The 57,671-nt window shown below is 72.5% G+C and carries 41 protein-coding genes, 1 tRNA gene and 2 riboswitches (1 of these 44 running past the window's edge); of the genes, 20 read left to right on the top strand and 22 right to left on the bottom strand.

The window, feature by feature from the left end; all coding sequences use genetic code 11:
* The 4 genes from CITRI_RS0105600 to CITRI_RS16475 all read left to right on the top strand — a co-directional run.
* Nucleotides 1–7: transfer RNA gene (locus tag CITRI_RS0105600), tRNA-Ser, on the top strand; it begins 80 nt to the left of the window's first position.
* Nucleotides 8–113: 106 nt separating this feature from the next.
* A complete protein-coding gene (locus CITRI_RS0105595) occupies nucleotides 114–1,415 on the top strand; it encodes a SufS family cysteine desulfurase (protein ID WP_010143686.1) in 1,302 nt (433 codons plus the stop codon).
* Nucleotides 1,412–1,864 carry a Fe-S cluster assembly sulfur transfer protein SufU gene (gene sufU, locus CITRI_RS0105590; protein WP_010143685.1) on the top strand — a complete coding sequence of 151 codons (453 nt, stop codon included), beginning with the start codon at nucleotides 1,412–1,414 and terminating at the stop codon, nucleotides 1,862–1,864. Before CITRI_RS0105595 ends, sufU begins: the two co-directional genes overlap by 4 nt.
* An 85-nt stretch (nucleotides 1,865–1,949) precedes the next feature.
* A complete protein-coding gene (locus CITRI_RS16475; RefSeq protein ID WP_010143683.1) occupies nucleotides 1,950–2,939 on the top strand; it encodes a PHB depolymerase family esterase in 990 nt (329 codons plus the stop codon).
* A gap of 49 nt (nucleotides 2,940–2,988) precedes the next feature.
* On the opposite strand, the gene CITRI_RS16470 is transcribed toward CITRI_RS16475, so the two are convergent.
* Complete coding sequence (locus tag CITRI_RS16470; protein WP_141565967.1) at nucleotides 2,989–4,149, bottom strand: alpha/beta hydrolase; 1,161 nt, start codon at nucleotides 4,147–4,149, stop codon at nucleotides 2,989–2,991.
* Nucleotides 4,150–4,275: 126 nt separating this feature from the next.
* Between CITRI_RS16470 and rlmH the strand changes: the two genes are divergently transcribed.
* From rlmH to CITRI_RS0105560, 4 genes are all read left to right on the top strand, one after another.
* Nucleotides 4,276–4,734, top strand: coding sequence for a 23S rRNA (pseudouridine(1915)-N(3))-methyltransferase RlmH (gene rlmH, locus CITRI_RS0105575; RefSeq protein WP_010143680.1), 459 nt, complete (start codon nucleotides 4,276–4,278; stop codon nucleotides 4,732–4,734).
* A gap of 61 nt (nucleotides 4,735–4,795) precedes the next feature.
* Nucleotides 4,796–10,000 (top strand): ATP-dependent helicase, encoded by a 5,205-nt coding sequence (locus tag CITRI_RS0105570; RefSeq protein WP_010143679.1) that lies wholly within the window; start codon nucleotides 4,796–4,798, stop codon nucleotides 9,998–10,000.
* A 39-nt stretch (nucleotides 10,001–10,039) separates the two neighbouring features.
* Nucleotides 10,040–11,065, top strand: coding sequence for a DNA-formamidopyrimidine glycosylase family protein (locus tag CITRI_RS0105565; RefSeq protein ID WP_010143678.1), 1,026 nt, complete (start codon nucleotides 10,040–10,042; stop codon nucleotides 11,063–11,065).
* Between the two features lie 176 nt (nucleotides 11,066–11,241).
* Nucleotides 11,242–12,432: a glucose-1-phosphate adenylyltransferase family protein gene (locus tag CITRI_RS0105560; protein WP_010143677.1), complete on the top strand. Its 1,191-nt coding sequence runs from the start codon at nucleotides 11,242–11,244 to the stop codon at nucleotides 12,430–12,432.
* 126 nt (nucleotides 12,433–12,558) lie between these two features.
* On the opposite strand, the gene CITRI_RS16465 is transcribed toward CITRI_RS0105560, so the two are convergent.
* The gene (locus CITRI_RS16465; protein WP_040385769.1) at nucleotides 12,559–18,078 is read right to left on the bottom strand and encodes a carboxyl transferase domain-containing protein; all 5,520 of its coding nucleotides are present in this window, start codon (nucleotides 18,076–18,078) and stop codon (nucleotides 12,559–12,561) included.
* Between the two features lie 58 nt (nucleotides 18,079–18,136).
* Nucleotides 18,137–20,074 carry a ketoacyl-ACP synthase III gene (locus CITRI_RS0105550; protein WP_010143675.1) on the bottom strand — a complete coding sequence of 646 codons (1,938 nt, stop codon included), beginning with the start codon at nucleotides 20,072–20,074 and terminating at the stop codon, nucleotides 18,137–18,139.
* Nucleotides 20,075–20,424: 350 nt separating this feature from the next.
* Here CITRI_RS0105550 and CITRI_RS16460 point away from each other — a divergent pair, with 350 nt between their 5' ends.
* The 4 genes from CITRI_RS16460 to CITRI_RS0105530 are packed head-to-tail and all read left to right on the top strand — an operon-like array spanning nucleotide 20,425 to nucleotide 23,932.
* Nucleotides 20,425–21,369 (top strand): pseudouridine synthase, encoded by a 945-nt coding sequence (locus CITRI_RS16460; RefSeq protein ID WP_010143674.1) that lies wholly within the window; start codon nucleotides 20,425–20,427, stop codon nucleotides 21,367–21,369.
* Nucleotides 21,366–21,968 carry a DedA family protein gene (locus tag CITRI_RS0105540; RefSeq protein WP_010143673.1) on the top strand — a complete coding sequence of 201 codons (603 nt, stop codon included), beginning with the start codon at nucleotides 21,366–21,368 and terminating at the stop codon, nucleotides 21,966–21,968. Before CITRI_RS16460 ends, CITRI_RS0105540 begins: the two co-directional genes overlap by 4 nt.
* A gap of 3 nt (nucleotides 21,969–21,971) precedes the next feature.
* Nucleotides 21,972–23,135 (top strand): hypothetical protein, encoded by a 1,164-nt coding sequence (locus CITRI_RS18355; RefSeq protein WP_141565966.1) that lies wholly within the window; start codon nucleotides 21,972–21,974, stop codon nucleotides 23,133–23,135.
* Nucleotides 23,132–23,932, top strand: a complete 801-nt coding sequence (locus CITRI_RS0105530) for a hypothetical protein (protein WP_157998904.1) — start codon at nucleotides 23,132–23,134, stop codon at nucleotides 23,930–23,932. The genes CITRI_RS18355 and CITRI_RS0105530 overlap by 4 nt, the downstream gene beginning before the upstream one ends.
* 48 nt (nucleotides 23,933–23,980) lie before the next feature.
* Here the strand turns inward: CITRI_RS0105530 and CITRI_RS0105525 are convergent, their stop codons facing one another.
* Nucleotides 23,981–24,298, bottom strand: coding sequence for a hypothetical protein (locus CITRI_RS0105525; RefSeq protein ID WP_010143669.1), 318 nt, complete (start codon nucleotides 24,296–24,298; stop codon nucleotides 23,981–23,983).
* 73 nt (nucleotides 24,299–24,371) lie between these two features.
* Here CITRI_RS0105525 and CITRI_RS0105520 point away from each other — a divergent pair, with 73 nt between their 5' ends.
* The 4 genes from CITRI_RS0105520 (at nucleotide 24,372) to CITRI_RS0105505 (ending at nucleotide 27,930) form a co-directional block, all read left to right on the top strand.
* Nucleotides 24,372–25,529: an NADH:flavin oxidoreductase/NADH oxidase gene (locus CITRI_RS0105520; protein WP_010143668.1), complete on the top strand. Its 1,158-nt coding sequence runs from the start codon at nucleotides 24,372–24,374 to the stop codon at nucleotides 25,527–25,529.
* Nucleotides 25,530–25,551: 22 nt separating this feature from the next.
* Nucleotides 25,552–26,328: a glutamine amidotransferase gene (locus tag CITRI_RS0105515; protein ID WP_010143667.1), complete on the top strand. Its 777-nt coding sequence runs from the start codon at nucleotides 25,552–25,554 to the stop codon at nucleotides 26,326–26,328.
* Nucleotides 26,329–26,394: 66 nt separating this feature from the next.
* Entirely contained in the window at nucleotides 26,395–26,934 is a 540-nt protein-coding gene (locus CITRI_RS0105510; RefSeq protein WP_010143666.1) for an NUDIX hydrolase family protein, read from the top strand.
* 3 nt (nucleotides 26,935–26,937) lie between these two features.
* Nucleotides 26,938–27,930 carry a DUF6707 family protein gene (locus CITRI_RS0105505; RefSeq protein WP_010143665.1) on the top strand — a complete coding sequence of 331 codons (993 nt, stop codon included), beginning with the start codon at nucleotides 26,938–26,940 and terminating at the stop codon, nucleotides 27,928–27,930.
* Nucleotide 27,931: 1 nt separating this feature from the next.
* Here the strand turns inward: CITRI_RS0105505 and CITRI_RS0105500 are convergent, their stop codons facing one another.
* Nucleotides 27,932–29,032, bottom strand: coding sequence for an FUSC family protein (locus CITRI_RS0105500; protein WP_010143664.1), 1,101 nt, complete (start codon nucleotides 29,030–29,032; stop codon nucleotides 27,932–27,934).
* 128 nt (nucleotides 29,033–29,160) lie between these two features.
* Here CITRI_RS0105500 and tgt point away from each other — a divergent pair, with 128 nt between their 5' ends.
* Entirely contained in the window at nucleotides 29,161–30,474 is a 1,314-nt protein-coding gene (gene tgt, locus CITRI_RS0105495; protein WP_040385785.1) for a tRNA guanosine(34) transglycosylase Tgt, read from the top strand.
* A gap of 66 nt (nucleotides 30,475–30,540) precedes the next feature.
* On the opposite strand, the gene CITRI_RS0105490 is transcribed toward tgt, so the two are convergent.
* The 9 genes from CITRI_RS0105490 to CITRI_RS0105450 all read right to left on the bottom strand — a co-directional run bounded on the left by CITRI_RS0105490 (nucleotide 30,541) and on the right by CITRI_RS0105450 (nucleotide 44,095).
* Nucleotides 30,541–32,379, bottom strand: a complete 1,839-nt coding sequence (locus tag CITRI_RS0105490; RefSeq protein WP_010143662.1) for an ABC transporter ATP-binding protein — start codon at nucleotides 32,377–32,379, stop codon at nucleotides 30,541–30,543.
* On the bottom strand, nucleotides 32,376–33,302 hold the full coding sequence (locus CITRI_RS0105485) for an ABC transporter permease (protein ID WP_010143661.1): 927 nt from the start codon (nucleotides 33,300–33,302) through the stop codon (nucleotides 32,376–32,378). Before CITRI_RS0105485 ends, CITRI_RS0105490 begins: the two co-directional genes overlap by 4 nt.
* A complete protein-coding gene (locus CITRI_RS0105480; protein WP_083843321.1) occupies nucleotides 33,299–34,372 on the bottom strand; it encodes an ABC transporter permease in 1,074 nt (357 codons plus the stop codon). The genes CITRI_RS0105485 and CITRI_RS0105480 overlap by 4 nt, the downstream gene beginning before the upstream one ends.
* Nucleotides 34,373–34,375: 3 nt before the next feature.
* Nucleotides 34,376–36,196, bottom strand: a complete 1,821-nt coding sequence (locus tag CITRI_RS16450) for an ABC transporter substrate-binding protein (protein WP_010143659.1) — start codon at nucleotides 36,194–36,196, stop codon at nucleotides 34,376–34,378.
* Nucleotides 36,197–36,245: 49 nt separating this feature from the next.
* Complete coding sequence (locus tag CITRI_RS0105470; RefSeq protein ID WP_010143658.1) at nucleotides 36,246–37,628, bottom strand: LLM class flavin-dependent oxidoreductase; 1,383 nt, start codon at nucleotides 37,626–37,628, stop codon at nucleotides 36,246–36,248.
* A gap of 84 nt (nucleotides 37,629–37,712) precedes the next feature.
* A riboswitch (SAM riboswitch) is annotated at nucleotides 37,713–37,827 on the bottom strand.
* 210 nt (nucleotides 37,828–38,037) lie between these two features.
* On the bottom strand, nucleotides 38,038–39,303 hold the full coding sequence (locus CITRI_RS0105465; protein ID WP_010143657.1) for an acyl-CoA dehydrogenase family protein: 1,266 nt from the start codon (nucleotides 39,301–39,303) through the stop codon (nucleotides 38,038–38,040).
* Nucleotides 39,303–40,715 carry a hypothetical protein gene (locus CITRI_RS16445; protein WP_010143656.1) on the bottom strand — a complete coding sequence of 471 codons (1,413 nt, stop codon included), beginning with the start codon at nucleotides 40,713–40,715 and terminating at the stop codon, nucleotides 39,303–39,305. Before CITRI_RS16445 ends, CITRI_RS0105465 begins: the two co-directional genes overlap by 1 nt.
* A 94-nt stretch (nucleotides 40,716–40,809) precedes the next feature.
* Nucleotides 40,810–40,925, bottom strand: a riboswitch (SAM riboswitch).
* A gap of 223 nt (nucleotides 40,926–41,148) precedes the next feature.
* On the bottom strand, nucleotides 41,149–42,837 hold the full coding sequence (locus CITRI_RS0105455) for an AMP-binding protein (protein WP_237708995.1): 1,689 nt from the start codon (nucleotides 42,835–42,837) through the stop codon (nucleotides 41,149–41,151).
* A 13-nt stretch (nucleotides 42,838–42,850) separates the two neighbouring features.
* Entirely contained in the window at nucleotides 42,851–44,095 is a 1,245-nt protein-coding gene (locus tag CITRI_RS0105450) for an acyl-CoA dehydrogenase family protein (RefSeq protein WP_010143654.1), read from the bottom strand.
* A gap of 86 nt (nucleotides 44,096–44,181) precedes the next feature.
* Between CITRI_RS0105450 and CITRI_RS0105445 the strand changes: the two genes are divergently transcribed.
* Complete coding sequence (locus CITRI_RS0105445) at nucleotides 44,182–44,880, top strand: TetR/AcrR family transcriptional regulator (RefSeq protein WP_010143652.1); 699 nt, start codon at nucleotides 44,182–44,184, stop codon at nucleotides 44,878–44,880.
* A 30-nt stretch (nucleotides 44,881–44,910) separates the two neighbouring features.
* Here the strand turns inward: CITRI_RS0105445 and CITRI_RS0105440 are convergent, their stop codons facing one another.
* On the bottom strand, nucleotides 44,911–45,681 hold the full coding sequence (locus tag CITRI_RS0105440) for a queuosine precursor transporter (RefSeq protein WP_010143651.1): 771 nt from the start codon (nucleotides 45,679–45,681) through the stop codon (nucleotides 44,911–44,913).
* A gap of 245 nt (nucleotides 45,682–45,926) precedes the next feature.
* On the opposite strand from CITRI_RS0105440, the gene CITRI_RS0105435 reads away from it, so the two are divergent.
* Nucleotides 45,927–46,820 carry a hypothetical protein gene (locus CITRI_RS0105435; RefSeq protein ID WP_010143650.1) on the top strand — a complete coding sequence of 298 codons (894 nt, stop codon included), beginning with the start codon at nucleotides 45,927–45,929 and terminating at the stop codon, nucleotides 46,818–46,820.
* A 43-nt stretch (nucleotides 46,821–46,863) separates the two neighbouring features.
* Here CITRI_RS0105435 and CITRI_RS0105430 read toward each other — a convergent pair whose 3' ends face one another.
* On the bottom strand, nucleotides 46,864–47,814 hold the full coding sequence (locus CITRI_RS0105430) for a DUF6282 family protein (protein WP_010143649.1): 951 nt from the start codon (nucleotides 47,812–47,814) through the stop codon (nucleotides 46,864–46,866).
* Nucleotides 47,815–47,932: 118 nt separating this feature from the next.
* Between CITRI_RS0105430 and CITRI_RS0105425 the strand changes: the two genes are divergently transcribed.
* Nucleotides 47,933–49,267, top strand: coding sequence for an MFS transporter (locus CITRI_RS0105425; RefSeq protein WP_010143648.1), 1,335 nt, complete (start codon nucleotides 47,933–47,935; stop codon nucleotides 49,265–49,267).
* 193 nt (nucleotides 49,268–49,460) lie between these two features.
* Here the strand turns inward: CITRI_RS0105425 and CITRI_RS0105420 are convergent, their stop codons facing one another.
* The 6 genes from CITRI_RS0105420 to CITRI_RS0105395 all read right to left on the bottom strand — a co-directional run bounded on the left by CITRI_RS0105420 (nucleotide 49,461) and on the right by CITRI_RS0105395 (nucleotide 57,657).
* Complete coding sequence (locus CITRI_RS0105420) at nucleotides 49,461–50,873, bottom strand: aminomethyltransferase family protein (protein WP_010143647.1); 1,413 nt, start codon at nucleotides 50,871–50,873, stop codon at nucleotides 49,461–49,463.
* Nucleotides 50,874–51,119: 246 nt separating this feature from the next.
* Complete coding sequence (locus CITRI_RS0105415; protein ID WP_010143646.1) at nucleotides 51,120–52,514, bottom strand: L-serine ammonia-lyase; 1,395 nt, start codon at nucleotides 52,512–52,514, stop codon at nucleotides 51,120–51,122.
* Nucleotides 52,511–53,164 (bottom strand): sarcosine oxidase subunit gamma, encoded by a 654-nt coding sequence (locus tag CITRI_RS0105410; RefSeq protein WP_010143645.1) that lies wholly within the window; start codon nucleotides 53,162–53,164, stop codon nucleotides 52,511–52,513. Before CITRI_RS0105410 ends, CITRI_RS0105415 begins: the two co-directional genes overlap by 4 nt.
* Nucleotides 53,157–56,066: a sarcosine oxidase subunit alpha family protein gene (locus CITRI_RS0105405; protein ID WP_010143644.1), complete on the bottom strand. Its 2,910-nt coding sequence runs from the start codon at nucleotides 56,064–56,066 to the stop codon at nucleotides 53,157–53,159. The genes CITRI_RS0105410 and CITRI_RS0105405 overlap by 8 nt, the downstream gene beginning before the upstream one ends.
* Nucleotides 56,063–56,419, bottom strand: a complete 357-nt coding sequence (locus CITRI_RS0105400) for a sarcosine oxidase subunit delta (RefSeq protein ID WP_010143643.1) — start codon at nucleotides 56,417–56,419, stop codon at nucleotides 56,063–56,065. Before CITRI_RS0105400 ends, CITRI_RS0105405 begins: the two co-directional genes overlap by 4 nt.
* A gap of 20 nt (nucleotides 56,420–56,439) precedes the next feature.
* A complete protein-coding gene (locus CITRI_RS0105395) occupies nucleotides 56,440–57,657 on the bottom strand; it encodes a sarcosine oxidase subunit beta family protein (RefSeq protein WP_029139067.1) in 1,218 nt (405 codons plus the stop codon).
* Nucleotides 57,658–57,671 lie beyond the last annotated feature (14 nt).

The following is a 57,671-nucleotide window of genomic DNA, read 5'->3' as shown; positions in this document are numbered from 1 at the left end:
GTCACCGCCGACTGACAGGCCCTCGCCCCGCAATGACCGCGGCGGCGGGGGCCTGTTGTCTATCGGCGGCAGTCACAGACCACTGACGCCGGACCTTCTGGAGAGGCAGGACGATGAGCACTACGAGCACCCGCGCGACCCTTCCGACCGACGCCGAGGTCGTGCAGTGGCGGCGAGACTTCCCGCTGCTGGCCACCGAGGTCAACGGCCATCCCGTGGCCTACCTCGACTCCGGCGCCACCTCGCAGAAGCCGGCCGCCGTCTTGGACGCCGAGCGCGGCTACTACGAGCAGCTCAACGCGGCGGTCCACCGCGGCGCGCACACCCTGGCCGCGGAGGCCACGGTGCTCTTCGAGGATGCCCGCGCCGCCGTGGCCGGTTTCGTGGGGGCCGCCGAGGACGAGGTGGTCTGGACCTCCAACGCGACCGAGGCCCTGAACCTGGTGGCCTACGCCTTCTCCAACGCCAGCGTGGGCCGCGGCGGCCAGGCGGCCGAGCGCTTCCGCCTGGGGCCCGGGGACGAGGTCGTGGTCACCGAGCAGGAGCACCACGCCAACCTGATCCCCTGGCAGGAACTGGCCGCCCGGACCGGTGCGACGCTGAGGTACATCCCCGTGACCGACGACGGCGCCCTGGACCTGGAGGCGGCCGGGACCGTCATCACCGACCGCACCCGGCTGGTGGCGTTCACCCACGTCTCGAACGTGCTGGGCGTGGTGAACCCGGTGCAGCAGCTGGTGGCCCGCGCTCGCGAGGTCGGTGCCCTCGTAGTGCTCGACGCGTGCCAGTCCGTTCCCCACCTGCCGGTGGACTTCCCCGCGCTCGACGTGGACTTCGCCGCCTTCTCCGGCCACAAGATGCTCGCGCCCACCGGGATCGGCGCCCTCTACGGCCGCCGGGAACTGCTCGCGGCCATGCCGCCGTTCCTCACCGGCGGGTCGATGATCACCACCGTCACCATGGAGGCCGCCGAGTACCTGCCCCCGCCGCAGCGCTTCGAGGCCGGCACCCAGAAGGTGTCCCAGGCGATCGCGTGGGCGGCCGCGGTGGACTACCTGCAGCAGATCGGCATGGACCGGATCGCCGCCCACGAGGCCGTGCTCGGCCGGCGGTTGCTCGCCGGCCTCCGGGAGATCCCGGGGATCCGGGTGCTCGGCGGGGACATCGAGGGTGAGCGGGTCGGCCTGGCGAGCTTCGACGTCACCGGGGTGCACGCCCACGACGTCGGCCAGTTCCTGGACGATCGCGGGATCGCGGTGCGCGTGGGCCACCACTGCGCCCAGCCGCTGCACCGCCGTTTCGGGGTGACCGCCTCGACACGGGCCAGCACGTACCTCTACACGACCGAGGACGAGGTCACCCGCTTCCTCGAGGGCGTGGCCGGCGTCGGCGAGTTCTTCGGGGTGCGCGCATGAGCGCCGCCGACCTGCAGGGCCTCTACCAGGAACTCATCCTGGACCACGCCAAGACCCCCTCCGGCACCGGGTTGATGGAGTCCGCCGACGGGCAGTCACACCAGCTCAACCCCACCTGCGGGGACGAGATCACGCTGCAGGTGCACCTCGGCGAGGGGGACGCCGTCGCCCACCTCCGCTGGGAGGGTCACGGGTGCGCGATCTCCCAGGCCTCGGCGTCGCTGCTGTCCGAGCTCGCCGAGGGCCTGTCCACCGCGGAACTGACCGAACGGATCGACGCCTTCCGCACGGCCATGCAGTCGCGGGGGAAGATCCAGCCCTCCGAGGAGCTGTTCGGCGATGCTGTGGCCCTGGGCGGGGTCTCCCGCTACGTGGCCCGGGTCAAGTGCGCGATGCTCGCCTGGGTGGCCGCCGAGGACGCGCTCGCCCAGGCGACCGCGGGCCGCTGACCCCGTCTCGGCCATGCACCCCCGGCACCCCGATCGACGTCCGCAGCCTCGCCGGCGGCCGCTCCTGACGTCGCCGGCCGCGGTCGTGCTCGCGGCACTGGCTGCACTCCTGGGCCTGACCGGTTGCACCAGCCCGGGCGGCGGCACGGGTGGGGGTGAATCCGGCCAGGCCGAGACGACCGGGACGTGGACCACCGAGACCATCGCCGGGATGAGCGTGGACCTCTATGTCCCCGAGACCACCCCGGCCCACCCGGACGGCAGGGCCCTGATGGTCACCCTGCACGGTTGCGTGCAGAAGGCCGCGGACCTGAGGAATGGCGGGAACTGGGCGGCCACGGCGGATGAGTACGGCATGGTGGTGGCCGTCCCGGCCGCCCCGGATGGCGGAGTACTCCTCGGGTGCTGGGACTACTACGGCGTCAACCACTCGCGCACCTCCCCCGCCCGGCACGACGACAACCTGCTGGGACTGGCCTCCGCCCTGACCTCCCGCCCCGGGCTGGGGGTGGACGCGGACCAGGTGTACCTCACCGGGCTGAGCGCGGGCGGCGCGCAGGCCATGGTCATGGGCTGCCTGGCCCCGGACGTCTTCGCGGGCATCGGCATCGGCGCCGGGCCCACCGTGGGCACCACCGCGGGGCAGCTCTCCTGGGTGGCCACGTCCACGGCCCGGGGCACCTCCACCTGCCGGTCCTTCGCGGGTCCGGCGGAGGCCTCCTTCGACACCCAGCTGGCCTCCATCGTCTACGACGGCCACGACTCCGCGCTGGCGCCCGGTTACAACACCCTCAACGCCGAGATCATGGCCGGGCTGTACGGCGCGTCCTCGACGTCGTCGTTCCCGCTGGCCGGCCTGGACGGGGCCAACACCGCCGGGACGGGCACCCTGTACTCGGACGCGGACGGCCCGCGGGTGTCCCTGGTCCAGAACACCGGGCTCGGACACAACTGGCCCGCGGGCGGCGGTCCGGGCGGCACCTACATCTCCACCGACAGCGTCGACTACCCGGCGTACGTGACGGAGTTCTTCTTCGAGAACAACCGCCGCACCGGGCCGCTGCCACCTGGGTAGCCGACCCCCACGCAGGAACCGGAACCCACCGCCGGCCCGGAGCAGTGTGTCACCGCGGCCGATGCGGGCCACCGGTCTGCCGGTCCAGGAAGTCGGTGATGACATCCCAGGTCAGCTGCTGGCCCGGCGGCGGGGCCGGGTCCAGGTGGGCGGACTCCACCTCGGTGTCCAGCACGGAACCGGACGCGGCGAAGCGGAAGTCGTGGCCGACGTCGGCCACCTCGTAGTAGGCGGTGGGCACCCCGGCGGCGTCGAGGGCCGCGAACAGCAGTGAGCTCTGCTGGTACGGCACCACCCAGTCGTCGGTCCCGTGCGCGATGAGGGTGGGAGGGTCCCCGGCGTCGATGTACGCCAGGGGGCTCGCGGCGATGGCCAGGTCCGGGTGACGGAGCGTCGAGGCCCCGATGAGCCGGGACTCGAAGGCCTGCAGGTCGTCGTGGCAGTGGGTGACCCCGTAGGACTCGTTGAACCGGTCACAGGCCCCGGGCAGCATCTGCGAGGTGATGGAGAGGAAATCGGTGGGGGCGAAGAAGTTCACCACCGCGTGCACCCGCGAGGACACCCCCGTCACTCCCAGTTCCCCCTCCAGCGCCGGCTCGCCCGACGTCACGCCGAGCATGGTGGCGATCCAGCCGCCGGAGGAGTTGCCGGCGGCCACGACCCGGTCCGGGTCCAGTCCGAACTCCTCGGCATGGGCGCGGATGAAGCGCACGGCCGCCTTGGCGTCGTGCACCTGGGCCGGGAAGACCGCCTGCTCGGAGCTGCGCACCGAGAACAGCGCCACCGCGTAACCGCGCCGCGCCAGCTGTTCCGCCACCGGTTCGCCGCCCAGGTTGCCGCGGTCCGACGTCCAGCCCGAGCCCTGGCTCCACAACACCACGGGGTACGGACCCCTGCCCCGGGCGGGCACGAAGAGGTCCAGGGTGCCCGCGTTGCCGGGCAGGACCGCGTACTCGAGCCCCAGCATCGCCTCGGCGCCCCGGGGCAGGACCCGGGACGACGGCGGCCCGGCCTGGGCGAACAGGGCCGGCACGGCCACGGCGATGACCACCGCCAGGGCGATGACCGCCATGAGGACCCCGCTGGGGGTCCAGCTGGGGGTCCAGCGCCGCGGGGACCGACGGCGACGGGAGGGTGACCCGGGGTCCGCCGGCGTCGAGGATCCGGGCGAGCCGGCGGGTGGCCCGAGGGCGTCGGCGGGAACGTCCATGCTGGAGCCTTTCGCGGACCGGGCCGGCCCATCCGGCGATGCCTCCACATTAACCGGAGGAATCGCCCCGGTCAGGGCACGGTTCCGTCACGGGCGCACCGCAGGAGGAGATGTCAGGATGGACCCATGAGCGTGAGGATCCTGACCGTTGGCAAGAAGCACGAGTCCTGGGTGTCCGAGGGCATCGACCGCTACTCCAAACGCCTGAAGAAGCCCTTCGACCTCTCCTGGCAGCTGCTTCCGCACTCGTCCCGCGAGGGCGACGCCGCGCGTGCCGAGGAGTCCGCACGGATCCTGGCGAAGGTCGACGGCCGGGACCACCTGATGCTGCTCGACGAGCGGGGCAGGGGCTTCGACTCCCCCGGCCTGGCACGCCACCTCCAAGGCCGGTTCGACCTCGGCCAGCAGGTCACGCTGGTGATCGGCGGTGCCTACGGCGTGGACGCCTCGGTGCACGAGCGGGCGGACACGGTGTGGTCCCTCTCGAAGCTGGTCTTCCCGCACCAACTGGTCCGGCTCATCCTCGCCGAGCAGCTCTACCGGGCCCAGGAGATCACCGGGGGCCGGCCCTACCACCACGTCTGAGCACCGAGCGGCCGTCCCGGCCCCCGTTCCGGTGTCCGCGCCGGGGCGTACGCTGATGCCGATGACAGTTCTCCCGGATGCGCAGGCGGTCCTGGACCGCTTCACGCCCGCCACCCGCGAGTGGTTCGCGGGAGCCTTCGCGGCGCCCACGGACGCCCAGCTCGGCGCCTGGGACGCGATCTCCAGCGGCCAGCACGCCCTCGTGGTCGCCCCGACCGGTTCCGGCAAGACCCTCTCGGCCTTCCTCTGGGCCCTCGACGGGTTCCTGCGGCCTGCCGGGGACACCTCGCCGCCCTCCGGCCCGGCACAGGACCCCCTGCCGGGTGACCTGCCCGTTCCGGCCCCGGGGAAGCGACCGAAGAACCTCACCCGGGTGCTGTACGTCTCCCCGCTCAAGGCCCTCGGCGTGGACGTGGAGCGGAACCTGCGGGCGCCGCTGATCGGCATCACCCAGACCGCCCGGCGACTGGGCGAGGAACCCCGTGACGTCAGCGTCGGCGTGCGCTCCGGTGACACCCCGGCCCGCGAGCGCCGTCAGCTGGTCAGCAATCCCCCGGACATCCTCATCACCACCCCGGAGTCGCTCTACCTGATGCTGACCTCCCAGGCCCGGTCCACGCTGGCCGGGGTGGAGACCGTCATCGTGGACGAGGTCCACGCGGTGGCCGGGACCAAGCGGGGCGCGCACCTGGCCGTGTCCCTCGAGCGCCTCGACGCCCTGCTCCCCGCCCCGGCCCAGCGGATCGGGCTGTCCGCCACCGTGGAGCCGAAGGAGGAGGTCGCCCGGTTCCTCGGCGGCATCCAGCCGGTCCGGGTGGTGGCCCCGGGGTCGGCCAAGTCCTGGGACGTGCACGTCACCGTCCCGGTGCCGGACATGACCGAGCTGCCCTCGGCGGCCGGCGCCCACGACCTCGGACCCGGCTCCGGCCTGGAGGCCCAGGCCTCGATCTGGCCGCACGTGGAGGAACGGATCGTGGACCTGGTCGCACGGAACCGGTCGACCATCGTCTTCGCGAACTCCCGGCGGCTGGCCGAGCGGCTCACCGGACGGCTCAACGAGATCTGGGAGGAGCGCCGGCTCGCCGCGTCCCTGGACGCGGAGGCCGGAGCGGACGCGGCTGACGGTGGGCACGGCGGTGGGCCGGAGGAACCGGCACGCCTCGGTGAGGTCCTGGCCGGGGCGGTGCCCGGCGCCCGGGGAGACCGGCCGGCCCCGGGACACGCTCCCGCCCAGCTGATGGGCGGGTCCGGCCAGTCCGCCGGGACGGTCACCGAGGGCACCGGCACCGAGTTCGCCCGGGCCCACCACGGTTCGGTCTCCAAGGAGCAGCGCGCCCTCATCGAGGACGCGCTGAAGACCGGCCAGCTGCGCTGCGTGGTGGCCACCAGCTCGCTCGAGCTCGGCATCGACATGGGCGCCGTGGACCTCGTCATCCAGGTCGAGTCGCCGCCGTCGGTGGCCTCGGGCCTGCAGCGCGTAGGCCGGGCCGGGCACCAGGTCGGGGAGACCTCCTCCGGCTGGTTCTTCCCCAAGCACCGTGGTGACCTGGTGGACACCACGGTCGTGGTGGAGCGGATGCTGGCCGGGAGGATCGAGTCCCTCACGGTGCCGGCCAATCCGCTGGACATCCTGGCCCAGCAGACCGTGGCGGCCTGCGCCCTGGACGAACTCGACGCCGAGGCCTGGTTCGACCGCCTGCGCCGCACCGCCCCCTTCGCGACCCTGCCGCACTCGGCCTACGAGTCCGTCCTGGACCTGCTCTCGGGCCGCTATCCCTCGGACGAGTTCGCCGAGCTGCGCCCCCGCGTGGTCTGGGACCGCGAGGCCGGTACCCTGACCGGTCGCAACGGCTCCCAGTGGCTGGCGGTCACCTCCGGCGGCACGATCCCGGACCGCGGGCTGTTCGGCGTCTTCCTGGCCGGCTCCGAGGATGCGGCGGGCGCCGGTGCGGACGGCCCGACGGCGGCCGGCACCGCCCGCACCGGCGGCCGCCGCGTCGGCGAACTGGACGAGGAGATGGTCTACGAGTCCCGGGTGGGGGACGTCATCGTCCTGGGCGCCACCAGCTGGCAGATCCAGGACATCACCCACGACCGGGTGCTCGTCATCCCGGCGTTCGGCCAGCCCGGGCGGCTGCCGTTCTGGCGCGGCGACGCCGAGGGCCGCCCCGCCGAGCTGGGCGAGGCGGTCGGGGCCTTCCGCCGCGAGGTGGAGACGGCGCAGTCCGCGGCCGCGCCGTCCTCGGAACCCTTCGCCGAGGACGGGGGCGCCGGCACCGGGACCCGGGCCGCGGACCGGTTGGAGGCCGCGGGCCTGGACGAGTGGGCCCGGGACAACCTCACCGCCTACCTGACGGAGCAGCGCGAGGCGACCGGGGTGCTGCCCACCGAGAAGACCCTCGTCGTCGAGCGCTTCCACGACGAGCTGGGCGACTGGCGCGTGGTGCTGCACTCCCCCTACGGGATGCCGGTGCACGCCCCGTGGGCGCTGGCCGTGGGCGCCCGGCTGCACACCCGGTACGGGATGGACGGCTCGGCCATGGCCGCGGACGACGGGATCGTGCTGCGCGTGCCGATGATGGAGGACGAACCGCCCGGGGCCGAGCTGTTCCTGTTCACGGCCGAGGAACTGGAGGAGATCGTCACCGCGGAGGTGGGCGGATCGGCGCTGTTCGCCGCCCGGTTCCGGGAGAACGCCGCCCGCGCCCTGCTGCTGCCGCGGCGGGACCCGCGCAAACGTTCACCGTTGTGGCAACAGCGCCAGCGGGCGGCCCAGCTGCTGGAGGTCGCCCGGAAGTACCCGCAGTTCCCCATCATCCTGGAGACCGTCCGGGAGTGCCTCCAGGACGTCTACGACCTGCCGGCCCTGAAGCGGCTGGCCGGGCGGATCGAGGACAAGTCCCTGCGCCTGGTGGAGACCACCACGCAGTCCCCCTCCCCGTTCGCCCAGTCCCTGCTGTTCGGCTACGTGGCCCAGTTCATCTACGAGGGCGACTCCCCGCTGGCCGAGCGCCGCGCCGCCGCCCTCTCGCTGGATCCCGGGCTGCTCAACGAGCTGCTGGGCCGGGCCGAGCTGGCGGACCTGCTGGACCCGGGCGTCATCGCCACGGTCGAGGCCGACCTGCAGCGGCTCTCCCCCACCCGGCGGGTCAGGGGAACCGAGGGACTGGCGGACCTGTTGCGACTGCTGGGCCCGCTGACCGCCGCCGAGGCCGCCGCCCGCATGCAGTCACCGGAGGCCGAGGACCCCGAACCGGGTGCCGGTGCCGCGACGGAACACCAGGCCGCCACCTTGCTCGACGAGCTGGTCGCGGCGAACCGGGCGCTGCGGATCCGGCTGGGCGGGCGGGAACACTACGCCGCCATCGAGGACGCCGCCCGCCTGCGCGACGCCCTCGGCGTCGCCCTGCCCATGGGCGTCCCGCTGGCGTTCATCGAACCGGTCACCGACCCCCTCGGTGACCTGGTCTCCCGCTATGCCCGCACCCACGGCCCCTTCACCGCCACCGAGGCCGGCACCGCGCTGGGGCTCGGCGCCGCCGTCGTGCTCCAGGTCCTGCAACGGCTCGCGGCCGAGCGCCGCGTCAGCGAGGGACGCTACCGTCCCGGCGGGACGGGACAGCCAGGGCCGCTGGACACCGAGTGGTGCGAGGTCGAGGTGCTGCGCCGCATCCGGCGCCGCTCGCTGGCCGCCCTGCGGGCCGAGGTCGAGCCGGTGGAGCAGCCCGCCTACGCCCGCTTCCTCGCCGACTGGCAGCACCTGGATCCCGCCCCGGGCGGCGGCTCTCCGGCCACCCTGCGTGGCGGGGACGGTGTGGCCACCGTCCTGGACCAGCTCTCCGGCGTGCCGGTCCCGGCCAGTGCGTGGGAGTCGCACGTGCTGCCGGCCCGCGTGCGCGACTACGCCCCGTCCCAGCTCGATGAGCTACTGGCCACCGGGGAGTTCCTCTGGTCCGGCACCGCCGCGGCGGCCGGCAACGACGGCTGGATCGCGTTCCACCACGTCGACTCGGTGGACCTGAGCCTGGCCCGCGCCGAGGACTTCGAGCCGAACCCGGTGCACCGGTCGCTGCAGGAGGTGCTCGACGGCGGCGGGGCCTGGTTCTTCGGCCCGCTCGCCGGCCGCGTGCGCGAGAGCTGGAGCGGTGAGGACGACCGCCCGACGAACGCGGACGTCCTCGCGGCCCTCTGGGACCTGGTCTGGGCCGGTCGGGTCGGCAACGACACCCTGGCCCCGGTCCGCGGGCTGCTGGGCCAGGGGCGGACCGCCCACAAGTCCCGGGCGCGCACCCCCCGCGCCCGGCCCGCCCGTCCCGGACGCGGAGCCCGCCTCTCGCGGCTGCGGCGCCTCGAGGAGGTCACCGGTTCCCTCGACGCCGCCCTGTCCGGTGACGACGGGACGTTCCACGGGTCCTCCGGGACGGGTCTTCCCACCGAGCTCGGGCCCACGGGAGCCGCGCGGGCGGCGGGACGGTGGTCGTTGCTGCCGGTCCCGGCCACCGACCCCACCCTGAGGGCCCACTCGGCCGCCGAGTACCTGCTGGACCGCTACGGCGTCATCACGCGGGGCTCGGTCATGGCCGAGGAGGTGCCCGGGGGCTTCGCCACCCAGTACCGGCTCCTCACCCGGATGGAGGAGGCCGGCCAGGTCCGCCGCGGGTACTACATCGAGCACCTCGGCGCCGCCCAGTTCTCCACCGGGGCCACCGTGGACCGGTTGCGCGGCTTCGCCCGCCAGGACGTGGCCGAATCCCCCGCGGCGGGTCCGTCCACGGCGGCCGCCCCCGGCACCCCGGCCGGTGCGACGTGGTCCCCGCCGGCCCCCTCGGCCGCCGCCTCCTGGACGCCGCCCGGACGGAACCCCCGTCCTGACCCCGGTCCTCCCGCCGTCGCGCTGGCCGCCACGGATCCCGCCAACCCCTACGGCGCGGCCCTGCCGTGGCCGGAGATCCCCGCCGGCCAGGACGGGGTGCGCCCCACCGGCCAACGTCCGGGACGCAAGGCCGGAGCCGTCGTCGTGCTCGTCTCCGGCGAGCTGGTGCTGTACGTGGAGCGCGGCGGGCGCACCCTGCTGTGCTTCTCCGAGGACCCGGACGTGCTCGGGCCCACGGCCCGGGCCCTGGCGTGGGCACTGCGCACGGCGCGGGTGGAGAAGATGTCGCTGGAGAAGGTCAACGGCCTGCCGGTACCGGGCACGGCCCTGGCCGCCGCGCTGCTGGAGGCGGGCTTCTACTCCTCGCCCTCCGGCGTGAGGTTCCGGACGTGAGGCCCGCCAGGACCTCACGGGAGCGCCCCGGAGGCCGGCATGCCCGAGGGTGACTCCCTGGTCCGGGTGGCCAACCGGTTGCGCCCCGTGCTGGCCGGGCAGTCCCTGCTGCGCACCGACTTCCGGGTCCCCCAGCTGGCCACCGCCGACCTGTCCGGCAGCACGGTGGACGCGGTGTGGCCGCGGGCCAAGTACCTCGTGATCGAGACCGGTGAGCGCGCCGTGCTGTCCCACCTGAAGATGGAGGGGCACTGGGACGTGTACGCCCGCACCGGTCCCGACGGCGGCCCGGTCCGGCCCCGGTGGCGCTCCCCCGGCTGGCAGGCCCGGTGCGTCCTGGAGACGGCCGGGGACCAGGTCGTCGGGTTCCAGCTCGGGCTGCTGGAGGTGCTGCCGACGGCCTCCGTCGCCGAGCGGCTGGCCTTCCTGGGACCGGACCTGCTCGATCCGGCCTGGGAGGACCCCGCGGAGGCGTCCCGGTTGCTCCAGGAGTCGGTGGCGCGGCTGCAGGCGGACCCGCAGCGACCGATCGGGCTGGCCCTGCTGGACCAGCGCCTGGTCTCCGGGATCGGCAACATCTACCGCTGCGAGACCCTGCTGCTGGCCGGGCTCCACCCCCACCGGCCGGTGGGTGCCGTGCCGGACCTGCCCGGACTGGTGCTGCTGGCACGGGACCTGATGCGGGTCAACACCGGTCCCGGGCCGCGGGGCACCACCGGGGTCCTGCCCGACGGCGACGCCGCCTACGGCGTCCGGGTGCGGCCCGCCCCGGAGGTGCGCCGCGCGGGGGGCCGCCGGGACGCGGGCGGCGCGCGGTTCACGCCGGGCGGGGTTCCCGTGGACGGCGGTCCGCGCGGCCGCGCCGGATCGGCGGGCGCCGCGAACGCTGCCGGTGCTGCCGGTGCCGGGCTGCCCACCCGCCGGCAGCCGAACTACTGGGTCTACGGTCGGGAACGGAAGGGCTGCCTGCGCTGTGGCGGACCGGTCGTCGTCGAGCAGTTCGGGGACCTCGAGTCCGGGACCCCCGAGCGCGTGCTCTTCTGGTGCCCCCACTGCCAACGGTGACGGCCGGGCGGACGGGGCGGGGTCGGCTGACGGGGTGGTTGCGCACGGGTTATCGTGAGGGCCGGAACGAACGCCGGGGCCTGACACGGTGGTGAGCCTGCGGGCCGCCCACCTCAGGGCGTCCCGGGACCACCTACGGCGCCGGGAGCACGGACGCCGACGCGACAGGAGGAGCCATGGCCGACCCCTTCCCCGACGACCCCGCCCGCCGGACAGTGGCACTGGTGCTGGCCGGCGGCCGCGGATCACGGCTCTCGCCGCTGACCGATGCGCGGTCCAAGCCCGCCGTCCCCGTCGCCGGGCAGTACCGGCTGATCGACGTGGTGCTGTCCAACCTGACCCACTCGGGGCTCCGGGACGTGTGGGTGGCCGAGCAGTACCGTCCCTTCACCCTGAACCAGCACCTGGCCGGGGGCAGGCCCTGGGACCTGGACGGAACCCGCCACGGCCTGCGGATCCTGCCCCCCGCGGAGGGTCGCATCGAGGAGGGGTTCTCCGCCGGCAACGGCCACGCCCTGTTCCAGCAGCTGTCCCTGCTGGAGGCCTTCGGCGCGGAGACCGTCGTGGTGCTCAGCGCCGACCACCTCTACCAGTTCGACCTCGGTCCGGCCCTGGAACAGCACCGCGAACGCGGCTCGGACCTGACGGTCGTGACCACCGAGACCGACGAGGACCCGTCCCGGTTCGGCGTGGTGCAGGTGGCCCGCGACGGCACGGTCACCGACTACGACTACAAGCCCGAGGACCCGGCCGGGAACCTGGTGGCGGCCGAGATCTTCCTCTTCGACGTCGCCGCCCTGGCCCGGGCCACCCGCCGCCTCACCGCGGAACGAGACGATCCGGAGGGCACCTCCCTGGGTGACTACGGGGAGACGATCCTGCCGCACTTCGTCCAGGAGTGCCGCGTCCACGAGTACCGGCTCGAGGGGTACTGGAGGGACATCGGGACCATCGACGCCTACTTCAAGGCCCACATGGAGCTGCTGGAGCAGCGGGGCCTGCAGTTGAGCAGGCCCGGTTGGCCGTTGATCACCAACGCCGAGTCCACGCCCCCGGCCTGGATCGACACGAGGGCCACCGTCTCGACCTCGCTCATCTCCGCCGGCGCCCGGATCCACGGCGAGGTCGAGCACAGCGTCATCGGGCCCGGCGTGGTCGTGGAGGCCGGGGCCAGGGTGTCCCGGTCGGTCCTGCTGGGCCAGGCGACCGTGCCGGCCGGCGCGGTGCTGGAATCGGTGATCGCCGACGTCGGCGCCGAGATCCCGGCCGGCCGGTCGGGCCGCACCCGGCCCGGCCCCGGCAACATCACCGTCCTGGTGCCGGCCGACCGCGGCCCGGACAGCGACGACGAGACCACCGGCCACTGACCCGGACCGCCGGGCCGGACAGGTCAGGTGCGGGATCCGTCGCCGTCCGGGGACGTCCCCGGCGCCGGATCCCGCACCTGGTGCACGGGTGGTGCGGGCCCGCGGTGGAGCGGGCCCGCACCGGCCTCACCGCACGTCGGCGGTCTGGGCCTCCTCCGCGTCCTCGAGGGTCACGCCGGCCTGGCGCAGCCCGCGCTCGACGGCATCCACCAGGTAGGGCCGCAGTCCGCCGGCCGGCACGATGACATCCACCGAGCCCACCTCGCGGGCCCGCTCGATGCTGTGCTTGCGGTCGAACTCGGAGCCCACCTCGCTGAGCTTCTCCGAACGCACCTCGGCGCGCAGCTCGGTCAGCTGGACGAGCATCCGGGCACGGTCGGTGTCATCCGCGGCCTCCACGGCGGCGATCAGCTCCTGGACCCGCGGATCCGCAGCCACCCGGGCGTTGACGTCCTTGGTGAACACCACCGCGGCGGCCGAGGACCCGCCGAGCACCGAGGCGTAGGCGCCCTCGACGGCGGCGACCTCCATGGTCTCGTTCAGCGTGCCCGAGAAGACCACGAAGGCACCACCGTGGTACCGCGTGAGCACGCAGAACACGATCGGGCCGTCGAAGTTCACGATCGCCCGGCCGATCTCGGCGCCGTACTCCAGCTGCCAGGTCCGCATCGACTCCGGGGAGCCGTCGAAGCCGGACAGGTTGGCCAGGACCACCAGCGGCCGGTTGCCGCTGGCCGCGTTGATCGCCCGCGCCGTCTTCTTGGACGAGCGCGGGAACAGGGTGCCCGCGGTCCACTGGTCCGGACCGTCGGTCGGGTACTGGCCCGTGCGCTGCACCGCCCGGGACTCGATGCCCACGAGGCACACCGGGTGACCGCCCAGGTGCGCGTCGAAGACCACGGAGGTGTCGGCGTCGGCCATGTCCGCCCAGCGCTCGAGCACCTTGTGGTCCTGGTCCGCGACCGCCCGCATCACCGTGCGGATGTCGTAGGGCTTCTTCCGGTCCGGGTTCGCCTCGGCCGAGAAGATGTCCCCGACCGTGGTGAAGTCGCTGGACGGGTGGGTGTGCGGATAGGTCCGCACGTCCCGGTCCACCGGGTCCGACGTGAGGGCCGGGCGCGGGAAGCGCTCCCCCGGGGCGACGTAGGCGTGGTCGTAGTGCGCGAACAGCACGTCCACCGCCGAGGCCAGGTCCGGGGCCCAGTACTGCGCCTGGCCGTTCGGGCCCATGACGCGGTCGTAGCCGCCGATGCCGAAGTTGTCCTCGGCGGAGACACCGCCCGCGTAGTCGAGGGAGTGCTTGCCGGTGAGCACCATGGCGCTGTCCGGGGTCATCACGAGGATGCCCTTGGTGTGCATGAGCATGGTCGCCTCGGCGTTCCAGTACGGCTGCGCGCCCACGTTGATCCCGGCCACGACGATGTTCACCTCGCCGCCGCCCTGCGTGAAGGTCACGATCCGGCGCAGCGCGCGGGACACCCAGTCCATGTTCTCGGTGCCGCGCTCCATGGAGATCTCGGCACCGGCGGACAGCGCGAACCACTCGACCGGGATGCCCTTCTCCTCGGCGAGGTCGATCGCGGCCACCACCCGGGCGCACTCCGGCTCGGCCAGCGAGCCCAGCGCCTTGGTCGGGTCCCCGAACAGCACCACGCGGCTCATGCCCTCGGGGTACCGCTTGGTCGGCGTGGTGACCACGCCGGCCACGATGCCCGCCGTGTTCTTCCCGTACGGACGGTCCACGGGGACCATCCGGCCGGCCTCGTCCAGGTCGTGTTCGCTGAACGAGCCCGTCTCGCCGGTGAGCATCGGGATGATCTCGTACGGGTACACGTTCCCGCGGGACCGTGCCCGGTGGACCTTCTGCGTGTAGGCGTCCATCGGCGGCAGCGGTTCCGTGTCCGGCTCCGTCACCCGGATGCTGACGCCTCCGGCCTCGAAGACGTAGCGCAGGGCCTGCTCGTGCGGCTCCGCGCCCGGCCGGTCCTGCATGCGGAAGACCAGGGTGATCTCCTCGAGGCCCACGCCCAGGGTCAGCGGACGGAGGTTGCGGGCCACCACGGCCGCGATCTCCTCGATGCGGTGGTCGAACACCGGCCAGGCGTACAGCACCACCCGGTTCGCGAACAACCGGCGCTTGGTGCCGCGCCGGGCCTGCGCGCGGCGGATGCCGGCCAGGCAGGCGGCGATGGTGCGCTCGGCCACCGGCAGTCCGGTGACGTTGCCCTCCGCGTCCAGGTCCGGGGTGACGTCGCGGATCTCGGCGAGCGCCACGATGCGCTCGTCGGCCGGGTTCTCCTTGGCCTCGAGGTGGAAGAGGAAGGTGTCCGGTTCGGCCGGCAGGCGCGTCCCGTTGAACTCCTTCAGTCGCCACAGTTCCACGCGCTGCCCCGTGAGCGGGTGCATGTCCCGCGTGACCCGCTCCTCCTGCAGCTGCCCGCCCGAGGGGCGGAAGGTGAACTGCCGGTGGGACGAGCCCGCGGGGCCGAAGGCGGCGACGCTGACGCGCCGGGCCGTGGCAGTCCAGCCGGTCGCCGAGAGCGCCTCACGCAGCGCGTCGGACATCTCGTCCGGGTCCTCGGGACGGCCGTCCCAGGACAGGTAGAGGTCCAGGACGATCTCGCCGTCGAGTCCGCCGGCGATCGGCTCCAGGGCCGAGAGGGTCTCCCGGAGCCCCTCGAAGGACCCCACGGCGGAGACCAGCGCCAGCCGGGTCCCGCGCAGGTCGAAGGTCCCGGTGATCACGGGGCGCCCCGCCGCCGTGACCGACTGCACGTCGGTCAGGGTGCGGATCTTGTAGAACCGGCGCGTGATGGCCTCGAGCAGTTCGGCCTCTCCGGTCCGGTTGCCGCGCACCGACTCCCCGACCAGGCTCAGGATCGGCTCCGGTCCGGCGACGATCTCGTCGATCCGCGCCTGGCGGTCACCGGCCTCCGGGTGCGCCGCGAGGTAGGAGACGCTGCCCCGCACCCGGTCGAAGACCTGTTCACGGGCGGCCCGGATGCGCGGCTCCTCGAAGAGGCGGTACCGGAGGTTGCGGGCCACGTCGCCGATGACCGGGAACCTGGCCTGGGTCGCCACGACGAGCCGGTCCAGCACCTCCTCCACGCCCCCGATCGTCCGGCCGATCGGCTGGCGTTCCTCCAGCCAGCGCTCGAGCAGCCCCAGGACGACGGGCACTTGGTGGTCGATGCGCTGCTGGGCCAGGAACAGGCGGAAGACCGCCTGCTCCAGCTCCGGCGTGCGGTCCAGGCTCATGACGTCGTAGTGCCGCAGGGCACGGGAGAGCCGGTCCTGGAAGGACGTCGGCAGGCCCTCGACCTCGGCGTCCAGGGAGTGCAGGTAGGTGTGGAAGTGCTCCCGCGGGCTGTGCACGCGGGTGTCCAGTTCGTCCTCCCGCAGTGCCGGCCGGTTGCGGGCGAGTTCGCACAGGTCCGCGAACGTCGTCAGCAGGTCGAGCTCGGCCTGGACCAGCCCGGCATCGTCCAGGGATGCGCGCTGCACGACCTCGTCGTAGTCGGCCAGCAGGTCCTTGCCCCGGGTCTCGCTCACGTCGAAGCCGGTGAGGAGGGCCCGCAGGCCGTGCAGGTGGGCCAGGGCCTCGCTCCGCGAGTTCTCGCCCGTGGTGATGTCCCCGGCGGTGAACTCGACCCGCGGGGCGTCGTCCGCGACGGCCTGGTCGTCCGCGGACTCGAGCCGGACCAGGGAGGCACCGGCGTCGACCTGGGTGTTGACCGCCGCCAGCACCTCCTTGACGCGGCCGGCCTGCGGGGCGCGCACGGAGGTCTCCATCTTCATCGCCTCGAGCACGACGAGCACGTCCCCGGCCTCGACCTCGTCCCCGACGCTGACCGGCACGGACATGACGACCGCCGGGGAGGGGGTGCGGACCAGTCCGGCCTCGTCACGCGAGATCCGGTGGGAGACGCCGTCGACCTCGATGAGGTGGCCGCCGGTGCCCTCCACGGCGACGACCATGGAGGTCCCCTTGCCGGTGACGACCCGGCGCTCGTACTCACCCAGTCGCTCGACGTCGACCTGGGTCTCCCCGTGGTCGCCGATCACCCGGTACCGGTGCGGCCCGGTCTTCTTGACCGTGAAGGCGTAGGGCTGGCCCTGGTAGGCGAGCTCGACCGGGCGGCCGACGGTGTGGTCGGCGCGCGGACGGCCACCGTAGGCGGCGGCGAGGAAGCGCTGGCGCTCCAGGGACTCCTCCGCCTCATACACCTCCGCGGCGGCCGTCAGCAGCGCGATGTCGGCCTTCTCGGACAGGGACGTGCCGGTGCCCGCGCCGGTGCGGTCCAGCCAGCCGGTGTCCGCCGAGGCCGTGATGACCTCCTCGCGGTCCAGCAGGTCCAGCAGGAAGGACTTCGTGGTGGTGCCGCCCTCGATGACCACCGTGGTCTCCCGCAGTGCGGTGCGCAACCGTGCCAGCGCGGAGTCGCGATCCGGGCCCCAGGCGATGATCTTGGCGACCATGGAGTCGAAGTCCGGCGGGATGACGTCGCCCTGGCCGATGCCGGTGTCCACGCGGATGCCCGGTCCCAGCGGCAGGTCGAGCAGCTTCACGGTGCCGGGTGCGGCGGCGAACTCGTTGTCCGCGTCCTCGGCGTTCAGCCGGGCCTCGACCGCGTGGCCGTTCTCGGCCGGCATCTCGCCCTCGAGCGGCTGGCCGGCCGCGACCTGCAGCTGCAGGCGGACCAGGTCCAGTCCCGTGGTCTCCTCGGTGATCGGGTGCTCCACCTGGAGCCGGGTGTTGACCTCGAGGAAGGTGAACAGCTGCTGTTCGGGCTGGTAGAGGTACTCCACGGTTCCGGCACCGAGGTACCCGGCGGCCCGGACCAGGTCGGCGGAGACCTGGCGCAGGTGATCGGACTGCTCCCGGCTCAGCAGCGGCGAGCTGGACTCCTCGATGACCTTCTGGTTGCGGCGCTGGATGGAGCAGTCGCGCACGCCCGGGGCCCACACGTTGCCGTGGGCGTCCGCCATGACCTGCACCTCGACGTGACGGGCGTGGGTGACCAGCCGCTCCATGAACACCACCGGGTCACCGAAGGACCGCAGCGCCTCGCCCTGGGTGCGCTCGAAGGCGGTCTCGAGCTCGTCCTCGGCGTACACCTTGCGGATGCCGCGGCCGCCGCCCCCGCTGCGGGCCTTGATGATCAGCGGGTAGCCGATGTTCTGCGCGTGCCGGCGGGCGTCGGCCATGCTCTCCACGGGCCCACCGCTCCATGGGGCCACCGGGACGCCGACCTTCTCGGCCAGCAGCTTCGCGGTCACCTTGTCGCCCAGCCGGCGCATGGCCTCGGCCGAGGGACCGATCAGGGTGATGCCCAGCTTGTCGCACAGCTCGGCGAACGTCGGGTCCTCCGCCACGAAGCCCCAGCCCACCCAGGCGGCGTCCGCCCGGGACTCGACCAGCGCACGCTCCAGCTCGGCGTAGTCCAGGTAGGGGCTGCCGGTCCCCGTCTTGCGCAGGGCCACCGCCTCGTCGGCCTGGCGGACGAACATGGCCCGCCGCTCGGCCTCCGTGTACATGGCCACGGTGCGGATGCCGTGGCCGAACTGGGCGTTCACCTCCTTCACGGCCCGGATGAGCCGCACCGCGGCCTCACCGCGGTTCACTACTGCGATACGTTCGAACATTCCTGACGTCACCGTCTTTCCGTCACGGGGCTGGGGGGAGTTGTCGGGGTCCACGTGCTCAGTTGAAGGCAACGGCCACGTCCTCGACGGAGGACCCGTGCTCGAACACGTGGGTGTCGGCGGCGGCGGCCGGGGCGGCCATCACGGCGGGGTCGACCCGCATGATCGCGTAGCCGGCCACCGATCCGGCGCCGAAGCCCGGCGCGAAGATCCGGGTGGGCCGGTCGATCACGCCGTCGCGGACCGCGTCGAAGATTGCCAGGGGAATGGACGCGGAGGAGGTGTTCCCCACCCGGTCGATGTTGAAGAACAGCTGCTCGGGAGTCAGGCCGGACTTCGTGGCCAGGTCGATGACCATGGACTTGTTGGCCTGGTGGGGCACGATCAGCTCGACGCTGTCCAGCAGGGAGGAGGCCCGCCCGTCGGGATCCGGCAGCTCGGAGATCTCGCCCAGCATCTGGGCGAGGTACCGCCCGGCCAGGTCCTTCACCTCGGGCCCGTAGACGGTGAGGTTGTTGTCGAACTCCGGGTTGGGCCAGATGATCGAGTTCACCTGGCTCACCGGGCCGGACGCGTAGGTGTTGAGGTACTCCAGGTCCGGGGTCTCGCCCTCGGGCGCGACGCCGATGAGCAGGGCCGCGGCGCCGTCGCCGAAGATCATCCGCGAGGGCCGGACGTTGCCGATCTTGTCCGAGAACTTCTCGGCGCAGACCACCAGCACCGGGCGCTCGACGTCCTGCAGGATGCGCGTGGCCTCGGCGAGCGCGTACGGCAGCCCCGCGCAGGCCGCGATGAGGTCGTAGGAGGCGTTGGTCTGGTGGATCCCCAGCTCGCCGGAGACGTAGGTGGCGATCGAGGGCATCAACCGGTCGTTGGTGCACGTGGCCACGATCACCGCCCCGACCTCCTCGGGCCCCACGCCGGCGTGGTCCAGCGCGGACCGGGCGGCGTTCAGGGCCAGGTCCTCCACCTGGGAGAAGGTGTAGAGGCGCTCGCGGATCCCGGTCTTGTCGACGATCTGCTCGGCGGTCATCGGGGACCAGTTGTAGGCGGAGTTGCGGATCAGGTCGTCGTTGGTGCAGATCTCCTCGCCCCCGGCCACCGCCAGGGAGAGGATCCGGGGCTGCACGGTCAGGTCCCGCACCACGATGGGCTTGTACGGGCGGACGGGGGCCTTGGCCTCGACGGCCGGGGCCCCGGCGCGACGGCGTCCGCTGTGGCCGGCGGTGGCGCGGCGGATGAAGCGCTGGACGTCGCGGCTCTTGGGGCGGTAGACGATCACGTAGTCCTCGTCCCGCAGCTCCCGGGCCTCGACCAGCTCGGTCTTCGACCGGTCCCAGGGGAACTGGTTGTGCAGCACCATCGACCAGCGGCGCAGGGCCTCCAGCTGGGGGACGTCCTCGTGGACGTCCAGGATCTCCTCGTCCCGGAACACGGGGTAGTTGGGGTCGTAGTCGGTGATGCGTGCCACCAGCTGGGACGGGTCGGCCAGGATCTGCCCGACCGTCGGCTTGATCGCGGACAGCTCGGTGGCGTGGAACTTCCGGTGCGCGAACACGTCGAAGAGCGTCTCGAAGACCTCGTCCTCGATCGTCGCGTCCCACCGCGCGTCCAGGGTGGGGTAGACCTCGCGCACGGCCTCGACCTTCCGGCTGCCGTCCTCCCACGGGGTCAGCGCGGGGATGTAGACGTCCTCGCGGTTGCGCGGCACGTCCTTCCACCGGGTCACGTGCTTGTCGTACATCGTCATCGCGTACCGGTTCGTCCAGAACAGGTTCATGGCGATGTCGCGCAGCAGGTCGGAGCGCCGGGCGTACTTGCCCTGCTCGATCCGCTGCAGGATCTCCGTGCCGCTCGGTGCCTTGGACTCGAAGTCCCGCTGGATGACCTCCTCGAGCGTGTCCAGGCTGTCCAGTGCCGTCACATCCAGCTCCGGGATGAAATTGGAGGGGAAGACGAGCCTCCCGTGGCTGTTCTTCATGACGGACTGCAACATCGTGATCTCCTACTGTCTGGACCCATCGGCCTGGTGCGCCGCGGCGGTCTTCTCGCCCCTCCGGGGGTCAGCTACCCCTTCAGTCTCATGGTGATGTGGGTCTCCACGGGAAATGTGAACTGTCATGGCCCTAAATCCGCCCGGAGGGTGAACTCTTGCCCGTTTTAAGTGTTACCGGAAGGTTTATTCAGGTTACTAATTAGTAAATTCGAACTTACTGCTTAGTAGGAGAGCGTAATTGATCTCGTGCAGGTCTGGAAGACTAGAGCCGTGTCCGTTCCCCCTCCCCTGCCCGTGCGCGACGGCGTCAACGCCACCCGCCTCCGGCTCCCCCCTCGGGCTGGGACAGCGTGCTGGACTACGTGCTGCACCGGTGGGGCCATGTCGACCCCGACGGCATCGTGGAGCGGTTCCGCACCGGCGAGGTCCGCGCCGCCGACGGCACCGTGGTCACCGAGGACACCCCGCTGGGGGTGCACGAGTCCGTCTGGTACTACCGGTCCGTGCCCCACGAGGAACCCATCCCCTATGAGGTGACGGTCCTCCACCAGGACGAGCACCTGCTGGTGGCGGACAAGCCGCACTTCCTGCCCACGACCCCGGGCGGCCGCTTCGTGCAGGAGTCCGCCCTGGTCCGGCTGCGCAACCGGCTGGGACTGGACCACCTCGTGCCGATGCACCGCCTGGACCGGGCGACGGCCGGCGTCGTGCTGTTCTCCACCCACCCGGACACCCGCGGCGCCTACCAGGTGCTCTTCGAGCGCCGGCAGGTCTGGAAGGTCTACGAGGCCGTGGCCGCCCTACCGGCCGGGACACGGCCCGAGACGCTGTCCGCCCGGTTCCCGCTGACCTACCGGAACCGGATGGACAAGGTCAAGGGCGTGCTCACCGCCCGGACCCTGGACTACGGTCCGCTGCATTCCGGGCACTCACCCGGCGCCCCGGCCCGGAAGGGCCGGCGGACCAACCGGCCCACCATCGGCGCCAACGCCGAGACCCGCATCGAGCTGCTGGGCACCGGGGTGTCCACGGGCGCCTGGGCGGGAACCGCGGTCGCGCACCTGCGGTTGTTCCCGAGGACGGGACGCACCCACCAGCTGCGCGTACACCTGGCGGCACTGGGCCTGGGCATCCTGAACGACCCGTTCTACCCGCGACTGCTGGACGCCGCCCCGGACGACTACGACCGGCCCCTGCAGCTGCTGGCCCACACCATCGGCTTCACCGATCCGCTGACGGGCGAGCAGCGGCAGTTCAGCTCCGGGCTGCGGCTGCGGGAACGACCCGTGGCATGACCGGGCTCGACGCGGCCTGGATCGAGTCCCTCGGCTGGTGGTTCCACCCGCTGACCGCGCTGCTGGTGGCCCTGGACGCGCCGGTGCCCCCCGTGCCGAGCGAGCTGTTCGTCATCGGCTCCGGGGCCATGGCGCAGCTCGGGACCGTGGGTCTCGCCCCCTCCCTGCTCGCCGCCTGGCTGGGCTGCTGGGCCGGGGACGTGGGGCTCTACGCCCTGTTCCGGTACCGGCTCACCGGCCTGCTGGACCGGGCCACGTGGGGCCAGCGCATCCACCGGGGCATCCTGCGGCTGCTGGACCGGGCCGGCCCGGCCCCCAGCTACGCCACGCTGTTCGTGCTGCGGTTCGTCTCCGGCGGGCGGACCGCCTCGATGGCGACCGCGGGGATCGCGTCCCTGCCCTGGAGGCCCTTCCTGGTGCTGTCCGGCGGTGGAGCCCTGGTCTGGACCGTCTACATGGTGGGCCTGGGCTGGGTCACCGGGAGCGCGACTGGCCTTCCGACATGGGCGAGCGCGGTGGTGGGCATGGTGTTGGGTACCCTTCTAGGGTTGGTCATTGCGGGGGTGATCGCCGTCCGGCGGCGCTCCAGGGAGGGGTGAATGGTGGACGAGACGTCCTCTTCCTCGGCCGCGCTGCACCGGATGAAGGCTGCAGCGGACAGGTCCACCGGCCCGGTGTCGCCCGGCCCGGTCTCCGGGTCGCGCCCGGAGGAACACGCCGACGGACCCTCGTCCGGCCGCCCGTCCGACGGTCCGTCCGGGGAGCGTCTCGGCCGCCAGGACGACCCCCCGGCCGGCCGTGGGGTCGAGGCCGTCGACCGCGGTGACCGCGGGACGCCCGGGGAGCGCGGGCCGGAGGGTGTCACGGCCGCCCAGGCGCGGTTGCGCCACGCCAACCTGCGCGAACCCGTCAATCCCGTGGAGGCCCTCAACGAGTGGCTGGACGGGCTCGGGGAACCGGACTGGGACAAGGTCTCCCAGGCGATCTACGAGTCCCCCGCCCATGCCAAGGCGGCCTACGAACAGGCCAAGGTCCGCCTGGCCGAGGAACGCGAACGCCGCGCGGAGGAGCGCCGGCAGGCCGAGATCGCCCGCCGCGAGGCCGCCGAGCGTGCGGAGGCCGAGCGCCTGGAGGCCGAACGCCTCGCCGAGGAGGAACGGCTGGAGGCCGAACGTCTCGCCGCCGAGCGGGCCGAGGCCGAGCGCCTGGCCGCCTATCGCCGCGCGCAGGAGCAGGCCCGCCTGGAGGCCCAGCGCCGCGCCGAGGAGGAGGCCCGGCTCGAGGCCGAGCGCCGGCTGGAGGCCCAGCGCGCCGAGGAGGAGGCCCTCCGCCTGGAGATGGAACGCCAGGAGCAGGAGGAGTGGCTCCGGCGCCAGCGCGAGCGGGAGACCTGGGCGTTGCAGGCTGCTGCCCGCGAGGCGGACGGCACCGACTGGGTCCCCCGGCGGAGCGCCGCCCCCTGCTCGAGGAGCGGGGCGAGGACCTCACCGACGCCGAGCTGCTGGAGCGCGCCCGGATCTTCCTGCCGGAGTGGCGGCACCGGTACCGCATCCTGGAGAAGGCCCAGGCCATCGAGGCCGCCACGCTGGGTCCCCGGTCCGCACCGGCGGCCTACGCGTCCCCGGAGGCCTATGGGGACGACGAGGACTTCTGGGATCACGTGGGGGAGCCCGAGGTCGTCCGGTACATCCCGCCCTACAACCTGCCTTCCCGCGATCCGGACCCCCTGCCGGGGTTCCCGGACCTGCTGCGCCAGGTCACCGTGACGATCGCCTGGCTGCTGTTCGTGGCCGGCGGGATCTACGGGCTCGGCTTCCTCGGCGAGGACCCCACCGGACCCTGGCTCCACGACCTGCACGGCGGCCGCTTTGCCGGCGGGTACTCGATGCTGTCCATGGCCTCGTGGGCCATGCTGGTCTGGCCCCTGCTGTGGCTCGCCCTGGGCGTGTACACCGTCCACCAGTGGATGCCGTCCCAGGCCGCCGCCGCGCGCCAGCGGGCCACCGGGTGGCGCGTGTCCGGGGCCATGGTGGCGGCCGTGGCGTGGTTCGTGATCGCCCGCAGCGGGGTCATGCTCGGGGCCGAGCTCGTCGTCTGGCTGGCCCTGACGTCCCTGCTGGTGGGCTCCATCCACCAGCTGAACCTCTACACCGCCCGCACCCGGGTGGAACGGGCCATCACCGACGGGATGATCGGCCTGTTCACCGGCTGGGCGGTCATCTACGCGGCCACGAACACCTCCATCTGGCTGCAGTCCCTGGGCCTGAACCTGCTGTGGATCCCGGGCGCGGTGTGGGCGGTGCTCACGATCGTCGTCGTGGTCTGGGGTACGGCCATGATGGCCATGACCGAGCGCGGACGCATCACCATCGCCCTGGGACTGACCTGGGGGCTGGTGGCCATCCTGGTACCCCGGCTGGTCGGATCCATGCACTCCGTATGGGTCGCGATCGTCGCCGCGATGGGCCTGTTCGTGGTGCTGCTGGCCACCGAGAACCGGCGCTACCGGATCAACCACGCCGAGCACCGGGCGACGCTGGGCCACGCGGTCGACGACGTCTGACCGGCTCGGGACGAGCCGCGCCGGGCCCGGACCGGCCCGGCCCGGCGTTCATCGTCCCGGGCCGACCGGCTCCCACCGGCCGCGGGCGCGGCGCAGGACCTCGAGCCGCCCGGTGGTGGCCACCTCCATCACCGCCATCCGCATCTGCGCCGCGGCACTGAGGGCCGCGCGGTTCTCCCCGTCCCAGGTGGACTCCGGCACCGTGAACCGCAGGACGATCCGCGGCACCCGTGCCACCACCTCCAGGTCCTTGGCCTCCACCGTGTACACGGACGCCAGGGCGGCCTCCGCGGTGGCCATGACCTCCTCGGGTGCGTGGCCGGGCAGCAGGTCGCCGATCTGCAGGCGGGCACGGAACGAGGGCATGGGAGCCATTCTAGGAAGCGCCGGCCGGGGGACCGACGGAATACGGCCGGGCCACCGCGTGGTTGTGCCCAGCATGAGCCTTCTCTTCGAACCCGCCACCGTGGCCGGCCAGACCCTCCGCAACCGCCTGATCCTGCCCCCGATGTGCCAGTACATCGTGGGCACGAAGGACGGCGTGCCCGGCCCCTGGCAGATGGTCCACCTGGGCGCGCGGGCGGCCGGTGGCTTCGGCATGGTCGTGGCCGAGGCCACCGCCGTCGTCCCCGAGGGGCGGATCTCCGACCAGGACACCGGGCTGTGGAACGACGCCCAACGCGACGCCTGGGCGCCGATCACCGACTTCATCCGCTCCCAGGGCGCCGTGCCCGGGATCCAGCTGGCCCACGCCGGGTCCAAGGCCTCCACCTGGCCGGCCCGTCCCGGCTTCGACCAGGGCCCCATCCCGCTGGAGGAGGGCGGCTGGGAGACGGTCTCGCCGTCCGGCATCCCCGCCGTCTCCGCGACCGCGCCCACCCGCGAGATGACCGAGGCGGAGATCGAGGAGGTCATCGCGGCCTTCGTCGCCGCGGCACGGCGCGCGGATGCCGCCGGCTTCGACGCGGTGGTGGTCCACGGCGCGCACGGTTACCTGCTGCACCAGTTCCTGTCGCCCGTCACCAACCACCGCACCGACCAGTGGGGCGGTTCCTTCGAGAACCGCACGCGCCTGGTGCGCCGCGTGGTCGCCGGCATCCGCGAGGTCTGGCCCGAGGACAAGGTCCTGGGCCTGCGGCTCTCGGGGTCCGACTGGGTGGAGAGCAGCTGGGCCGCGGAGGACACCGTGCGCCTGGTGCGCACGCTCGTGGCCGACGGGCTGGACTGGGTCGACCTGTCCTCCGGTGGCATCGGGGACACCTACCTCGGCCCGAAGGGCCCGGGTTACCAGGTGCCGCTCGCCGAGGCCGTGAAGCGTGGCACCGAGGACCTCGACCTGGCACCCGGGCGCGGCCTCGCGGTGGACGGGCCCGACGGCGGCGCCCGCCGGCTGTTCGTCTCCACGGTCGGCTCCATCACCTCCGACGAGACGGCCGAGGCCGTCCTGGTCAACGACCGCGCGGACGCCGTCGGCATCGGCCGCGCCGCCCTGGTGCGCCCGAACTGGCCCGCCGAGGCGGCCCTGTCCCTGGGGGACGACCGCTTCCGCCAGTTCGTCGCCGCGCCCTACCACGGCGGCAAGTGGGGACGGCCCTGAACCGGCGGCTACCCTGACTCAGGTGCTGCCCTTCCTGCTGATCCAGACCCGCGCGGACGACGCCGTCGCCGCCGACGAGGTCCGCTCCACCACCGTCCTAGGCGGTTTCGGCCCCGGCGAGCTGGTCACGCTGCGGTTGGACCGGGTCGTCGCGGCCGCGGGGCCGTCCTCGGGCGGGACGGCCGACCTGGACTGGGCGCAGCTGGTGCCCCGGCACTCCGGGGTGATCGTGGGCGGCAGTCCCTTCACCTCCTCGGACCCGGACGAGTTCAAGTCCGACCTGCAGATCGTGGTGGAGGCCGAGCTGCGCCGGCTGCTGGACGTCGTCCTCGAGCGGGACGTGCCCTTCCTGGGTGCCTGCTACGGGGTCGGCACCCTCGGGCTGCACCAGGGCGCCACGGTGGACGGGACCTTCGGGGAGCCGGCCGGGGCCGTCGTCGTGCGCCTGACCGAGGCGGGGAGTGCGGACCCGTTGCTGGCGGGCGTGGACCCGGAGTTCGAGGCCTTCGTGGGGCACAAGGAGGCCATCCGCACCCTGCCGGAGCACGCCGTGGTGCTGGTGGCCGGGGACGCCTGCCCGGTGCAGATGTTCCGGATCGGCCGGCACCAGTACGCCACCCAGTTCCACCCGGAGCTGGACCTGGAGGGACTGCTGTACCGGCTGGAGACCTACGCGGACAACGGCTACTACGACCCGGCCGAGGCCGAGGAGCTGTTCGCCCGGGTACGGGCCGCCACCGTGACCGAACCGCGCAAGGTGCTGGAGAACTTCCGGGCGCGGTACGCGCGGCGGGGCTGAGACCCGTTTGGCCCCTCCCCGGTCAGGCGGCGTGACCGGCGCCCCGGACTCGGGTAGAACTGAGGCATGAGTGTTCGCACCCCCGACCCGAATCCCGGGTGGCTGTCGGAAGAGGATCTCTACGAGGCCCGCCGCCGCCTGCCCATGGTCTACGTGGAGGCCCTGCCCGTCCGCCTGGATGCCCTGGGGTACGTGTCGGAGATCGGCCTGCTGTACCTGGCCGACGGCGGCGGGCACCTGCGCCGCACCTTCGTGTCCGGACGCGTGATGTACCGCGAGACCGTCCGGGCCGCGCTGATGCGTCACCTGGAGAAGGACCTGGGCCCGCTGGCGCTGCCCCAGCTGCCGCCGTCGATCACCCCCTTCACGGTGGCCGAGTACTTCCCCTCCCCGTCCGAGACGGGCCTGACGGACGACCGCCAGCACGTGGTGTCCCTGGCCTACCTCGTCCCGGTCACCGGTGAGTGCCAGCCCCGCGGCGACGCCCTCGAGCTGACCTGGCTGACCCCCGAGGAGGCGCTGAGCGACGCGATCCAGGCCGAGTTCATCGGCGGCCGTGGCAACCTGGTGCGCCAGGCACTGGCCCACGTGGGCTGGGGGCGCTGACCCATGTCCGCACCGAACACGGCCGGCCCGGGCGCCGGCTCCGCCGCCTCGCCCGCCTCCGCCGCGCCCTCCCCCGCGCGCCCCGTCTCCTCCCCGCCGTCCCGGCACGACATCGGCGGGGACTACCTGCGCTCCGTCAAGGCCCAGCAGGTCCAGCCCGGCGACCGGTTCCTGACCCGCAGGGGTGAGCCCTCCGCCCCCGTGACGCAGACCCGCATCACCCGGGACGACTTCGGCACCCCCGCCCTCGTCATCGCCACCCTGGCGGACGAGCGGCAGGTCCGGATCGCCTTCGGCTCCACCATCAGGGTGCGCACCCACCGGCCCGCCCCGGCACTGGACACCGCGGCGGACCTGGCCCCCGTCCAAGAGGGGTCCCCGGAGTCCGTCGTGGTCGAGATCGCCCAGCGCCACCCCGACGACCAGCGCCTGCTGGCCCTGGCCGCCAAGCTCTCGCGCGGGATCAACATGCGCTCGGGTGCCCAGCTCGAGGACATCGACACCATGGCCCGTTACCTCTTCGTGGACCTGGACGACTCCGACGGCGCGCTGCAGGCGACCACGCTACTGACCTCGCTGCCCTTCGACGGGGCGATGGGACGGTGGAAGTCGATCGAGTCGGCCCTGGCGCTGGCCGCGAACATCCACCATCACCGCGGCGAGCGGGCCGAGGCCGAGGCGACCGGGGCGCGGCTGCGCGAGCCCGACGAGGCCGAGCCGGACCCCATCCGCGCCCAGCGGCAGGCGGAGTTCCGCCAGCGCCAGCTCAACGAGCCGAACCTCTACGACCGGGAGATCCTGCGCGCAGAGAGCGCCGGGGACCTCGCGGCGGAGCGCGGGTGGCGCGAGTCCCGCCTCTCCACGCTGTTCTACCTGCGGGCCCGCGGTGGCTCCAAGACCTACACCGGCGAGGAGCTGGACCGCCTGGTCCGGCTCGAGGTCCAGGCCCTCCGGGAGCTCGCGGACCGGCAGGCGGCGGCCGGCCCCGAGGCCTGACTCAGTCGCGGGCCTCGGTGGCCGGGTCGGCGTCGCGCCGGACCCACTTGCGCCAGGCCCAGGGGTAGAGCACGCAGGCCACGCCGACGGCCGCGCCGATGACGGTCTCGATGAACCGGTCCCTCAGCAGTGCGGGGCCGTCGACCGGTGACCCGGTGCCCACCGTGACCAGGACGGTGGACAGCAGCGCGAGCGGGGTGACCACCACCTGGGCCAGCACGTACTGACGGGCGATGTAGAGCTCGGCCAGGGTCTGGAAGAGGGCGATGATGAGGATCATCAGCCAGGGTTCGGGCCGGAGCCAGAGGATCCCGGCCATCAGGATCAGCCCGAGGAAGGTGCCGATGACCCGCTGCAGGCCGCGGTTGACGCGGTACCGGGTGGAGTGCCCGGCCAGCGGGACGACGGCGGCGACCATGGCCCAGTAGTTGTGCTCGATGCCCAGGGCGGGCCCCAGCGCCGTGGCCAGGGAACCCGCCGTCCCGGCGGCGATCGCGTACCACAGGGCCTCGAGCCAGATGATCCGGTGCTCGTCCGAGGTGGACCGGTCGCGGGGGGTCCAGGTGATCGGCTGCCGGCGGGACGGCAGGACGCGCGAGCCCAGGCCCACCACCACGGCCCACGCCACCACGGCCGCCGCGGTCAGCATCGCCTCGCCGAGCGGGGGCTGGTAGGGCACCGAGGCCACGGCGGCGAAGGCGAAGATGTGGAACAGCGAGCCCGCCGGGCGCAGCCTCCAGTACCCGGCGACCACCGTGCAGAGGCCGGCCACCACGGTGGTCAGGCCGACCAGCGCCCAGGGGCTCTCGGACTCGGAGACGCCGCTGCGTCCGGCCAGGGTGGCCGCCAGGATGACCGCGACCATCAACAGCCCGGCGCGCATCTGCATGTGCAACCGGACCCCGTGCGTGGTGTTGCGGCCGTAGATGCCGGTGAACGCCCCGAAGGAGGCGAAGATCGCCAGGTCGATCCGGTCCATCAGCAGCAGCGCCAGCAGCGGGACCAGCACCGTGATGCCGCAGCGGATCCCGACCTCGTGGTCCTTGTTCGCCGGCGCGATGGTGAACAGCGACGGGACCGGGTTGAGGTCCGACATCCGCATGCACGCCTCCCCTCTCCCGTGGTGGTCCCGATGCCTCCTGACTGATACATACCATGGAGGACGTGCCTGAAACCGTTGACTCCCGCCCTGAAGTGACCCACCAGACCCGTGACCGTGAGGCCGGTGACATGCCGGCCCCGGCCTCGCCGCGGGACGCCGGCTTCGTCGTCGGGAGCCGGCTGACCGGTCCGGACGGGGCCGCGATGGCCGGGCGCACCGGGACCATCACCACCCCGCACGGGCTGATCCAGACCCCCGCGTTCATCCCCGTGGCCACGCAGGCCACCGTCAAGGCCGTCCTGCCGGAGGCGATGGGCGAGATCGGCGCCCAGGCGCTGCTGGCCAACGCCTACCACCTGTACCTGCAGCCCGGCCCGGACATCCTCGACGAGGCCGGGGGCCTGGGGGCGTTCATGAACTGGTCCGGGCCCACCTTCACGGACTCCGGCGGCTTCCAGGTGATGAGCCTGGGCTCGGGGTTCAAGAAGGTGATCGACATGAAGGGTCCGGCCGCACCGTCCGGGCAGGGGGCGGACGACGCCGTGGCCCCCGGCAAGGAGCGGCTGGCCAACGTGGACGAGGACGGGGTCTGGTTCAAGTCCCACCTGAACGGGGACCGGCACCGGTTCACCCCCGAGGTCTCGGTGGGCATCCAGCACCAGCTGGGCGCGGACATCATGTTCGCCTTCGACGAGCTGACCACGCTGCACAACTCGCGCGGTTACCAGGAGGAGGCGCTGGAGCGCACCCGCCGCTGGGCCCAGCGTTGCCTGGACGAGCACGCCCGCCTGACCGGCGAGCGCGCGGCGAAGCCCTACCAGGCCCTGTTCGGGGTCATCCAGGGCGCCCAGTACGAGGACCTGCGGCGCAAGGCCTGCCGGGACCTGGCCGCCATGACCACGGAGTTCCCCGACGACGGCGGGGTCACCTCCCACGGCTTCGACGGCTACGGGATCGGCGGGGCGCTGGAGAAGGAGAACCTCGGCACGATCGTGGGCTGGTGCGTGGAGGAGCTGCCCGAGGACAAGCCGCGGCACCTGCTGGGGATCTCCGAGCCGGACGACCTGTTCACGGCGGTGGAGAACGGGGCGGACACCTTCGACTGCGTCTCCCCCACCCGAGTGGCCCGCACCGGCGCGTTCTACACCGCCGAGGGCCGCTTCAACCTGCCCGGCGCGCGCTACAAGCGGGACTTCTCCCCCCTGGAGGAGGGCTGCGACTGCTACACCTGCGCGCACTACACCCGGGCCTACATCCACCACCTGATCAAGGCCAAGGAGATGGTGTCCCACACGCTGATCTCCCTCCACAACGAGCGGTTCACCGTCCGCCTCGTGGACCGGATGCGCGCCGCCATCCAGGACGGGACGTTCTGGGACCTGAAGGACGAGGTGCTCGGACGGTACTACGCCTCGTCCCGGCGGGCCCCCTCCGCGCGGTGACACGTTCCCGCGCCCACCGGGTCCGGGGGCGCGGGAACGTGTCACCGGGGTGGCCGCGGAACAGCCCTAGCGGGACGCCGCGTGCGTGGACAGCTGCTCGAGGGACTCCAGCAGCTCCCGGGTGTACGGGTGCCGCGGGGCACCGAAGACCTCGTCGGCCGGTCCGTGTTCCACCGCCTCGCCGTCCTTCATCACCAGGATCTCGTCGCTCATGTGGTGGATGACGCCCAGGTCGTGGGAGATGAACAGGTAGGTGGTGCCGAGGCTCTCCTGCAGTTCGGTGAGCAGGTCCAGCACCTGGGCCTGGACGGAGACGTCCAGGGCGGAGACGGCCTCGTCCAGCACCACGACCCGCGGTTCCGGTGCCAGCGCCCGGGCGATGGCCAGCCGCTGCCGCTGGCCGCCGGACAACCGCAGCGGGTGCTTGGCGAGGTGCTCGGGGGCCAGGCCCACCAGTCGCGCCCAGTGGTCGGCCCGCTCGGCCAGCTCCGCCCGGTGGGCCCGCCGTGCCCGGCCCGAGGCGAACGGCCCGGGGGCCGAGCCGGCGTCGAGGGCGTCGGTGAGGATCCGCCGGCCGGTCCAGCGCGGGTCGAAGGAGCTCAGCGGGTCCTGGTAGACCACGGTGACCTCCCGCCGCCGCGGCCGGCGCCCCGCGACGGACAGCTCGCTCCACGGCGCCCCCTCCAGCAGCACGGTGCCGGCGTCCGGGGTCACGAAGCCCAGGGCCATGGAGGCCGTGGTGGACTTGCCGGACCCGGACTCCCCCACGATGCCCAGGGTCTGCCCGGCCCGCACGTCGAAGGAGACGTCCCGGACCACGGCCCGGTCCCGCCCGTCCGGCCCCCGGTAGGACTTGGTCAGCCCGCGTGCGGTGAGCACGGCGGGAGGCTCCGCCTCGGCCTGCCGCGTGCGGGCCGGCACGGTCCTCCCGGGCCGCTCCCGGGCCCGATCGGCGGCCCGGGCCCGGCCGGCCTCGGTGAGGTACTCGCCCTTGGTGTGGCCGGAGGGTACGGCGTCGAGCAGCTGGCGGGTGTAGGGGTGCTGCGGGTCCGCCAGCACCTCCGCCGCCGTGCCCGACTCGACGATCCGGCCGCCCTGCATGACGAGCACCCGGTCGGCCAGCCGGCCCACCACGGAGAAGTCGTGGCTGATCAGCAGGATCGCGGTGCCCTGGTCCTTGCGCTGGGCCAGCACGTCGAGCACCTGGGCCTGGACGGTGACGTCGAGGGCGGTGGTGGGCTCGTCGGCCACCACGAGCGCGGGATGGTTGGCGATGGCCGAGGCGATCAGTGCCCGCTGGCGCAGGCCCCCGGAGAGCTGGTCGGGACGCTGACCGGCCCGCAGCCGCGGCTCCGGCACGCCGACCTCGGCCAGCAGCCGCTCCACCCGGGTGGCACGCTCGGCGCGGCCCCGGACCCCGTGCAGGCGCAGGGACTCCCCGATCTCGGCGCCCACCGTGCGCAGCGGGTCCAGGGAGACCAGCGCGTCCTGGAGGATGAAGCCCACGTCCCGGCCGCGGATGGACTTCCAGTCCCCGTCCCGCAGCGTGAGCACGTCCCGGCCGAAGAGGGTGGCCGTGGCGGCCTCCACGTGGGCGTTCGGGCCGGTCAGGCCGATCAGCGTGCGGGCGGTCACCGACTTGCCGGACCCGGACTCGCCGATGACCGCCACGCACTCGCCGGGACGGATGTCCACGGAGAGGTCGTGGACCACGTGGCGGCGACGGCCGAGGGCGTCGGTGAACCAGACGTTGAGGTCCTCCAGGACGGCCAGGGCACCGGTGCCGTCGGGGGTTCCGCCGGCGGTGGGGGGTCCTGAGGTGGCGGGGGCTCCCGGACCGGTGGTGGACCGGACGGATCCGGCGGGTGCCAGGGCGGGGATGACGGTGTCGATCAGGGCGTTCATGAGCGGTCTCCTTCGAGGGTGGACTCCACGTGGCGGCCCAGGACGGTGGCGGTCAGGGCGGTGGCCAGCACGGCCAGGCCCGGGATGATCTCCAGCCACCAGGCGGCGGTGATGTAGGGGCGCCCGGCTTCCAGCAGGGCCCCCCACTCCGGCGACGGCGGGGCCACGCCGAAACCGAGGAACGCCAGGCCGGAGGCCCAGACGATGGACTGGCCGATGCCCAGGGTCAGTACCGCCAGCAGCGGGCGCAGCGCGTTGGGCAGCACGTGCCGGGTGAGGATCCTCGCCGGGTGGTGGCCCAGAGCGCGGGCGGCCTGGACGTAGCCGGAGCGGCGCACGGACATCACCTGGGCGCGGACCATCCGGGCGTAACCGGGGGCGATGCCCAGGCCGACGGCCAGGATGAGGGTCTGCACGGACGGCCCGTAGACGGCGATGAACACCATGGCCAGCAGCAGGATCGGGAAGGCGAACAGCACCTCGATGCCGCGGCCGATGATCGCGTCCGCCCAGCGGCCGCCCAGCGCGGCCCAGGACCCGAGGACCACGGCCAGCCCCACTCCCACGCCGGTGGCACCCAGGCCGATCAGCAGGGAGGACCCGGTGCCGTGGACGATCCGTGAGTAGAGGTCCCGGCCGGACTGGTCCGTGCCGAACCAGTGGTCTACGCCCGGCGGGGCCAGCGGGGCGTCCAGGTCGATGGCCCGGGGGTCCGCGGTGGCCAGCAGCCCGGGGGCGAACGAGGCGATCACCAGCAGCACCGCGAACGCGCCGGCGACCCAGACGGTGACCGGCACGGGCCGCCGGGACACGGAGGTGCGGGCGGTGCGGTCCGCGGTGCCGTGACCAGGGGTGGGCGACGCCGGGCCGGCGGGGACGGACACCCGGCCGGCGGGTGCGGGGGTCAGGGGCGTGGTGCTCATGCTGCCTCCTTCAGGCGGGGGTCGACGAGGATGTAGGCGGTGTCCACCACGAGGTTGGTGATCACGTAGATCACGGCCACGAGCATCACCACTCCGCACACCACCGGGAGGTCGCGGCCGTTGACCGCCGTGACGAGGACCCGGCCGAGACCGGGGCGGGCGAAGACGTTCTCGGCGATCACGGCCGCCGAGAACTGGGCCCCGACCGCCCACCCGGTCAGGCTCAGGCCCGGCAGCAGGGAGTGGCGCAGCACGTGGCGCAGTCGCACGCCGCCGTCGGACATGCCCCGGGCGCGGGCGGTGAGGACGAAGGGGGCGTCCAGGGTGCGTTCGAACTCGGTGCGCATCACCTGGGCGAGGAAGCCGGCCAGCGGGATGCCGAGCGTCAGGGCCGGCAACACCAGGCCGGCCGCGCCACTGCCCGAGACCACCGGGAAGATCCCGAGCCACAGGGCGAAGACCACCAGCAGGATGATGCCGAGCCAGTACTGCGGCAGCGCTGCCGCCGCGGACTCCAGGCCGGAGAAGATCCTCGAGACCCAGGGGGTGCGCCGGGCGGTGAGCACCAGGAGCACCACGGCGAGCGCCCAGGCGATGGCCAGGGCCGTGAAGGTCAGCACCACGGTGGGCGCGATCTGGTCGCCGATCACGGTGGTGACGGGCTGGTAGAGGGTGTAGGAGATCCCCAGGTCGCCGCGCAGCAGGCCGCCCAGGAAGTCCAGGTACTGCACGATCAGCGGCTCGTCGAACCCGAACGCCTCGTTGACCGGCGCGAGCTCCTCCGGGGTACGCTCCTGGACCTGGCCGGTCTGCTGGTTCAGCAACAGGGTGGCGCGGTCACCGGGCAGCAGGGCCTGGATGAGGAACGTCAGAGTGGCCGCCGCCCACACGACGAACACGGCCCCGAGGGCCTTGTGGCCGACGACGAGGGCCACCGCGGCCGGTGACGGCCGGTTGCCGCGGGGCGGGCGGTCCCGTGCTGCCGCGGGGTGCGATACGGAGGCTGATGCCGGGTGCACCGGCGGTGGGGTGGAGGGCGACGGGCCGGGGTGTCTGGTGCTCAGGGACATGGGTCAGTCCTCGCTCTCGGCCGGGGCGTCCGCACTGTCTGCGGTGTCCGGGGTGTCTGCGGTGTCCGGGGTGAGGGTGCCGGAGGCGTCCCGGGCATCCTGGGAGGTGAAGTGGGCGTCGTGGAACACCGGGCCGCCCTGGGCAGGGTCGAGCCAGAGACCCGTGACGTCCCCGCCCACGGCCAGCGTGTTGGTCTGGGTGTACAGGCCGATCGCCGGCGCCAGCTCGCTGAGTTCGTGCTGGGCCTGGGAGAACCGCTCCGTGACCTCCTCGGGCGTGGGGGCCTGCAGCGCGGACTGGATGGTCTCGAACACCCGGGCCTGGTCCAGGAACGTGGTGTTGGCCCCGTTCGGCGCCTCTTCGGTGGAGGGGCGGTAGTTGATGTTCAGGATCCCGGCGTGCGGGCTCGTCCAGTACCCCACCTGGGCGTCGTAGCTCTCCGGGGTGGAGAACGCGCCCCCGAAGAACTCGGATGGCGTGCCCGGGCGCAGCACCAGGTCGAAGCCGGCGGCCCGCGCCTGCTCCTGGAAGTTCTGGATCACGGTGTTGCCGTCCGGGGTGATGATGCTGTTCAGGCCGTAGACCACGAGTGCCTGCAGGCGCCGGCCGTCCTTCGTCCGGGTGCCGTCGGGGTCCCGGCCGGTCCAGCCGGCCCGGTCCAGCAGCTCGTTGGCCCGATGCAGGTCGAACGGGTACTCGGCGGCGGCCTCCTCGTCGTAGTCCGGGGTGGTCTGGGAGAGGTAGCCGCTGGGCTCGAACGGGACGGTGCCGAGGAAGGCCGAGGCCACGTTGGCCTCCCGGTCCGTGGCGAGGCTCAGGGCCTGGCGGACCTGCTGGTCCGTGAAGATGCCCCGCTGCGTGTTCAGGCTCATCACCACGGGCCGGCCCGGGGTGATGTACTGCGTGAAGTCGTAGTCCTGGCGGGCCTGGGCGATGTTCACGGCCGGCACCTCGCCGATCGCGTCCATCTCCCCGGACAGCAGCGAACCGTACCGGGAGGTGTTGTCCGGGACGATGTTCCACCGGATGCCCGCCACGTGAGCGGGGCCCTGGTGCCGGGCGTTCTGCGGCGCCCAGTCGTAGTCGTCGTTGCGCTCGAACTCGATGTACTCCCCGCGCTTCCAGTCCTTGACGGTGAACGGCCCGGAGCCGATGGGCTCGGTGCAGTTCTCCTCGTCGGTGCGGGTCTGCAGGGCCGTGGGCGACTGCAGGCCGAAGTAGGACTGGGAGATGGTCGACAGGAACGGGGAGAACGGGGCGGACAGGTGGATCCGGACGGTGTGCTCGTCCAGCACCTCGGAGTGGTCGTAGAACCCGCCGAGGTGGGCTGCGGCGGTGCCGTTGCCGCCGTCCAGCCAGTAGTCGAAGTTGTAGGCCACGGCCTCGGCGTCCAGGGCGGTGCCGTCCGTGAAGGTCACGTCCTCGCGCAGCCGCAGCGTCCAGGCCCGGCCGTCCTCCGACACCTCCCAGCCGGTGGCGATCCAGGGGACCACCGAGCCGTCCTCGGTGTGGGACACCAGGTTGTCCAGGACCTGGCGGGCGGTGAAGTTCTCCTGGATCCAGCCGCCGAAGATGCAGTTGGGCTCCTGGAGGTGGCCGTACTCGATCACGCCGCCTTGGACCGGCCCGGCACCGGCGGCGCCGGTCAGCGCCGCCTGCTCCGGGTCGGCGTCGGGACCGGTGCCGGGGCCTGCGGCGCAGGCGCTCAGGACCAGCGTGGTCGCGGTCAGGACGGCGAGCCCGGTGGTCCGGGGCCCGGGGAGTCGGGGGGTGCGGGGCGTCGTCCGGAGTCCGGGCGCGCTCGGGGAAGGTGGGGTGCTCATGGGGTTCCTCTCGCCGTGGTCCAGCGCAGGCAGAAGTGGGTGGTGGGGCTCAGGCCCCGGTCGGCACGGCGGCGAAGGCGCCCCGGTACCGGGCGGCCGGGTGCGTCTGGGGCAGGCGGTCCCGGCCGAAGAGCTTCTGGCGCAGGGTGCCCGGTGCGTACTCGGACTGCGCCAGGCCGCGCTCGCGCAGCACGGGCAGGACCTGGTCCGCGAACTCCTCGAAGGAGCCGGGGATCACCCAGTTGATGACGTTGATGCCGTCCACGCCGGCGTCCTGCCATTCCTGGAGCCGGTCCGCGATCTGCTCGGGGGTACCGACCAGGCGGTTGTTGCGGTGGCTGCGCCAGGCGACGTCGGCGACCACGGGCTCGCGGTCCGTGATGGCCTTGGAGGTCCACTCGGAGAAGCCCTTCTGGGTGTTGGTCTCCAGGTCCTTCAACGGGGTCTCGGGCGGGTAGACGCGGCCGTCCGGGTCGACCAGGGCGGCGTGGGCCAGGTAGCCCTCCACGGAGGCGTACTCCTCGTACTCGACCAGCTTGCGCCGGGCCTGCTGCTCCGTCTCGCCGATGACGAAGCTCAGGCCCTGGAAGAACTTGATGTCCTCCGGTGCCCGGCCGGCCTCGACGGCGCGGCGGCGGGTGTCCTCGATCTGCTGGCGCGCGATGTCCGGGGTCGCCGCGATGAGGAACACGGCCTCGGCGTTGCGGGCGGCGAAGTCCCGGCCGGAGGCGGAGGATCCCGCCTGGTACAGCAGCGGCGTCCGCTGCGGGGACGGTGAGGGCAGGTGCGGGCCCTCCACCGAGTAGCGCCGGCCCTCATGGTGGATCTTGTGGACCTTCGCCGGGTCCGAGTACCGGGAGCCCTGCCGGTCCTTGACGACCGCTCCCTCGTCCCACGAGCCCTCCCAGAGCTTGTAGGCGACGTCCACGTACTCCTCGGCCCAGGCGTAGCGCTCGGCGTGGTCGGTCAGCCGCGGCAGGCCGAAGTTGCGTGAACCGTTGTCCTGGGTCCCGGTGACGATGTTCCAGGCGATCCGGCCGTTCGAGATGTGGTCGAGCGTGGAGAGCTGGCGGGCGAACTGGAACGGGTGGGACTGGAAGACGTTGGAGGTGGTGGCCAGGCCCAGGTGCTCGGTCACCACGGCCAGCGCGCCGAGCAGCACGGTCGGGTCGTTGGAGGGGATCTGCAGGCCCTCGTTGACGTACACGGAGTAGTCGGCGTCCGCGTCGCCGTAGTGGCCGACGACGTCCGCGAAGAACATGGCGTCGAACCTCGCGGCCTCGAGGGTGCGGGCCAGGTCGATCCAGGTGCGGACGTCGGTGAACTCGGTCTGCCCGGCGTCGGGGCGACGCCACTGACCGTGGTGGATGTGACTGGTGGTGTTCATGACGAACGCGTTGAAGTGCAGGGGCGTGCGGGCGATGGGGGCCATGGTGTCTCTTCCCGGTCGGTGGCACTCCGGGGATGCCCGGAACGCACCGGGGCGCGCGCAGGCGGCCTCGATGCACCGGGCGGGGTGCCGTACTTGCCGGTCACGGGTGCGTGCCGGCCGAATCATCACCTGGAGCACCCCACTACAGCGAGAGGGTTGCTGTCCGGTCAGCCAGGGCTTATGGCCGGATCTCGTGATTCCGTTACCGAGCGTAGACCCCGGTGCCGGTCCCGCCAAGGGATCCGCCGGTATCGGTTAACGTCCCGTCATCCCCGGGCGGGGTGAGGGCCACCGGGTCCTTCCATGACGCTGGAGTGACATACGGCGACATCTGCGCGGGTCCGGGCACGCGAGGGCCCCCGCCGTGCGGTGCACGACGGGGGCCGGTGGCGCAGGGCCGGACCGTGGGTCAGGCGGAACCGATGCGGTAGGACCGGGACGGCGGGGTGGCGTTGACCTCCCACTCGCCGATGATCCGCGCGCGGTAGATGAGCGGATTGTGGCTGGCCAGCACGCGTGCGTTGCGCCAGTGCCGGTCCAGCCCCCTCGCCTGGCTGGTGGCGGAGGCGCCGCCCACCTCGAACAGCTGGGTCGCGGCGGCCAGCACGTTCCGGGCGATCACCTGCTGGGCCTGGTAGACGCGCACGTAGAGGGCGTTCACGTCCTCCTCCGGCAGCACCTCCCCGGCGGCCTCCCGCCCGAGGACACCGCCCAGGGCCGCCACCACGGAGTCGAGGGCGGCGCGGGCCGCGAAGGCCGCGGAGGACAGGTCGCCGACCACCTGGAGCACCTGGGCGTCGTCGCGGGGCAGTTCGGTCACGCCGTGGCTGAAGGACCGGCGCCGGCCCCGCACGTAGTCCCCGGCATCCCGCACGATCGCCTGGGCGATACCGGTCAGGGTGGCCAGGTGCAGGAACTGCCAGGAGGCCTGGCCGGTGGCCACACGGGTGCCGTCGTCCAGGCCGGAGGTGTAGACCTCCTCCGGGTCCACCGGGGTGTTGTCGAACACCGTGGTCCCCGAGGCCGTGAGCTGCTGGCCGAAGCCGTCCCAGTCGTCCAGGAGCCGGACCCCGGGGGCGTTCGCGGACACGGTCGCGGCGATCTCCTCACCGCGGGCGTCGACCGCCGCCACGATGATCCAGTCCGCGTACAGGGACCCGGTGGAGTAGTACTTGGTGCCGTTGAGCCGCCAGGTGCCCTCGGCGTCCTGCACCAGCCGGGTCGTCCCCTCCCCCACCGCGTTGTTGACCTCGGTGATGGCGTTGCCGACGACGGCCCCCGCACCGAGGCGGCGCAGCCACCGGTCCCGCAGCACCGGGTCCGGGTGGCCCAGGATGTTCTCCTGGTTGATCAGGTGGGCACGCAGCGCCTGGGCCAGGTTGGAGTCCGCGGCGGCGAGCTCCACGATCAGCTCCGCGGACTGGGCGAAGCCCAGACCGGCGCCGCCGTACTCCACCGGCACGCGCAACGAGGTGAAACCGGCCTCGGCGAGCGCGCGGACGGCGTCGCGGTCGATGATCCGGTCGGCCTCCCGTGCGGCGGCGCTCGCGGCGATGGAGCGGAGGACGGGGGCCAGCCGTTCCCGCACCTCGGCGAACCGTGCGGCGGACTGCCCACCCGCCCCGTCCGGGGACGCGGCGGTGGTCGGGGCCTGTCGTTCTGGCGTCGTGGTCATCATGCTCCTTCGGTGGTGGATACGGTGGGCGTTCCCGCGCCGGCGGCCGTGGCGCCGGCCCGCGGGTCGGAGTTGCGGGCGGTGGAGTGGAACGGTGGGACGGTGCCGTTGATCCGGTAGTCCCCGACCGCCTGGGTGCGGTAGATCAGCGGGGTGTGGCTGGCGACGGTGCGGGCGTTCAGCCAGTGCCGGTGCAGGTGCCGCGAGGCGTCCGTGGCGGAGGCGCCGCCGGACTCGAAGATCTGGTTCGTGGCCTCGAGGATCAGCTCCGAGACCACGACGGTGGCCTCGGACAGGGCGACGTTGGCGCGGGTGTGGGCGTCCAGCACCACCGGGTCCTCGAGGTCCAGGTGGCCGCGCACGCTTCGGTAGGAGTCCTCGACGACGGCGGCGGCACCGGTCACGATGTGCCGGGCGGCGGAGACCTTGGCGGAGACGGAGCCGATGACCTGGTGGACCAGCGGGTCCTCGGCAGGGGTCTCGGCGGCGGCGTGGTCGTAGGTGCGCCGGCGAGCGCGCACGAAGTCCGTGATCGAGGACAGCGCCGCCACGCCGATGCCGGCCTGCGTGGCGGCCAGCACGACCCACAGCACCGCATAGGCCAGCACGCCGGTGGGGACGTTGAACTCCTGGGTCCGGTGCGCCCGCACGGGGACGTCGTCGAAGGTGGTGGTGCCGGAGGCGGTGAGTCGCTGTCCGAAGCCGTTCCAGTCATCGGTGCGCGTCACGCCCCGGTCCCTGGCGTCCACGACGGCGAAGATCGGTCCCTCGTCCTCGCGGCCGGGCCGGGTGGCCGTCACCAGCAGGTAGTCGGCGAAGACGGCACCGGTGGAGTAGAACTTGTCCCCCGTGATCTCCGCGATCTCGGTGTCCCCGACCGCGGCGGCCGCCTGGGCGGTGTCCGGGTCCGCATCGACCCAGCGCACGGGACGCCGGCCCGCGGAGGGTGGCAACTCGACGAGGGCGTTGCCGAAGATCCTCCCCGCGGCCACCTCGGCGAGCCACCACTCCGACACGGGCCCCTGGGACTCGTTCTGGTGCTGCTCGGTGAACATGAAGTGCCCGTGCAGGGCCTGCGGCAGGTTCGAGTCCGCGGCGGCCAGGTCCACCAGCAGCCCGGCGAGCTGGGGAAGGCTCGCCCCGATCCCCCCGCGGTCGCGGGCGAGGCGGACCCGGGTGAATCCCGAGCCGCGCAGGTGCTCGATGGCGGCGAAGGCCAGTTCGTGGTCCTGCTCGCGCTGGTGGGCCCCTTCGGCGATGAGCCGGAAGACGGGGGCGAAGTGCTCGCTGAGCTGGGCGTCCGTGGGTGGTGCCCCGGCGGTGGCGGCCCTCAGCTCCTCGAAGCGGGGCAGTCCGGCCCGGGGGGCGTCACCGGGGACTGGGGTGTCCTGCGGGGTGGCGGTGTGGGTCACGATGGAGCCTTCCGGTCATCCGTGGCACCCGGGGCCCGTGCGGGCCGCGCGGGGGATGCCCGGCCCGCGGCCGCGCGTGGTGTCCCCCGAGGTGGTGCCGTACTTGCCCGCAGCGGTCGCGTACGGGCCGAATCATCACCTGGAGCACCCCACTACGGAGGAGAGGGTTGCCGTCCGGCCAGCCAGGGCTTGGCACCGGATCTCGTGATTCTGCAGCCACCGTAGGCCGCGGCCTGCGCCGGTCCAACCGTCGGGGTCATGTTTCGCCACCGCGGGTCACATAGCCCGCCCGTCCCGCTCGCGCGCCCCGTGGATGACGCCCGATGACGTCGTCAGGACATCGGTACCGGGTGACGTCCCCGAGGCGGCATCCTCGTCGCGGGGTGGGAGACGCCCCTCCGGCGTGGGCGGTCCACCGCCCCTCGGTGAGGGCTCAGCCCACCGCCGGGGCGCCGTCCCCGTCCTGCAGCGCTCGCAGGGTGTTCTTGCGGATCTTGCCGGTGGCGGTGCGCGGCAGCTCCTGCACGAACTCGACCCGGTCCGGGACCTTGAACCCGGCCAGGCCCTGCCGGCAGTGGGCCCGCAACTCCTCGGCGGTGACCTGCGCACCGGCCTCGGTCACCACGAACGCCACCGGGCGCTCACCCCACCGGTCGTCCTGCACGCCCACCACGGCCACGTCGGAGACCTTCGGGTGGGCGTGCAGCACGCCCTCCACCTCGATGGAGGAGATGTTCTCCCCGCCGGAGATGATGATGTCCTTGGCCCGGTCCATCAGCTGGATGTAGCCGTCCGGATGCATCACCCCCAGGTCACCGGTGTGGTACCAGCCGCCCCGGAAGGCCTCCGCGGTGGCCTCGGGATTCTTGAAGTACTCCTTCATCACGCCGTTGCCGCGCAGCACCACCTCGCCGAGGGTCTCGCCGTCGGCGGGCACCCGGTTCAGGTCAGCGTCCATGACGGCCACCTCCCCGGCGTGCACCATGGGCACGCCCTGCCGGGCCATCAGCCGTGCCCGCTCGGCGGCGGGCAGCCGTGCCCACGCCGGCTGCGGCTCGCAGATGGTGAACGGGCCGTAGACCTCGGTCAGCCCGTAGACGTGCACGGGCGTGATGTTCAGCGACTCCAGTGCCTCGATCACCGACGGCGGCGGTGCGGCCCCCGCGGTGGTCATCCGCAGTTCCCGGTCCAGGGGACGGGCGCGCTCGGACTCGTGGATCATGGCGCACACGATCGGCGCCCCGCACAGGTGGGTGATGCCCTCGTGGTCGAACGCGTCCCAGATGGCGTCCTGACGCACGGCCCGCAGGCAGACGTGGGTGCCCGCCGCGGACGTCACGGCCCACGGGGTGCACCAGCCGTTGCAGTGGAACATCGGCAGGGTCCACAGGTAGCGCGTGGCCCCGGTGTAGCCGTTGTGGAACACCGCACCCTCGGCCGCCAGGTACGCGCCGCGGTGGGTGTAGAGCGCGCCCTTGGGCGGTCCGGTGGTGCCGGAGGTGTAGTTCAGGGTGATCGGCGCGTGTTCGTCCGCCACCCGCCAGGGCAGGTCGGGGCCGGCCGGCCCCTGGGCGAGGAAGTCCTCGTAGGTGAGCGAGCCGGCGTCGGCGTCCACCGGGCCGGCGTGCCCGGCCTCCGGGTCCACGATCTCGACCACCAGGGGGGCCTGCGGGAGGTTTCCGACGACGTCGCGCACCGTGGCGACGACGTCACCGTCCGCGAACACGACCCGGGCCTCGGAGTGCTCCAGGATATAGGCCAGTTCCCGGGCGGTCAGCCGCGGGTTGAGCGGGCTGAGCACGCCCCCGGCCAGGGGCACGGCGAAGTGGGCCATGAGCATGGCCGGGATGTTCGGGGCGATCACCGTGACCGTCTCACCCGGCTGGATCCGTGCCCGCACGGCCCGGGCCAGCTGCTGGACCTCCGCGGCGAACTCGCGGTACGTGGAGCGGCGGGCCCCGTAGACCACGGCCTCGCGGTCCGGGAACACGGCGGCGGCCCGGCCCAGGAATCCCAGGGGCGTGAGGGGTTCGGTGGAGGCGGAGTGGACGTCTGCCGGGGCGGCGGGCGCGGGGCCCGGCTGGGCCTGTGGCGAATGCTGCGTCATGGCGGGCTGTGTCATGGAGGTGATCCTCTCAGGCGAAGGCGGAGACGCCGGTCAGGTCGCGGCCGATGATCAGGGCCTGGACGGTCTCGGTGCCCTCGTAGGTGTGCAGGGCCTCGATGTCGGCGAAGTGCCGGCCGACCTCGTGGCGGATGAGGATGCCGTTGCCTCCCAGCAGGTCCCGGGCGTCCTGGGCGATGGACCGTGCGGCCCGGGTGGCGGAGTACTTGGCCAGGGACGCCTGGGGTCCGGTGAGGGTGCCGCGGTCCTCCAGTTGCGCGGCCCGCAGCACGAGCAGCTGGACCTGGGTGAGCTGGGAGAGCATCCGGGCCAGGCGCTCCTGGACGATCTGGGAGGCGGCGAGCGGGCGGCCGAACTGCCGGCGCTGCTGCACGTACTGCAGGGCGCCCTCGAAGCAGCCCAGGGCCTGGCCGACGGCGGACCAGGCCACGCCCACGCGGGTGGAGAACAGCACGCGCGAGGTGTCGCGGAAGGAGGTCGCGTCCGGCATCACGTGGTCCTCGGGGACGAACACCCCGTCGAGGGTGATGTCCGCCTGGTGGATGGCGCGCAGGGCGATCTTGCCCTCGATGACACCGGCCCGGTACCCCTCGGACTCCTGCGGGACGATGAAGCCGCGGACCTTCTCGTCCTCGGTGGAGCGGGCCCAGACCACGGTGATGCCTCCGCTGGCACCGTTGCCGATCCACTTCTTGTGGCCGTTGAGCAGCCAGCCGCCGGCGGTGGGCGTGGCCGTGGTCTCCAGGCCGACGGCGTCGGAGCCGTGCGTGGGCTCGGTCAGCGCGAAGGAGCCGAGCAGCTCGCCACGGGCCAGGGGCGTCAGGTACCGCTGCTTCTGCTCCTCGGAGCCGCACAGTTCGATGGACCGCATGGCCAGCCCGCCCTGCACGGCCACGACCGTGGCCAGGGAGCCGTCCCCGCGGGAGAGCTCCATGGTGGCCAGGCCCGCGGCCACCCGGGAGACCTCCGGCAGCCCCTCCACCGCCACGCCGTCGCGCAGCAGGTCCATCCGGCCCATCTGCTCGACCAGGTCCAGCGGGTACTGCGCCAGGTCCCACGCCCGGTGCATCTGCTGCAGCACCTGGGGGGTGACGAACTGGCGGGCCCGGCGCCAGAGCGCCAGTTCCTCGTCCGGCAGGTCGGCGAAGACCGCGTAGGCGTCGGTGTCCAGCGCGGCGCTGACCTCGTAGTCGGGCTCCGCGGTGGGAAGCTGCGGGCGATCGGTGGGTGCCGACACGTCGGACTGGGTGGTCATGGGGGCCTCCGGAGACGTTCAGGGTGATGCCCACCACTATCCGATGACACCCAGTCTCATGTCAAGAGACGCAGTATCATGAGCACATGGACCAGCGCACCGCCCCGCAGACCCTGACCGCCCTGCTGCGCCTGCTGGACGCCCAGGGCTGGGACGGCACCACCGTGGACGAACTGGCCCGCGAGGCCGGGATGAGCCGGGCCACCTTCTTCCGGACGTTCGGCGGCAAGGAGGACGTGGTCTTCGCCGACCACACGGACATGCTCGCCCGGCTCGAGGACTTCCTGGCCGGCACCGACCATGACACCGCCTCGGCCCTGCGCGAGGGGTTGCTGCTGGTCTTCCGCCATCACCTGGAGGATGCCGACCGCACCATGACCCGCCATCGGCTGCTGCGCCAGTCACAGGCCCTGCGCAACCGGGAGCTGCTGACCTCGCACCGCTACGAGGCGGTGTTCCGCCACTGGCTGGCCGACCGCCTGGCAGCCACGGGCGCCCTCGGGGACGAGGCCGACGTCGGGCCCCTCTCGGCGGCACTGGCCGGAGCCTGCGTGGCCCTGCACAACTCCTACCTGCGCCGGTGGCTGCGCGAACGGGACGACACCCTGCGGGAGGAGTTCTCGGCGCAGGCCGGGCAGCTCATCCGCGTGCTGCTGCAGGGCTACCGGGAGCCGGCGGCCGCCGCCGAGGCGCCGGCGCAGCGACCCGTCGCCGTCGTGACGGTGGTCGGGCAGCACGCGGACACCGAGGAGATCGTGGACGCGGTGCGCCGGGCACTGGGCTGAGGCCGTGCGGCACCCCGGCCCGGGCCGGGGTCAGGCGTAGGCCGGCTCGGCCCGCTTGACCCGGCCGATCACCCACATGGTCACCGGGGACAGCACGATCTCGACGACCGACTTGAACACGAAGCCGACCACCACGTAGTTGAGGAACGTCGGCACGTCCGTGATGCCGATGACCCCCGCGGCGATCGAGCAGAACACGAGGGTGTCCAGGAACTCTCCGACGAGCGTGGAGGCAGCGATGCGCCCGAACAGCTGTCGCTCCCCCGCCCGGCGCTTCAGCCGGACCATGAGCCAGGAGTTCGCCAGCTGGCCGACGAGGAAGCCGAGCAGGGAGGCCAGCACGATCAGGGGGACGGGGGCCAGGGTGCGCACGAGGGCGTCCTGGCCGTCGTACCACTCGGCACCGGGCAGGGCGATGATCACCCAGTAGCAGCCGGCGGCGAAGACCGAGAGGGCGAAGGTCGTGATGATGGCCCGTCGCGAGGCCCGGAAGCCGTACACCTCGGAGACGACGTCACCGATGATGTAGGCCAGCGGGAACAGGAAGAAACCGCCGTCCGTGACGATCGGCCCGAAGGTCACGCCCTTGGAGGCCCCGATGTTGGACAGGATCAGCACGGTGGCCATCACGGCGGTGAAGACGGCGTACAGGCCGGTGCCGGTGGGGGCGAAGCGGGCCGCGGTTCCCGACGGCGGCGCGCCCCGAGGCCGGTCGGGCGCCGGCGCGCCGCCGGACTGGCCGTCGGGCCGATCCTCCGGCCAGGCGGCAGGGTGGACAGGATGGTGGTCTGCGGGGGTCATCGATTCCTCTGAGGTGGTGGTTCGCCTGGCGGACGGCCGGCTGTATTAGCACTCACGGTCCTCCGGACACGGCGGTCGACGGTCTCCACGACCCCGCACTCACCCGCTGCCCCGGGTGGCGTCGGAAGGACGGTCCATTGTTTCACAGCGGCCGGCGACGGCCCCGCGCGGGGGCCGGCCGGAGGCCGCCCCGGCCCCGGGGCGTCGCGGCCGGGACGCGCCTGGGCAGCGTCTACGCTCGGATCATGACGACACCCGGATGGCCCGCCCTCACTCCCCTGGTCCGCGAGCGCCGCTTCGGTGTCATCGACCGGCCACGGCTGGCCGAGCACCCGGCCTTCGCGGCCGCCTCGACGGTTGCGGTGGTGGGGTTGAGCCTCATCGACCCGCGCCGCCTGGACGGTGCCGCCCAGACGGCGTATCGCCTGGCGACCGCGGCCTTCACCGGTGGCTACGTGGCCGCCACCGTGCCGGTGGACCTGCCGGTGGGCACCGAGACGCGCGCCGCCGTCGGGACGGCCGCGGGCGGCCTGGCCCTGGGGCTGGCGGACCAGTTCGAGCGGCTCGACGGGCGGGTCTCCGACTGGCTGACCCAACGCGGGGTGAACCGCCCGCGCTGGGTGATGGCCGGACTGGGCGCGGCCGGCGCACTGGCCGGATACGCCTGGGACCGCGCCGAGGGGAGGCGGTGGCTGTCCGTCCTCGAGGCGGCCGGGGACACCGAGGCCGGGATGGACCTGCGGCCCGTGGCCCCCGAGGTGCGCGCGGTCCTCGAGGCACTGCTGGTCGACGGCGTGCCGGGCGTCGAGGCCCTGCGGCGGCAGCTGGACTCCGTCCGGGAGCAGTGGCAGGGCGAGGGGTTCTCCCCGGACGCCTGGTTCGAGGTGGAGGAGGACGCCCCGCGCATCGCCCCGCGGACCCAGGTGTGGCCCGTGGCCGGGCTCGTCCAGTGGGGCGGGGTCTGGTTCGAAGCCCGGCTGCAGGTCCACCAGGGCCGGCTCGAGTCGCTGTCCCTCACCGTCGCCGACGACCAGCGCGGCGGCGGACCCGACGAGGCGACCGCCTCCGGACTGCTGGACCGGTGGCCCCGGGTGGAGGAGCTGGAGATCGCGGTGGAGACCCCCGACCCGGTCCGCTGAGCCCGCGCGACGGTCGGTCGGCCCCGCAGGATCCGGGGCAGGTTCAGCGCAGGTGGGCGGGAGCGTCGGCCAGCGGACCGGCGCCGGCCAGATGCCGGGAGTTGTGGACGGTCATCAGGCGGATCTCCGCCTCGGAGTAGCCGTGCTCCAGCATCAGGTCCGCCACGATGGCCAGGCCGTCCTCGACCGGTGGGTTGAAGGGCTGGCCGAGGTCGGTGGAGATGACGGAATTCTCGATGCCGGCCCCGCGGATGTTGGCGTGCCAGGTGTCCCAGGAGACCTTCCCGGTCAGCGGGGTGGTGAGGCAGCGCTCGAGGAACACGCCCTGGGCGGCCAGCGACTGCTGCGCCTGCAACCCCATCCGCTGGGAGGTGAACTCGGGGTGGGTGATGATGATCCGCTCGACGCCAGCCGCCCGAGCCGCCGGGACGAGGGCGGCCGACTCGTCCTGGTGGAGGTGGCCGGTCGCCAGGACCATGGAGTGCTTGGCCATGACCTGGAGGACCTGGGCGGTCCGGGCGGTCGGGATGCCGGCGGGATCGAGGACCTGGACCGCCTCCGCCCTCATCCCGGCGTCCTCGAGGTCCTGCTGGAGCTGCGCCCACATGGGCGGGGTGGCCCCCTCGGGTTCCTCCGCCAGGCAGGAACGCTGGTTGTCCGAGTCCACGGTGGGGAACCAGACGACCCTCGCCCCGCCACGGCCGGCGATCTCGACCGCCACCGGGTTCATGCCGCCCACCGAGGCGTTCAGCGTGATCGCGCCCAGGGCCTCCACCTCGGGGACGAGACGGCGCACGTGCTCGGCGCGCTCCGCCGTCGGGACGTAGTGGGACTTGATGACGAACCCCGCCAGGCCCAGGTCCCGGAAGCGCCCGGCCAGGGCGATGTCATCGATGCGGCGCGTCATGACGTCGGGCGCCACGTGGACGTGGAGGTCGTAGGCACCCCGGACCAGCTCCCGGGCCCGGGCCGAGGGGACGGGATGCTGGCTCATGGCACGAGCATAGACAGGGGCCGACTAGATTGCCAGCAAAGTTGTTGACAATACGAACCCCTATCGGGAGAGTTAATGTGATCCAGTTCATAGCCGACCATTCGGGAGAACGGCACTCATGACCTCCTCACCAGCCACTGCCTCGGGATCCTCGGCCTCGACCCGCCGGACCCCGACCCCGCACGAACGACGCAAGGTCCTGGGTGCCAGCTTCATCGGCACCGCGATCGAGTGGTACGACTTCTTCATCTACGGCTCTGCCGCCGCCCTGATCTTCGGGCCGCAGTTCTTCCCCTCCGAGGAACCCATCACCGGGACGCTGGCGGCGTTCGCGACCTTCGCCGTCGGCTTCATCGCCCGCCCGATCGGCGGGCTACTGGCCGGCCACTTCGGAGACCGGATCGGCCGGAAGAAGATGCTGCTGATCACCATGCTCGTCATGGGCGGGGCCACCGTGGGGATCGGCCTGCTGCCCAACTACGCCACGATCGGCGTGTGGGCACCGATCCTGCTGGTCCTGCTGCGCTTCACCCAGGGCCTCGGCGTCGGGGGTGAGTGGGGCGGGGCGGTGCTCATGGCCGTGGAATACGCGCCCCGCAAGCGCCGGGCCCTGTACGGCGCCTTCCCCCAGATGGGCCTGCCCGTGGGCATCATCGTGTCCAACCTGGTCTTCATCGTGGTGACGGCCTCGCTCGCCCCGGAGGCCTTCGCGGCCTGGGGCTGGCGGGTGCCGTTCCTGCTCTCGGCGGCGCTCATCCTCGTGGCGCTGTACCTGCGCTTCAGGGTGGAGGACTCCCCCGTCTTCCAGCAGACCCAGGAGCGCCAGGAGGTCGACCGCTTCCCGCTGGGCCGCCTATTCCGTGACCACGGTGGCACCACGGTGCTGGCCGGCCTGGCCTCTGCCGCGCCGCCGGCCATCGGCTACATCTACTCCGTGTACATGCTGGCCTACGGCACGAAGGCCCTGGGACTGCCCCAGCCCGCCATGCTGTGGCTGATCGTGGGCGGCGCGGTCATCCACCTCGCCACGGTCCTGCTCGGTGCGGTGCTGGCGGACCGGTTCGCCCAGAAGCCGGTGTTCGTCGCCGGTGCCGTCCTGGTCGTCGTCGGGGCCTTCCCCTTCTTCTGGCTCGTCGACACCGCCCAGCCGGTGCTCATCCTGCTCGGCTTCGCGCTGGTGCTGCTGGCCCAGTCCCTGATGGCCGGCCCGCAGGCCGCCCTGATCGCCGAGTTGTTCCCCGCGAACGTGCGGTACTCGGGGGCCTCCACGGCCTACCAGATCGGCTCCATCGTCGGTGGCGGCTTCGCCCCGCTCATCGCCACCAGCCTGTACGCCGCCTTCGGGGCCTCCTGGCCGATCTCGCTGTACATCCTCGTCCTGGGCGTCGTCGCCCTGGCGTGCATCCTGCCGCTGAGGACCGGACGGTATGACGCCTCGGCGGAGGCCGCCTGACCCCCACCCCCTCCCCTTCCACCAGGACCCGTCCTCCAGCCGGAGGGCGGGCCCTGGGCATGCGCCGCCCTTCCGCCAGGCGACAACCGGCGCGTGGACCAGCCCCATGGCAGACGCACGGCAGACGCACGGCGGCCCCGCGACCGGAGGGGTCGCGGGGCCGCCGTGGAGCTGCCTCAGGGACGGGTGCCGGTCAGACGGCCCCCACCTTGCGCCAGGACCCCTCGTAGTTCTCGCGGACCTCGGAGGAGTAGGGCACCGGGGAGACGGTCACGTTGACCTCGATCTGCCGGTGGCGTTCCACGGTGGTCTTGCCGGAGCCGCCGCCGGGCTCGCCCCACACGACCTTCAACCGGTCCCCGACCTGCACGCCCGGGTCCACCACCGCGAGGGAGAGCGCGGTGCGCTCGTTGAACGAGTACCCGGTGAACATGGACAGCCCCACCACCCTGCCGGACTCGTCCACCACGGCGTCGAAGTTGGACGAGCCGTAGTTGGCGTTGGGCAGGTCGAAGAACTTGTAGGGCAGCTCGCCCTTGCCGTACATCGAGGCGTGGATGCGCGCCATGTCCTCGTCATCCCAGGCCAGGGTGACCTTGTGGCGCTGGGCGGACGGGTCCATCTGCTCCAGGGCCTCGCGGCCGATGAAGTCGTGGTCGTACTTGATGAAATTGCCGTAGCCCAGCTCGAACGGGGTGGTGTAGTAGTCCTCGATGTCCTCGGAGACGAAGGAGCCGGCGATCGAATTCATCGCCTCGTAGGAGTCCTCCCCGAGCCACCGCCGGTACTCGGCGAGCATGCCGTCCCCGGAGTAGATGGCCGGCAGCGGGGACGGGATCCAGCCGGATTCCAGGGTGTTGGAGGAGTACGCCCGGGCGCCGACGGCGGTGAGGCCGAATTCCTCACCGGCCTCCATGAACACCTCGCGGACGCGGTCGTAGTCCTCGTAGGGGCCCCACAGCTCCAGCCCCGGGGCGCCGGCCATGCCGTGGCGCAACGTGCGCACCTGCGTGCCGCCGACGTTCATGGAGCTCATGTGGAAGAACTTCAGCTGCTCGACGGGTCCGCCGTTGACCTTCTCGATCACGTCCCACGCGCGGGGGCCCTGGATCTGCAGGCGCCAGAACTCGCGGGTGACGGCCTTGCCCATCGGGCGGGACGGCGAGCGCCGGTCCACGGTGAGTTCGACGTCGTAGCCACCGGTCTCGGCGTGGAAGGTGATCCAGTCCGTGACCGGGGCGCGGCCCACGTAGGTGTACTGGTCCTGCTCGTCATGGAACAGGATGCCGTCGCCGATGACGTGGCCGGCCGGGGTGACCGGGACGATCTGCTTGGCCCGGTTGACCGGGAAGTTCTCCAGTGAGTTGATGGCCACCGTGGACAGCAGCCGGTGGGCGTCCTTGCCCCGGATGATCAGGTTGTCCATGTGGTGGGTCTGGTCGAACATGACGGCGGAGTCGCGCCAGGCGCCCACCTCGTCGCGCCAGTTGGTGAACTCCGGGGCCACCACCGGGTAGATGTACGCGCCGGCCTTCACGTTGCGCATGTGGTCCACGGGGTTCCCCGCCGCGTCCAGCACGTCCTGCAGGGTCTTCTTCTCGGTCATGACTGTCTCCTCGCGTCGTCCGGCCGTCGGCAACGATCACCCGGCCGCCAATACCTCTCAGCATAGGTATTGCGGTGTGATCTGGGCAACACTCTTGTCAACGATCTGCGAGACCCCTTTAACGCCGAACGCCCCCGGCGCTCCCGAGGTCACCCCTGGTGCAGGGACCCACGGGGATCCACCAGGGGCGACGCCGGGACGCCGGGGGCGCTGGACGCCGGGAGCGGGAGGACGGGTCAGCCCACCTCAGCACTCCGGGATGTTGACGGCCACGTTCACGGCCAGGCCGCCGCGGGAGGTCTCCTTGTACTTGGACATCATGTCCCGTCCGGTCTCCCGCATGGTGTTGATCGCCTCGTCCAGGGTGACCCGGTGCGAACCGTCCCCCACCAGGGCAAGCCGGGCCGCGTTGATGGCCTTGACCGAGGCGATCGCGTTGCGCTCGATGCACGGGATCTGGACCAGTCCGGCGATCGGGTCGCAGGTCAGGCCCAGGTTGTGCTCCAGGCCGATCTCCGCCGCGTTCTCGACCTGCTCCGGCGTACCGCCGAGCACCGCGCACAGGCCGGCCGCCGCCATCGAGCAGGCCGAGCCGACCTCGCCCTGGCAGCCGACCTCCGCACCGGAGATCGAGGCGTTGCGCTTGAACAGCGTCCCGATCGCCCCGGCGGTGAGCAGGAAGTCCACGACGGCGTCGTCGTCGCACTCCCGGAACCGATCGAAGTAGTGCAGCACGGCGGGGATGATGCCCGCCGCCCCGTTGGTCGGGGCGGTGACCACCCGGCCGCCCGAGGCGTTCTCCTCGTTGACGGCCAGGGCGAACAGGTTGACCCACTCCATGGCCCAGAGGGTGTCCTTGTCATCCCCCGCGGCCTCCTGCTCCTGGAGCCGACGGAGCAACCCGGGTGCCCGGCGCCGGGCCTGCAGCCCACCGGGCAGGGTCTCCTCGGTGCGGCTGCACCCGTTCTCCACGCACTCCCTCATGACCGCCCACACGTGGAGCAGGGACGAACGGACCTCGTCCTCGCTGTGCCGGGTCAGTTCGTTGGCGAGCATCACCTCGGCGATGGACTTGCCGGACTCCCGGCATCGCTGCAGCAGCTCGGCCGCGTCGGCGAACGGGTACGGCTCCGGGTTGTCCTGGTCCTCCGGTTCCGGCGTGCCCAGGTCCTCGGCCGTCACCACGAAGCCGCCGCCCACGGAGTAGTACTCCTGCGAGGCGACCAGGCCACCGGCGGCGTCATACGCGGAGACGCGCATGCCGTTGGGGTGGCCCGGCAGGGACTGGCCGCGGTGCAGCACCACGTCCCGGTCCTTGTCGAAGTCGACCTCGTGGGTGCCGTCGAGGGCAAGCCGGCCGGTCTCGATCGCCTCGAGGACGACGCGCGGAGCCTCGTCCGCCTCGATCGTCTCGGGGTCCCGGCCGGCCAGCCCCAGCACGACTGCGGCATCCGAACCGTGCCCGATGCCCGTGGCCGCCAGGGAGCCGAACAGCTCTCCCTGGACCCGGGCCACGGACTCCAGCGTCCCGCTCTCCGCCAGGCCGCCCACGAAGATGCGGGCGGCACGCATGGGTCCCACGGTGTGGGACGACGACGGCCCCAGCCCGATGGAGAACAGGTCAAGCACGCTCAGGGTCACAGAACCTCCTCATGGCAGAACTCCTCGGCAGCGTCCAGCACCCAGCGTACGAGGTAGTCGGCGAAGGAGGCACGGGGGTAGACCCGGTATCCACTGTCCGCGTAGCGGTGCAGGACCACCGGCACCGGCCCGAGCTGAGTGGCGATGGCGGTGCCCACCCCGAACGACCGGGGGTGCAGGTCGGCGTGGCACCCCTTCTCCAGGACCTCGCGCACCCTCGGACCACGCAGGTCCAGGACGCTGCGGTTGGCCGAGAGGTCCACCGCCTGTCCGGGCAGGCCCTCCAGCGCGTCCTCCAGCTCGCGCCCCTCGCCGGGCACCTGCTCCCGGGAGACGTCCACGGCGAGGAACTCGTCCGGGGACAGCCACACCACGTGCAGGCCGTCCGGGTCTCCGGTGACCTGGCCGTGCCCGGTGGGCAGCGGCACCCCGAGCACGCCCTCCAACGCGGTGGCCGAGGCGGAGCCCGGCCGGGCGCGCAGCCCCAACTGCACCGGGAAGGCCAGCTCGCGCACGGCCACCGCGCCCTGGGAGCGTTCACCCACCTGGGCCATCTCGGCGGTCAGGTGTGCGGCCGGGGTCCGGCGGAGGCCTGCGGCCACCTGGCCGGATGCCTGGGACTGGTCGATCGTCATGGTGTTCTCAGCCATCGCGACGGCTCCCTTCAGGGTCAAACAGGACGGGTGAGGTGATCTCGACATCCACGGATCCGTCCCCGAGCGGGGACTTCACGATCTCGCCGAACCGGTTGCGGCCGTTGTCCACGAGGGCCAGGCCGAAAGGCCGGCCCAGGGCCGCCGAGTTGTAGGAGGAGGTGACGTGACCGATCATCGGGACCGGGCCGGCGTCGGGGGTGATGGGGGTGTCCGCGGCGACCAGCTGGGCGCCTTCCGCGAGCCGCGTGGTGCGGTCCACGGGCAGCACGCCCACCAGGTGCCGGCGGTCCTCCCGGGCCGTGTAGGGCCGGGAGTAGGAGCGCTTGCCCACGAAGTCCTTGAGCTTCGAGACGGCCCACTCCATACCGGCGTCCTGCGGGGTCACCGTGCCGTCGGTGTCCTGGCCGATGATGATGAGGCCCTTCTCGGCGCGCAGCACGTGCATGGTCTCGGTGCCGTACGGGGTGATGTCGAACTCCGCACCGGCCTCGGCCACGGCCTCCCACGTGGACAGCCCGTAGAACGCCTCGACGTTGATCTCGAAGGCGAGCTCGCCGGAGAACGAGATCCGGCAGATCCGCGCCGGGGTCCCGTTGGCCAGGGTGGTCTCGCGGAACGCCATGAACGGGAACGCCTCGTTGGAGACGTCCAGCTCCGGGGCCAGCTTCGCGACCACGGCGCGGGACTTCGGCCCCACGACGGCGATCGTGCTCCACTGCTCGGTCACCGAGGTGAACACCACGTCCAGTTCCGGCCACTCGGTCTGGTGCCATTCCTCGAGCCAGTCCAGCACCTTGGCGGCGCCACCGGTCGTGGTGGTCATGAAGAACCGGTCCTCGGCCAGGCGCATGGTCACGCCGTCGTCGAAGAGCATGCCGTCCGCGGTGCACATCAGTCCGTAGCGGCCCATGCCGACCTTCAGCTTCTTGAACCCGTTGGTGTAGATGCGGTTGAGGAACTCACCGGCGTCCGAGCCACGGATCTCGATCTTGCCCAGCGTGGTCCCGTCCATGAAGCCGACGGACTCGCGCACGGCGGCGCACTCGCGCAGCACGGCCGCGTCCATGTCCTCCCCGTCCTTCGGGAAGTACCAGGGCCGCTTCCACTGGCCCACGTCCTCGAACAGGGCCCCGTTCGCCACGTGCCACGGGTGGATCGAGGTGAGACGGGCGGGATCGAACAGCTCGCCGCGGCGGCGTCCGGCGACGGCGGCGAAGGCCACCGGCGTGAACGGAGCCCGGAAGGTGGTGTTGCCGACCTCGCCCAGGTCCGACTCGTTCAGGGCGGCGGCGATCACGCCGATCGCGTTGACCCCGGAGGTCTTGCCCTGGTCGTTCGCGGTGGAGATGGAGGTGTAGCGCTTGACGTGCTCCACCGAGCGCATCCCGGCCCCGGTGGCGCGCAGCACGTCGGCCACGGTCTGGTCTCGCTGCAGGTCCACGAAGTGGGTACGCCACTCCCGCGGCTCGCCCTCCAGGGCCGGCACCAGCCACAGCGAGCGCACCGATCCGTACTCCGACGACGGCGCCTCGGGCACCCGGACCGTGGCATCGAAACCGGTGTGCTCGGCGGCCAGGCCACCGGCCTGGGCCCCCTGGGACAGGGCGCCGGCCAGGGTGTACTCACCGGTGACCGCACCGGCCACGTGCTGGTCGGCGACCGGCGCGGACGGCACGAAGCCGGCGATCTCGGCGTTCCAGTGCAACCGGCCCTGGCGCTGGCTGTGCAGGTGGACCACCGGCGTGAACCCGCCGGCCACGGCGAGCAGGTCGGCCTCGAGGCGCTCGGGAGTGCCGGCGATGGCACCGGACTCGTCGATCCGGGCCACGGTGATGCCGCTGATGCGGCCGGCCGGGCCCTCGCCCTCTGTGTCCACCACCGCGGCGCCGAAGATGCCCCGTACGCCGGTGGCCTCGAGGACCTCCAGGGCGGTGGTCGAGGCATCCGGACGGGAGTCCACCACGGCGGCGACGCCGATGCCCGCGGCGTGCAGGTCCTGCACGAGGAGGTAGGCGGAGTCGTTGGTGGTGGCGACCGCCACGTTGGTGCCGGCGGCGGCCGCGTACCGGTTCAGGTAGCTGCGGACGGCACCGGCGAGCATGATGCCCGGGCGGTCGTTGTTGGCGAACACCAGCGGGCGCTCGTGGGCGCCGGTGGCCAGCACCACCTGGGAGGCGCGCACGTGCCAGATCCGCTGCCGGGACACGCCCGGGCGCTCGCGCGGCTCGAGGTGGTCGGTGCGGTGCTGGACGGCGACGACGAAGTTGGCGTCGTAGCTGCCGAAGGCGGTGGTGCGCGGCAGGTAGGTGAAGTCCTCCGCACCGGCCAGCTCCGTCAGGGTGTCCTGGGCCCACTGACGGGCGTCGACGCCGTCGATGGTCTCGTCCCGGCCGGACAGCAACGACCCGCCGGCCGTGGGCTGGTCGTCCATCAGGATGGTGCGCGCACCGGTCCGGGCGGCCTCGCGGGCCGCGGCCAGTCCGGCCGGGCCTGCGCCGACGACCAGCACGTCGGTGTGCACGTACTTGTGGTCGTAGACCGCCTCGTCGCGTCCCGGGTCGAGCGTGCCCAGGCCGGACAGGTACCCGGCCCGGAGACCCTCCGTGAGGCCCACCGTGGTCGCCGGCAGCATGGACTCGTCCACGTGACCGGGGAACCGGGCGGAGACCGTCACCAGGGCGTTGGGCTCCTCCACGCCGGCCGCGAGGATGCCGCGGGGCCGGCCGAGGTACATGGACGGGCCGCAGTCGAGGCGGCCGGCGGCCACGAGGGCGCTGGCGAGGGTGTCACCGTGGTGACCGGTGTAGTCCTGGCCGTCCACGGAGAAGGTGATGGTGCGGGTCCGGTCGATGGAATGACCGGGGGCCCGATCGGCGTCCAGTCGTGCGCTGCTCACAGGGTGCCTCCCGCGGGGCTCGAAGGGGTGTTGGAAGGGGTGGAGGGGCCGGCCGGCGCCGCGCCCGGGTGGGGGTCGGCGACGTCGGGCCGGGGCTCGCCGACGCGATAGGTGGTGGAGAACTCGTAGGTGTGGGTGTCACGCAGGGCGTTGAACCACTTGCGGCACCCGGCGGCGTGCTGCCAGCGCTCGGCGAACAGGCCCTTGGGGTTGTCCCGGTAGAAGAGGTACTCGGCCCAGCCACGGTCGTCCAGGCTGTGGGGATCCGCGGGGTAGGCGACGTGCGCCTGGCCCCCGTAGTGGAATTCGATCTCGTCTCGGGGGCCGCACTCTGGGCAGGGAATGGAAAGCATGTCGAAGGCTCCTGAAGCTGTCAGTGGGCCACGGCGGCGGCGCCGTGCTCGTCGATGAGGTGGCCGGTCTCGAAGCGGTCCAGCGCGAACGGTGCGTTCAGCGGGTGTGCCTCACCGGTGGCGATGGTGTGGGCGAAGGTGTAACCGGACGCCGGGGTGCCCTTGAACCCGCCCGTGCCCCAGCCACAGTTGACGTAGAGCTCGTCGATCGGGGTGTTGGACACGATGGGCGAGGCGTCGAAGGTCGTGTCCACGATGCCGCCCCAGGTGCGCAGCAGGTGCGCCCGGGCGAAGATCGGGAACAGCTCCACCGCCGCGGCCAGCTGCTCCTCCACCACGTGGAAGGCACCGCGCTGGCCGTAGCCGTTGTACGAGTCGATGCCCGCACCCATCACCAGTTCGCCCTTGTGCGCCTGGGAGACGTATACGTGCACGTGGTTGGACATCACCACGGTCGGGTGGACCGGCTCGAACAGCTCCGAGACCAGGGCCTGCAGCGGGTGCGAGGAGATCGGCAGGCGGAATCCCGCCAGGTCGGCCAGGACCGAGGAGTGGCCGGCGGCCGCCAGTCCCACCTTGCCGGCGTTGATGCGGCCACGGGTGGTCTCGACGCCGACGACGCGGTTGCCGTCCTTGACGAAACCGGTCACCTCGCAGTTCTGGATGATGTCCACGCCCATCTCGTCGCACTTGCGGGCGAAGGCCCAGGCCACGTGGTCGTGCTTGGCGATGCCGGCCCGGGGCTGGTAGGTGGCGCCCATGACCGGGTAGCGGATGTCGTCCCCGATGTTGATGATCGGGCACAGCTCCTTGACCTGCTTCGGGTCCAGCCATTCGGCGTCCACGCCGTTCAGGACGTTGGCGTTGACCCGTCGCTGGGACTCGCGCACGTCCTGGAGGGTGTGCGCCAGGTTCATCACGCCGCGCTGGGAGAACAGGAAGTCGTAGTCCAGCTCCTCGGGCAGGCCCTCCCACAGCTTCAGGGAGTGCTCGTAGATGGCGGCGGACTCATCCCACAGGTAGTTGGAGCGGATGATCGTGGTGTTGCGGGCCATGTTCCCGCCGGCCAGCCAGCCCCGTTCGAGGATGGCGATGTTGGTCATGCCGTGCCGGGAGGCGAGGTAGTACGCGGTGGCCAGTCCGTGGCCGCCGCCGCCGACGATCACGGCGTCATAGCTCTTCTTGGGCTCCGGGTTCCGCCAGAGGAAGTCCGGGTGCTCGGGCAGCAGGTCAGCCATGGTCAGGCTCCCAT

This window comes from Citricoccus sp. CH26A (assembly GCF_000224415.1).
Lineage (GTDB): Bacteria > Actinomycetota > Actinomycetes > Actinomycetales > Micrococcaceae > Citricoccus.
Note: the sequence above shows the minus strand (reverse complement) of the source record. Positions and strands in the feature narration are given on the sequence as shown.

Bases quoted from the DNA above. Each gene is read 5' to 3' on its own strand.
- CITRI_RS0105595 (WP_010143686.1), top strand. From the start codon at position 114: ATGAGCACTACGAGCACCCGCGCGACCCTTCCGACCGACGCCGAGGTC.
- sufU (WP_010143685.1), top strand. From the start codon at position 1,412: ATGAGCGCCGCCGACCTGCAGGGCCTCTACCAGGAACTCATCCTGGAC.
- CITRI_RS16470 (WP_141565967.1), bottom strand. From the start codon at position 4,149: ATGGACGTTCCCGCCGACGCCCTCGGGCCACCCGCCGGCTCGCCCGGA.
- rlmH (WP_010143680.1), top strand. From the start codon at position 4,276: ATGAGCGTGAGGATCCTGACCGTTGGCAAGAAGCACGAGTCCTGGGTG.
- CITRI_RS0105570 (WP_010143679.1), top strand. From the start codon at position 4,796: ATGACAGTTCTCCCGGATGCGCAGGCGGTCCTGGACCGCTTCACGCCC.
- CITRI_RS0105565 (WP_010143678.1), top strand. From the start codon at position 10,040: ATGCCCGAGGGTGACTCCCTGGTCCGGGTGGCCAACCGGTTGCGCCCC.
- CITRI_RS0105560 (WP_010143677.1), top strand. From the start codon at position 11,242: ATGGCCGACCCCTTCCCCGACGACCCCGCCCGCCGGACAGTGGCACTG.
- CITRI_RS16465 (WP_040385769.1), bottom strand. From the start codon at position 18,078: ATGTTCGAACGTATCGCAGTAGTGAACCGCGGTGAGGCCGCGGTGCGG.
- CITRI_RS0105550 (WP_010143675.1), bottom strand. From the start codon at position 20,074: ATGTTGCAGTCCGTCATGAAGAACAGCCACGGGAGGCTCGTCTTCCCC.
- CITRI_RS0105540 (WP_010143673.1), top strand. From the start codon at position 21,366: ATGACCGGGCTCGACGCGGCCTGGATCGAGTCCCTCGGCTGGTGGTTC.
- CITRI_RS0105525 (WP_010143669.1), bottom strand. From the start codon at position 24,298: ATGCCCTCGTTCCGTGCCCGCCTGCAGATCGGCGACCTGCTGCCCGGC.
- CITRI_RS0105520 (WP_010143668.1), top strand. From the start codon at position 24,372: ATGAGCCTTCTCTTCGAACCCGCCACCGTGGCCGGCCAGACCCTCCGC.
- CITRI_RS0105510 (WP_010143666.1), top strand. From the start codon at position 26,395: ATGAGTGTTCGCACCCCCGACCCGAATCCCGGGTGGCTGTCGGAAGAG.
- CITRI_RS0105505 (WP_010143665.1), top strand. From the start codon at position 26,938: ATGTCCGCACCGAACACGGCCGGCCCGGGCGCCGGCTCCGCCGCCTCG.
- CITRI_RS0105500 (WP_010143664.1), bottom strand. From the start codon at position 29,032: ATGCGGATGTCGGACCTCAACCCGGTCCCGTCGCTGTTCACCATCGCG.
- tgt (WP_040385785.1), top strand. From the start codon at position 29,161: ATGCCGGCCCCGGCCTCGCCGCGGGACGCCGGCTTCGTCGTCGGGAGC.
- CITRI_RS0105490 (WP_010143662.1), bottom strand. From the start codon at position 32,379: ATGAACGCCCTGATCGACACCGTCATCCCCGCCCTGGCACCCGCCGGA.
- CITRI_RS0105485 (WP_010143661.1), bottom strand. From the start codon at position 33,302: ATGAGCACCACGCCCCTGACCCCCGCACCCGCCGGCCGGGTGTCCGTC.
- CITRI_RS0105480 (WP_083843321.1), bottom strand. From the start codon at position 34,372: ATGTCCCTGAGCACCAGACACCCCGGCCCGTCGCCCTCCACCCCACCG.
- CITRI_RS16450 (WP_010143659.1), bottom strand. From the start codon at position 36,196: ATGAGCACCCCACCTTCCCCGAGCGCGCCCGGACTCCGGACGACGCCC.
- CITRI_RS0105470 (WP_010143658.1), bottom strand. From the start codon at position 37,628: ATGGCCCCCATCGCCCGCACGCCCCTGCACTTCAACGCGTTCGTCATG.
- CITRI_RS0105465 (WP_010143657.1), bottom strand. From the start codon at position 39,303: ATGACCACGACGCCAGAACGACAGGCCCCGACCACCGCCGCGTCCCCG.
- CITRI_RS0105455 (WP_237708995.1), bottom strand. From the start codon at position 42,837: ATGACACAGCCCGCCATGACGCAGCATTCGCCACAGGCCCAGCCGGGC.
- CITRI_RS0105450 (WP_010143654.1), bottom strand. From the start codon at position 44,095: ATGACCACCCAGTCCGACGTGTCGGCACCCACCGATCGCCCGCAGCTT.
- CITRI_RS0105445 (WP_010143652.1), top strand. From the start codon at position 44,182: ATGGACCAGCGCACCGCCCCGCAGACCCTGACCGCCCTGCTGCGCCTG.
- CITRI_RS0105440 (WP_010143651.1), bottom strand. From the start codon at position 45,681: ATGACCCCCGCAGACCACCATCCTGTCCACCCTGCCGCCTGGCCGGAG.
- CITRI_RS0105435 (WP_010143650.1), top strand. From the start codon at position 45,927: ATGACGACACCCGGATGGCCCGCCCTCACTCCCCTGGTCCGCGAGCGC.
- CITRI_RS0105430 (WP_010143649.1), bottom strand. From the start codon at position 47,814: ATGAGCCAGCATCCCGTCCCCTCGGCCCGGGCCCGGGAGCTGGTCCGG.
- CITRI_RS0105425 (WP_010143648.1), top strand. From the start codon at position 47,933: ATGACCTCCTCACCAGCCACTGCCTCGGGATCCTCGGCCTCGACCCGC.
- CITRI_RS0105420 (WP_010143647.1), bottom strand. From the start codon at position 50,873: ATGACCGAGAAGAAGACCCTGCAGGACGTGCTGGACGCGGCGGGGAAC.
- CITRI_RS0105410 (WP_010143645.1), bottom strand. From the start codon at position 53,164: ATGGCTGAGAACACCATGACGATCGACCAGTCCCAGGCATCCGGCCAG.
- CITRI_RS0105400 (WP_010143643.1), bottom strand. From the start codon at position 56,419: ATGCTTTCCATTCCCTGCCCAGAGTGCGGCCCCCGAGACGAGATCGAA.
- CITRI_RS0105395 (WP_029139067.1), bottom strand. From the start codon at position 57,657: ATGGCTGACCTGCTGCCCGAGCACCCGGACTTCCTCTGGCGGAACCCG.